This window comes from Micromonospora haikouensis, from assembly GCF_900091595.1.
GTDB lineage: Bacteria > Actinomycetota > Actinomycetes > Mycobacteriales > Micromonosporaceae > Micromonospora > Micromonospora haikouensis.
The window spans coordinates 1-45,325 of record NZ_FMCW01000042.1 but is presented as its reverse complement, the minus strand read 5'-3'; the positions used below and the strand labels follow the sequence as shown (position 1 = coordinate 45,325).

General features: G+C 71.2%; 43 protein-coding genes and 4 riboswitches. Of the genes, 36 read left to right on the top strand and 7 right to left on the bottom strand.

The features are described from left to right. Positions 1–188 precede the first annotated feature (188 nt). The 4 genes from tsaD to GA0070558_RS29730 all read right to left on the bottom strand — a co-directional run bounded on the left by tsaD (position 189) and on the right by GA0070558_RS29730 (position 2,938). A complete protein-coding gene (tsaD, locus tag GA0070558_RS29745) occupies positions 189–1,235 on the bottom strand; it encodes a tRNA (adenosine(37)-N6)-threonylcarbamoyltransferase complex transferase subunit TsaD (RefSeq protein ID WP_091285994.1) in 1,047 nt (348 codons plus the stop codon). A gap of 3 nt (positions 1,236–1,238) precedes the next feature. Continuing rightward, positions 1,239–1,787, bottom strand: a complete 549-nt coding sequence (def, locus tag GA0070558_RS29740; RefSeq protein ID WP_091285991.1) for a peptide deformylase — start codon at positions 1,785–1,787, stop codon at positions 1,239–1,241. 9 nt (positions 1,788–1,796) lie between these two features. Continuing rightward, the gene (locus GA0070558_RS29735) at positions 1,797–2,408 is read right to left on the bottom strand and encodes a CGNR zinc finger domain-containing protein (RefSeq protein WP_439709651.1); all 612 of its coding nucleotides are present in this window, start codon (positions 2,406–2,408) and stop codon (positions 1,797–1,799) included. Between the two features lie 95 nt (positions 2,409–2,503). Next, the gene (locus GA0070558_RS29730; protein ID WP_218107131.1) at positions 2,504–2,938 is read right to left on the bottom strand and encodes a Fur family transcriptional regulator; all 435 of its coding nucleotides are present in this window, start codon (positions 2,936–2,938) and stop codon (positions 2,504–2,506) included. Positions 2,939–3,047: 109 nt separating this feature from the next. On the opposite strand from GA0070558_RS29730, the gene GA0070558_RS29725 reads away from it, so the two are divergent. The 6 genes from GA0070558_RS29725 to metE all read left to right on the top strand — a co-directional run bounded on the left by GA0070558_RS29725 (position 3,048) and on the right by metE (position 10,752). Then, positions 3,048–3,662 (top strand): superoxide dismutase, encoded by a 615-nt coding sequence (locus GA0070558_RS29725; protein ID WP_091285983.1) that lies wholly within the window; start codon positions 3,048–3,050, stop codon positions 3,660–3,662. Between the two features lie 5 nt (positions 3,663–3,667). Beyond that, the gene (locus GA0070558_RS29720) at positions 3,668–3,928 is read left to right on the top strand and encodes a hypothetical protein (RefSeq protein WP_091285980.1); all 261 of its coding nucleotides are present in this window, start codon (positions 3,668–3,670) and stop codon (positions 3,926–3,928) included. 228 nt (positions 3,929–4,156) lie between these two features. After that, complete coding sequence (gene alaS / locus GA0070558_RS29715) at positions 4,157–6,802, top strand: alanine--tRNA ligase (protein WP_091285976.1); 2,646 nt, start codon at positions 4,157–4,159, stop codon at positions 6,800–6,802. Beyond that, on the top strand, positions 6,799–7,053 hold the full coding sequence (locus GA0070558_RS29710; protein ID WP_141722363.1) for a superoxide dismutase: 255 nt from the start codon (positions 6,799–6,801) through the stop codon (positions 7,051–7,053). Before alaS ends, GA0070558_RS29710 begins: the two co-directional genes overlap by 4 nt. Positions 7,054–7,113: 60 nt before the next feature. Next, complete coding sequence (locus GA0070558_RS29705) at positions 7,114–7,785, top strand: hypothetical protein (RefSeq protein ID WP_176734439.1); 672 nt, start codon at positions 7,114–7,116, stop codon at positions 7,783–7,785. Between the two features lie 402 nt (positions 7,786–8,187). Then, positions 8,188–8,400, top strand: a riboswitch (cobalamin riboswitch). Between the two features lie 114 nt (positions 8,401–8,514). Next, a complete protein-coding gene (gene metE / locus GA0070558_RS29700) occupies positions 8,515–10,752 on the top strand; it encodes a 5-methyltetrahydropteroyltriglutamate--homocysteine S-methyltransferase (RefSeq protein ID WP_091285969.1) in 2,238 nt (745 codons plus the stop codon). A 143-nt stretch (positions 10,753–10,895) separates the two neighbouring features. On the opposite strand, the gene GA0070558_RS33080 is transcribed toward metE, so the two are convergent. Beyond that, positions 10,896–11,198, bottom strand: a complete 303-nt coding sequence (locus tag GA0070558_RS33080) for a hypothetical protein (protein WP_141722362.1) — start codon at positions 11,196–11,198, stop codon at positions 10,896–10,898. 215 nt (positions 11,199–11,413) lie between these two features. Then, positions 11,414–11,617: riboswitch (cobalamin riboswitch) on the bottom strand. Between the two features lie 215 nt (positions 11,618–11,832). After that, a riboswitch (cobalamin riboswitch) is annotated at positions 11,833–11,959 on the top strand. Between the two features lie 101 nt (positions 11,960–12,060). Here GA0070558_RS33080 and GA0070558_RS29695 point away from each other — a divergent pair. The 12 genes from GA0070558_RS29695 (at position 12,061) to GA0070558_RS29645 (ending at position 24,537) form a co-directional block, all read left to right on the top strand. Beyond that, the gene (locus tag GA0070558_RS29695) at positions 12,061–13,104 is read left to right on the top strand and encodes a peptidase (protein WP_091285965.1); all 1,044 of its coding nucleotides are present in this window, start codon (positions 12,061–12,063) and stop codon (positions 13,102–13,104) included. A 32-nt stretch (positions 13,105–13,136) separates the two neighbouring features. Next, complete coding sequence (locus tag GA0070558_RS29690; RefSeq protein WP_091285962.1) at positions 13,137–13,622, top strand: SCO2322-related protein; 486 nt, start codon at positions 13,137–13,139, stop codon at positions 13,620–13,622. A 359-nt stretch (positions 13,623–13,981) separates the two neighbouring features. Beyond that, positions 13,982–15,430 carry a prenyltransferase/squalene oxidase repeat-containing protein gene (locus GA0070558_RS29685; RefSeq protein WP_091285959.1) on the top strand — a complete coding sequence of 483 codons (1,449 nt, stop codon included), beginning with the start codon at positions 13,982–13,984 and terminating at the stop codon, positions 15,428–15,430. Continuing rightward, on the top strand, positions 15,427–16,332 hold the full coding sequence (locus GA0070558_RS29680) for an SCO2322-related protein (RefSeq protein WP_256092203.1): 906 nt from the start codon (positions 15,427–15,429) through the stop codon (positions 16,330–16,332). Before GA0070558_RS29685 ends, GA0070558_RS29680 begins: the two co-directional genes overlap by 4 nt. Then, a complete protein-coding gene (locus GA0070558_RS29675) occupies positions 16,325–17,566 on the top strand; it encodes a CbiQ family ECF transporter T component (protein ID WP_256092202.1) in 1,242 nt (413 codons plus the stop codon). Before GA0070558_RS29680 ends, GA0070558_RS29675 begins: the two co-directional genes overlap by 8 nt. After that, the gene (locus GA0070558_RS29670; RefSeq protein WP_091285956.1) at positions 17,563–19,200 is read left to right on the top strand and encodes an ABC transporter ATP-binding protein; all 1,638 of its coding nucleotides are present in this window, start codon (positions 17,563–17,565) and stop codon (positions 19,198–19,200) included. The genes GA0070558_RS29675 and GA0070558_RS29670 overlap by 4 nt, the downstream gene beginning before the upstream one ends. Next, entirely contained in the window at positions 19,197–20,183 is a 987-nt protein-coding gene (locus GA0070558_RS29665; protein WP_256092201.1) for an ECF transporter S component, read from the top strand. The genes GA0070558_RS29670 and GA0070558_RS29665 overlap by 4 nt, the downstream gene beginning before the upstream one ends. Positions 20,184–20,195: 12 nt before the next feature. Next, positions 20,196–20,415: riboswitch (cobalamin riboswitch) on the top strand. Positions 20,416–20,532: 117 nt separating this feature from the next. Continuing rightward, positions 20,533–21,045 (top strand): acyl-CoA thioesterase, encoded by a 513-nt coding sequence (locus GA0070558_RS29660; protein WP_091285954.1) that lies wholly within the window; start codon positions 20,533–20,535, stop codon positions 21,043–21,045. Then, positions 21,046–21,675 carry a LysE family translocator gene (locus tag GA0070558_RS29655; protein WP_256092200.1) on the top strand — a complete coding sequence of 210 codons (630 nt, stop codon included), beginning with the start codon at positions 21,046–21,048 and terminating at the stop codon, positions 21,673–21,675. Between the two features lie 353 nt (positions 21,676–22,028). Then, entirely contained in the window at positions 22,029–22,184 is a 156-nt protein-coding gene (locus tag GA0070558_RS33680; RefSeq protein ID WP_176734437.1) for a hypothetical protein, read from the top strand. A 125-nt stretch (positions 22,185–22,309) separates the two neighbouring features. After that, positions 22,310–23,482: an MFS transporter gene (locus GA0070558_RS29650; RefSeq protein ID WP_091285950.1), complete on the top strand. Its 1,173-nt coding sequence runs from the start codon at positions 22,310–22,312 to the stop codon at positions 23,480–23,482. Beyond that, entirely contained in the window at positions 23,479–24,537 is a 1,059-nt protein-coding gene (locus GA0070558_RS29645; protein WP_091285947.1) for a hypothetical protein, read from the top strand. The genes GA0070558_RS29650 and GA0070558_RS29645 overlap by 4 nt, the downstream gene beginning before the upstream one ends. Before the next feature lie 3 nt (positions 24,538–24,540). Here GA0070558_RS29645 and GA0070558_RS29640 read toward each other — a convergent pair whose 3' ends face one another. Then, a complete protein-coding gene (locus GA0070558_RS29640) occupies positions 24,541–25,683 on the bottom strand; it encodes an acyl-CoA dehydrogenase family protein (protein WP_091285944.1) in 1,143 nt (380 codons plus the stop codon). A 113-nt stretch (positions 25,684–25,796) separates the two neighbouring features. Between GA0070558_RS29640 and GA0070558_RS29635 the strand changes: the two genes are divergently transcribed. The 18 genes from GA0070558_RS29635 (at position 25,797) to GA0070558_RS29555 (ending at position 43,979) form a co-directional block, all read left to right on the top strand. Next, on the top strand, positions 25,797–27,536 hold the full coding sequence (locus tag GA0070558_RS29635) for a CoA transferase (protein WP_218107130.1): 1,740 nt from the start codon (positions 25,797–25,799) through the stop codon (positions 27,534–27,536). After that, positions 27,533–29,155 carry a class I adenylate-forming enzyme family protein gene (locus tag GA0070558_RS29630; protein WP_091285942.1) on the top strand — a complete coding sequence of 541 codons (1,623 nt, stop codon included), beginning with the start codon at positions 27,533–27,535 and terminating at the stop codon, positions 29,153–29,155. Before GA0070558_RS29635 ends, GA0070558_RS29630 begins: the two co-directional genes overlap by 4 nt. Continuing rightward, entirely contained in the window at positions 29,152–29,781 is a 630-nt protein-coding gene (locus GA0070558_RS29625) for a metal ABC transporter ATP-binding protein (protein WP_091285939.1), read from the top strand. Before GA0070558_RS29630 ends, GA0070558_RS29625 begins: the two co-directional genes overlap by 4 nt. A gap of 4 nt (positions 29,782–29,785) precedes the next feature. Beyond that, positions 29,786–30,670, top strand: coding sequence for a metal ABC transporter permease (locus tag GA0070558_RS29620; RefSeq protein ID WP_091285936.1), 885 nt, complete (start codon positions 29,786–29,788; stop codon positions 30,668–30,670). Then, complete coding sequence (locus GA0070558_RS29615; RefSeq protein WP_091285933.1) at positions 30,594–31,382, top strand: metal ABC transporter solute-binding protein, Zn/Mn family; 789 nt, start codon at positions 30,594–30,596, stop codon at positions 31,380–31,382. The genes GA0070558_RS29620 and GA0070558_RS29615 overlap by 77 nt, the downstream gene beginning before the upstream one ends. A gap of 73 nt (positions 31,383–31,455) precedes the next feature. Next, entirely contained in the window at positions 31,456–32,829 is a 1,374-nt protein-coding gene (locus GA0070558_RS29610) for an FAD-dependent monooxygenase (RefSeq protein ID WP_176734436.1), read from the top strand. A gap of 20 nt (positions 32,830–32,849) precedes the next feature. Continuing rightward, the gene (locus GA0070558_RS33675; protein ID WP_218107129.1) at positions 32,850–33,002 is read left to right on the top strand and encodes an aromatic-ring hydroxylase C-terminal domain-containing protein; all 153 of its coding nucleotides are present in this window, start codon (positions 32,850–32,852) and stop codon (positions 33,000–33,002) included. 44 nt (positions 33,003–33,046) lie between these two features. Beyond that, the gene (locus GA0070558_RS29605; protein WP_091285927.1) at positions 33,047–33,766 is read left to right on the top strand and encodes a YcnI family copper-binding membrane protein; all 720 of its coding nucleotides are present in this window, start codon (positions 33,047–33,049) and stop codon (positions 33,764–33,766) included. A gap of 158 nt (positions 33,767–33,924) precedes the next feature. After that, positions 33,925–34,137, top strand: a complete 213-nt coding sequence (locus tag GA0070558_RS29600) for a hypothetical protein (RefSeq protein ID WP_091285924.1) — start codon at positions 33,925–33,927, stop codon at positions 34,135–34,137. A 94-nt stretch (positions 34,138–34,231) separates the two neighbouring features. Next, the gene (locus tag GA0070558_RS29595) at positions 34,232–35,050 is read left to right on the top strand and encodes a hypothetical protein (RefSeq protein WP_141722361.1); all 819 of its coding nucleotides are present in this window, start codon (positions 34,232–34,234) and stop codon (positions 35,048–35,050) included. 165 nt (positions 35,051–35,215) lie between these two features. Then, positions 35,216–35,431, top strand: a complete 216-nt coding sequence (locus tag GA0070558_RS29590; RefSeq protein WP_088643315.1) for a heavy-metal-associated domain-containing protein — start codon at positions 35,216–35,218, stop codon at positions 35,429–35,431. Beyond that, a complete protein-coding gene (locus GA0070558_RS29585; protein ID WP_256092206.1) occupies positions 35,428–37,692 on the top strand; it encodes a heavy metal translocating P-type ATPase in 2,265 nt (754 codons plus the stop codon). The genes GA0070558_RS29590 and GA0070558_RS29585 overlap by 4 nt, the downstream gene beginning before the upstream one ends. 140 nt (positions 37,693–37,832) lie before the next feature. Continuing rightward, entirely contained in the window at positions 37,833–38,402 is a 570-nt protein-coding gene (locus GA0070558_RS29580; protein ID WP_091285918.1) for a sigma-70 family RNA polymerase sigma factor, read from the top strand. Between the two features lie 76 nt (positions 38,403–38,478). Then, a complete protein-coding gene (locus tag GA0070558_RS29575; protein ID WP_091285915.1) occupies positions 38,479–39,231 on the top strand; it encodes a zf-HC2 domain-containing protein in 753 nt (250 codons plus the stop codon). A gap of 140 nt (positions 39,232–39,371) precedes the next feature. Further along, a complete protein-coding gene (locus tag GA0070558_RS29570) occupies positions 39,372–39,974 on the top strand; it encodes a copper chaperone PCu(A)C (RefSeq protein ID WP_091285911.1) in 603 nt (200 codons plus the stop codon). Positions 39,975–39,997: 23 nt separating this feature from the next. After that, positions 39,998–41,212: a Dyp-type peroxidase gene (locus tag GA0070558_RS29565; RefSeq protein ID WP_176734434.1), complete on the top strand. Its 1,215-nt coding sequence runs from the start codon at positions 39,998–40,000 to the stop codon at positions 41,210–41,212. Between the two features lie 22 nt (positions 41,213–41,234). Continuing rightward, positions 41,235–41,798 carry a copper resistance CopC family protein gene (locus GA0070558_RS29560; protein ID WP_091285905.1) on the top strand — a complete coding sequence of 188 codons (564 nt, stop codon included), beginning with the start codon at positions 41,235–41,237 and terminating at the stop codon, positions 41,796–41,798. Positions 41,799–41,855: 57 nt separating this feature from the next. Continuing rightward, positions 41,856–43,979, top strand: coding sequence for a bifunctional copper resistance protein CopD/cytochrome c oxidase assembly protein (locus GA0070558_RS29555; protein WP_439709650.1), 2,124 nt, complete (start codon positions 41,856–41,858; stop codon positions 43,977–43,979). A gap of 259 nt (positions 43,980–44,238) precedes the next feature. Here GA0070558_RS29555 and GA0070558_RS29550 read toward each other — a convergent pair. Further along, positions 44,239–45,325: IS701 family transposase (locus tag GA0070558_RS29550; RefSeq protein ID WP_141722360.1), on the bottom strand; the 1,087-nt coding region annotated here is incomplete at its 5' end.

The window sequence follows — 45,325 nt, the reverse complement described above, 5'->3', positions numbered from 1 at the left end:
GACCACATCCTCTATGACCAGCGGGGAAAGACCCGAGAACACCGCCCGCGCAAGCCCATCGACATCCTTCACGCCAGGGTCAACGACCCTCACGACACTCCGTCACCACCGAATGTGAGACAGGGCCGTTCGTGTTTGACAGACCCCATTCTTTTGGCCCCCCGGGTCGGGTCGGGTCGCCCGGAAATCTACGCGGTTCCGCGTGGGCCGTGTAGGAGCGCGCCGTGTAGAACGGCGGACGGGTCTGCGCTGAGGTCGAGTCGGTCCGGTGCGATGTCGGCGCGGGTGAGGAGGTCGCCGACGACGGCGATCATGGCGCCATTGTCGGTACAGAGCCGGGGTGACGGTACGCGTAGCCGCACGTCGGCGGCGGCGCAGCGTTGTTCGGCGAGTTGCCGCACTCGGCTGTTGGCAGCGACACCGCCGACAAGGAGCAGCGTGTCGGCCTGGTGGTCACGGCAGGCCGTGAGGGCTTTGCGGGTGAGGGTGTCCGCGACGGCTTCCTGGAACGATGCGGCGACGTCGGCCACGGCAACAGGTCGGTCGCTGTTCTTCTCGATCCAGCGGGCTACCGCGGTTTTGAGGCCGGAGAAGGAGAATTGGTAGGGCGGGTCGTGGGGGCTGGTCATGGGGCGGGGGAAGCTGATGGCGTCGGGGTTGCCGTCGCGGGCGATGCGGTCGATGGCGGGTCCGCCGGGGTAGGGCAGTCCGAGGAGGCGGGCGACTTTGTCGAAGGCTTCGCCGGCGGCGTCGTCGACGGTGTCACCAAGGTGGATGACGGGGTCGCGGGCGAGGTCGCCGAGCAGGAGGAGTGAGGTGTGTCCGCCGGAGACGATGAGTGCGACGCAGCGGCGGGGTAGGGGCCCGTGTTCGAGGGTGTCGACGGCAGCGTGGCCGGCGAGGTGGTGAACGCCGTAGAGGGGTACGCCGAGGCTGAGGGCGTATGCCTTGCCTGCGGCGAGGCCTACCTGCACGGCGGTGGCGAGGCCGGGGCCTGCGGTGGCGGCGACGGCGTCGATGTCGCTGAAGCTGATCCCGGCGCGGTCGAGGGCGTGTCGGACCATGGGGGTGACGGCGTGCAGGTGGGCGCGGGCGGCAATTTCGGGTACGACGCCGCCGAAGCGGGCGTGTTCGTCCATGCTGGTGGCGAGGGCGTCGCCGAGCAGGACGCCGTCGGCGACGATGCCGACGCCGGTCTCGTCGCAGGAGGTTTCGATGCCGAGGACGACCGGCATCGGTCAGGCGTCCTGCGCCGTGCCGGCACCGACGGAGGGGTGTTCGGCGCTGGCAGCGAGGATCTGTTTGCGGAGTTTGGTGGGAAGCCGGTCGACGTAGGCGAGGCCGTCGAGGTGGTCGACCTCGTGTTGGAAGCAGCGGGCGAGGGTGCCGGTGCCGTCCAGCCGGATCTTTTGGCCTTGGACGTCGAAGCCGGTCACGGTGGCGGTGGCGCAGCGGGCCAGGTCGGCGTGTTGGCCGGGCACGGAAAGGCAGCCCTCGGAGTCGGTCACCAACTCGCGGTGCTCGGGTAGGTGCAGAACCGGGTTGATGACGGTGGCGACGGTGTGGGTACCGGTGGCGTCGGGGCAGTCGACGACGAAGATCCGTGCGTCCACACCGATCTGGTTGGCGGCCAGACCGACGCCGTGGGCGGCGTACATGCTGGCGAACATGTCGGCGACGAGCTGGGCGAGGGCGTCGTCGAAGTCGGTCACCTCGACACAGCGGCGATGCAGCACAGGGGTGCCGTAACGGGTGATCGGGCGCGGAGTGCCGGTCGAGGTCTGCACAGTTGCACATCATAGGCAATTGCCAACTCTTGGCAGTATGGGTTCTCCTGCTGGGTGATCCTGTTGGCTGTGCACGGGGTCTGGTCGGGCGACGGTCGGAGGGTGGGTGGCGCGGCGTCTGGCGCGGTGGGCCCGGACGTGGTTGCGGGTGGCGCACCGCTCGGAGCAGAACCGGCGGCATCGGTTGCTGCTGTCGTCGAGGAACACGCTGTGGCATCGAGGTTCCGCGCAGACGCCCAGCCGGTTGATGCCCCGTTCACACAGCCACACAGCGAATCCCCACAGGGCGGCGGCAAGGTACTCGGCTGCAGGGGTGCCGGACGCGGCGACATGGATATGCCAGTCGACCGCGCAGGTACCGGAGATCATCAGCCGGACCCGATGACGGGTCAGCAGGCCGTTGAGCCGGTCGATCGCCTCCTGCTCATGGCCGGCTGCCACGGTCTGGAACACCTCGCGCAGTCGGTGCCCCGCCACTCGCAGTGTGTGCAGGTCGGCTTCCGTGACGACTTCGCGGAGCAGAGGCTGGCCCGCCAGCAGTGCCTGTGCGTCCGTGCGGTCTTCGAGTTGTGTGTTGGCAAGTGCCGTCGCGCGGAGGGCCAGCGAGTAGCTGTCGGTCAGGCCGCCGCGGTTGCCCACGCCGGTGCGGCGAGCGCGTGCCGGACGCTCGGGTCCGACCGACACCGGGGAGGGGGGCGTACCGGCGGGTGCGGTCCTCAGCCGGCCGCTGTTAGGCACCGCGCACACCGCCCGTAGACCACGACACCGCCGGGCTGGCCGGACAGTTCTGTGTCGATCCCGACCGCGCGGGCGGCGGCCACGCTCGCCGCGACGGCCTCGGCCGGCAACTGCCGCATGTCGCCGCAGGTGCCGCAGACGGCGTGGTGATGGGCGTCGTCGGCGAGCCCGAAGGTCGTCGTCCTGCCGACCGGCACGGTGTGGGCGATGCCCAGCTCGACCAGTTGCCGCAGCACCCGATGCACCGTTGACAGTTCCACGGCCACACCACGGGCGAGGAGGGCTCGATACAGCTCGTTCACGGTGAGATGCCCGCGGCCGCCTACGGCATGGGCGAGTTGGTCGAGTACTCCGCGCCGGGCCGCGGTGTTACGCAGGCCAGCTCGGCGTAATCGCTGCACCGCGGCGTTCACCCGCTCGGTCTCCGATGTGGTCAACCGCCGCTCCTCCCCGCACGATCCCCGGTTCTATTGCAAAGTAGTGGCAAGAGCATCAACTTGGCAGCAACCCCGAGGAGTTCTGATGGCGGTTTACACCCTGCCCGATCTGCCCTACGACTACGGCGCCCTGGAGCCGGCCATGTCGGGGCAGATCCTGGAGCTGCATCACGACAAGCACCACGCCACCTACGTCAAGGGCGCCAACGACGGCCTGGAGCAGCTCGCCGAAGCCCGGGCGAAGGGGGACTTCTCCACGCTTGTCGGTTTGGAGAAGACGTTCGCGTTCAACCTGTCCGGGCACGTGCTGCACACGATCTTCTGGGGCAACCTCTCCCCGGACGGCGGTGACCGTCCCGACGGCGAGCTCGCCGCCGCGATCGAGGAGCACTTCGGCACGTTCGACGCGTTCGCCGGGCAGCTGTCCGCCGCCACCAAGGGTGTGCAGGGCTCCGGATGGGGCGTGCTGGCCTGGGAACCGCTCGGACAGCGGCTGATCGTGGAGCAGGTCTACGACCACCACGGCAACGTCGGCCAGGGCTCCATTCCGCTGCTGGTCTTCGACGCCTGGGAGCACGCGTACTACCTGCAGTACAAGAACGTCCGGCCGGACTACGTCGACCGGCTGTGGAACCTGGTCAACTGGTCGGACGTGATAGCCCGCTTCGACGCCGCCCGCGCCACCACGCCAAAGATCTGATCGGCGTGACCAGCCCCACCCCGGCAGCGGCCGAGCTGGTCCAACGCGCCGCCGGGGTCATCGCGGCCAAGCATCGCGGTGACCTCGGCGGCGCCGAGGAGCTACTCGCCGCGTTCGGTTCCGAGCAGGCCAAGAGCCTCGGCTTCTACCTTCTGGCGGACCTGAGCCTCGGGCTGCTCCGCGCGCAGAGCGGCCAGTCCATGGACGATCTCGTGCGGGAACTGTCCCTGCTCGTCGCCGTCACCGCCACCCCGCCCGACAGCTGACGGCGGTGGTCATCCGGTCGGTGCCGCCGGCGCCACCAGACGTGCCGGCGGCACCGACCGGAACCCCGAGCTCGCGCGGCCGCCTACCCGCTGTCACCACCAGCGGCTCGCTGGCCGCGCCGCACCACGGGCAATCGAGCGGGACGGTCGACCGTGGGGGCGTCCCGAACCACCTCACCCTCCTGCCAATATAATGCAGTTGCAAGGATGATGTAATAAGGGGGCGTTGTGCAGACGGCGGAGATCAAGCGGCGCTTCCTGGCACACTTCGAGGCCAACGGACACACGGTGGTGCCCTCGGCACCGTTGCCCGCGATCTCGGATCCGAACCTGCTGTTCATCAACGCCGGAATGGTGCAGTTCGTCCCCTACTTCCTCGGCCAGCAGGCCGCGCCCTACCGGACGGCCACATCGGTGCAGAAGTGCATCCGGACGCCGGACATCGACGAGGTCGGCAAAACCAGCCGGCACGGCACGTTCTTCCAGATGAACGGCAACTTCTCGTTCGGCGACTACTTCAAGGCCGGGGCGATACCCCTGGCGTGGGAGCTGTCGACCACCCCGGTGGAGCAGGGTGGCTTCGGGTTGGACCCGGAGCGGATCTGGGCGACGGTCTACCTGGACGACGACGAGGCTTACGACCTGTGGCTCAAGACCGGCGTGCCGGTCGAGCGCATCGTGCGGCGAGGCAAGGCGGACAACTTCTGGTCGATGGGCATCCCTGGCCCGGCGGGTCCCTGTTCCGAGCTGTACTACGACCGCGGCCCAGCCTACGGTGCCGAGGGCGGCCCGGAGGTCGACGAGGATCGCTACCTGGAGTTCTGGAACCTCGTGTTCATGCAGTACGAGATCGCGGACGTGGCGTCGAAGACCGACTTCCGGATCGTCGGCGAACTACCGAACAAGAACATCGACACCGGGATGGGCCTGGAACGGATCGCCTCGATCCTGCAAGGGGTGGACAACCTCTACGAGATCGACGAAGTGCGTCCGATTCTGGCCAGGGCCGCCGACCTGACCGGCAAACGGTACGGGGTGCACTCCGGGCAGGCGGCCAGCCAGTCCCACCCCGACGACGTCCGTCTGCGGGTCATCGCCGACCACGTCCGTACCTCGCTCATGCTCATCGGCGACGGGGTCAACCCGTCCAACGAAGGCCGGGGCTACGTGCTGCGGCGGATCATGCGTCGTGCGATCCGCGCCATGCGGCTGCTCGGCTGGCAGGGAAAGGCCCTGCCAGAGCTGCTTCCCGTCGCCCGCGACTGCATGGCCCCGTCGTACCCGGAACTCGCCGCCGACTTCGACCGCATCTCCTCGACCGCCTACGCCGAGGAGGACGCCTTCCTCGGCACGCTGCGAGCCGGCACCACCATCCTCGACACCGCGATCGCCGAGACCAAGAAAGCCGGACGTTCGTCACTGCCCGGCGACAAGGCGTTCCAACTGCACGACACGTACGGCTTCCCGATCGACCTCACCCTGGAGATCGCCAACGAGCAGGGCCTGACCGTGGACGCCGACGGGTTCCGGGCCCTGATGACCGCGCAGCGCGCCCGCGCGAAGGCCGACGCGAAGGCCCGCAAGACCGGCCACACCGACCTGTCGGCCTACCGGACGGTGCTGGACGCGCACGGACCCACGGACTGGTTGGCCTACGAAACGCTCGACACCGAATCCCGGGTCGTCGCGATCTGGTCCGGCGGCGCGACGGTCGACACCGCCGAGGCCGGCGACATCGTCACCGTCGCACTGGACCGCACCCCGTTCTACGCCGAGAGCGGCGGACAGGACTCCGACGCCGGGCTGCTCACCGGTCCGAACGTGCGCGCCGAGATCATCGACGTCCAGCGACCGGTCAAGGGCCTGATCGCGCACACCGTCCGGATCCTCGACGGCAGCCTCGCCGTCGGTGACCCGGTGCACGCCGCGGTCGACCCCGAATGGCGCATCGGGGCCCGGCAGGCCCACTCGGGCACGCACGTCGTGCATGCCGCGCTGCGCCAGGTCCTCGGGCCGAACGCGCTGCAGTCGGGCTCGTACAACCGGCCCGGCTACCTGCGCCTGGACTTCGCCTGGCGCGGCGGCCTGACCGAAACCACCCGCAGTGAGATCGAGGAGGTCGCCAATCTGGCGATCCGCCGTGACCTGCCCGTCGAGGTCCGCCACCTGCCGCTGGCACAAGCCCGCGCGGAGGGTGCCCTGGCGCTGTTCGGCGAAACCTACGACGACACCGTCCGGGTCGTCGAGATCGGTGGCGAGTGGTCCCGTGAGCTGTGCGGCGGCACCCACGTCGCGCACTCCGCGCAGATCGGCTCCCTCGCGCTCACCGGCGAATCATCGGTCGGTGCCGGCCAACGTCGCATCGAAGCGGTCACCGGGATCGAGGCGTTTCGGTATCTGGCCCGCGAACGCGACCTCGTCACCCAACTCGCCGCCCAGCTCAAGGCCCGCCCCGAGGAACTTCCCGACCGGATCACCACCCTGCTGGCGCGACTCAAGCAGACCGAACGCGAGGCTGACGACCTGCGCGGCCGGCTCATCGACCTGGACGCCGACACGTACGCCGCCAACGCCGTCGACCTCGACGGCGTTGCCTACGCCGGTATCACGACCACCGGCGACGCCCGCCGTCTCGCCGAAAAGGTCCGCGATCACCTCGGCCGTCGCCCCGGCGTCGTCGGCGTCGTCGGCGGGGCGAGCATCGTCGTCGCCGTCACCCCCGCCGGCGTGCAACGCGGCCTGGCAGCCAACGACCTGATCAAGAGTCTCCTGGCCGGAAAGGGCGGTGGCAACGCCGCGTCCGCCCAGGGCAAAGCCGACGCAGATCCGGTGGAGCTGCTCGACCGGCTGCGGGACCTCACCCGCGCCGCATGACACCCGACGCTGCTGATCTGCTGGCCGGGATGCAACGTGCCGTGGGGATCGTCGCTGCCCGCCACCGCGGCGACCTCGCCGGCGTCCAGGCGCTCACCGAAGCGTTCACCGACGACGCCGAACGCGCCCACGCCTTCCTCCTGCTCACCGAACTCGCCCTCGCCATCACCAGCGACCACACCGGTAGGGAGTTGCCCGCCATCGTCCGGGAGATCTACCTGCGCATCGCCGCCCTCGCCGCCACTGACTGACCGTCCGCACCTGAAGGTCCCGCCGCCACCGGCCGAGCACCCTCCTGCCGAAAGGAACTCATGAGCGCCGGCACTGTCGTTCGTTCCCCCGATGGCAGCTACGTCGTGCTCGGCGAGGTCGGGCAGCGGGTCCTGCTCGCCAATTCCCGGGTACGGGTCTGGGAGTTGGCCCTCGCCCCCGGCGAGTGCCAGCCCTGGCACCTGCACCACAACCCGTACCTCGTGCTCTGCCTCGACACCTCGGCCTGCCGCATGGACTGGCTCAACGGCAGCCCAGCCCGGTTCATCAACGAACAGGTGGGCGGAGCCATCTACCGGCCCGTCTCCCCGGTACACATGCTCACCAACCAGGGCCACAGCCTGTACCGCAACCGCCTCATCGAACTACTCGACCTCGGCGAGGACACCTCGGGAGAAGCACTTGAAGCCCTCATCGACACGAGCGACGGTTGGCCCGAGAACGCACCCGAGGGCGCAGCCCTGACCGCGGTCCTGGACACCGACGACGTACGCATCCAGCGCCTCAGGACCCGACCCGAAGACGAACACATTGTGCGCGCGGGACCGGTACCCCTACTCATCGTCGACCTGGCTGGCGGCACGGATGAACGGCCCGCAGTGCGCTACATCCATCCAGGCGACACTCACCTGATCCGCAACCCGACCCGCGCACCAATCGACACACAGATCGTGGAGCTGCGGTACCTGCTCGCCACGCTAACCGGCCGGTAGCGGTAGTCGCATCACGACCTGCCGTCAACCTGGGCCATCCGTCGTACCGAGCGCCGCACCAGGCTTCTTCCCTGATTGATCTTCCGCGTACGGGGCGTCGCCGACCGGTTTGTGAGCCCAGCTCAGTGAGGGCCGGCGGTCCGCACGGACCAGCACCGGCACCCACTCCAGGGCAATGGTCGGGAAAGCTACGGCAGTGATGCGCACGCAAGGTGCGACGCCCGCACCAGTGGTGAAAACGCTGGCGGCTCGGCGACCATCGCGCTGTTGCCCCGCCCGGGTCCGCGAAGCGGAGGACCCGCAGGTCGAACAGACAGCCGAGACGGCTGGCCACCCAGGCCGAGTAGCGCGAATCGTGTCCCGCGCCTCGGACGCCGGCCGCAGCAGGTGGCGGGAGGGCGTACGATCGCGGACAGTGCTGGTTCGCCTCTCCCGTCCACGGATGGGGCGTCGTAAGAGGGAACCCGGTGTGAGACCGGGACTGCCCCGCAGCGGTGAGTGGGAACGACCGCCGTCAACGAAGCACTGGACCGCAAGGTCTGGGAAGCGACGGCCAGTAGGCGACCAGGTGTCACGCCCACGAGTCCGAAGACCTGCCAGCGCTGCGCGTGCCACCGGTGCGCGCCGTCGGCGGCCTCTCGGGAGGGCCAGGGCGGAATGCCGGTTACGCCGTGGCGTATCCGTCTTCCTCTCGGGTGGTCGCCGGTCACCGCGAGGGAAGGACCATCTGTGACCACCTCATTCGGGCAGAGCACCGTGCTCGGCTATCCCCGGATCGGCGCCCACCGCGAGTGGAAGAAGGCTGTCGAGGCGTACTGGGCCGGCACGCTGGACGCCGCAGGCATGGAGGACGTCGCGGCCGGGCTGCGCGCCGAGGTCTGGCGGACGCTGCGCGACGCCCGCCTCGACGCGATCCCGTCCAACACGTTCTCCTACTACGACCACGTGCTCGACACCGCCGTCGCGGTCGGTGCGGTCCCCCGCCGCTTCGCCCGGCTCGGCCTCGGGCAACTCGACACCTACTTCGCCATGGCCCGTGGCATCGATACCGCACCAGCGCTGGAACTCACCAAGTGGTTCGACACCAACTACCACTACCTGGTGCCGGAGATCGACCCCGACACCGTGTTCACGGCGGACCCGGCGAAGGCGCTGAGCGAGTTCGCGCAGGCACGTGACCTGGGCATCACCACCCGACCGGTGCTGGTCGGGCCGGCCACCTTCCTGCTGCTGGCCAAGGGCCACGATCCGTTCGCCCGACTCGACGACCTGGTCGACACGTACGCCCGGATCCTCACCGCCCTGGCCGACGCGGGCGTGGCCTGGGTCCAACTGGACGAACCCGCCTACGTCGCGGACCGTACTGCGGCCGAGATCGACGGTCTGCAGCACGCCTACCGACGCCTCGGGGAGCTGCCCCGCCGTCCCCGGATCTTCGTCGCGACCTACTTCGGTGACCTCGGTGACGCGCTGCCGGCACTGCTGGACACCCCGGTCGAGGCGGTCGGCCTGGATCTGGTCGCCGGCCCGGGGAACCTGCGCCGGCTCGCCGCAGCCGGTCCCCTGCGCGGCAAGACCGTCGTCGCCGGCCTGGTCGACGGACGCAACATCTGGCGCACGGATCTGCGGGCGGCCGCCGCCACCGGTGCGACGGTCGCCGGACTGGCCGACCACGTGGCGGTGTCCACCTCCTGTTCGCTGCTACACGTCCCAGTCGACCTCTCCGCCGAGACCCACCTCGACCCGCAACTGTTCGCGCGGCTCGCGTTCGCCCGGCAGAAAGTAGACGAGGTCGTCCTGCTCGGCCGCGCGCTCCGCGACGGCACCACCAACCTGCCCTCCCCGTTGCCGCCCATCCCGCCGGCGTGGCGGCACGATGACGTGCGTGGGCGGTTGGCGGCGCTCCGCCCCACCGACCGGCACCGCGGCGACTACGCGGAGCGGGCCGACCGCCAGCAGGAACGGTTGGGGCTGCCGGACCTGCCGACCACCACGATCGGATCGTTCCCGCAGACCGCCGAGCTGCGCCGGGCCCGCGCCGCGCACCGCGCCGGCACTCTCGACGACGCCGGCTACACGGAGCGGATGCGCGCCGAGGTGGAGCAGGTCATCCGGTTGCAGGAGGATCTGGGCCTGGATGTGCTCGTGCACGGTGAGCCGGAACGCAACGACATGGTGCAGTACTTCGGCGAGCAACTCGACGGTTTCGCGGCCACCACGCACGGCTGGGTGCAGTCCTACGGCTCCCGCTGCGTCCGCCCGCCGATCATTCACGGCGACGTGGCCCGACATGTTCCGATGACCGTCGCCTGGTCCACCTATGCCCAGTCACTGACCGACCGTCCGGTCAAGGGCATGCTCACCGGCCCGGTCACCATCCTGGCCTGGTCGTTCGTCCGTACCGACCAGCCCCTGGCCGACACCGCCGACCAGGTCGCGCTCGCGCTGCGCGACGAGTGCCGCGACCTGGAGGCCGCCGGTATCCGGATCATCCAGGTCGACGAGCCCGCTCTGCGGGAGACCCTGCCGCTGCGTCGGGCCGACCAGAAGGCGTACCTGGACTGGGCCGTCGGCGCGTTCCGGCTGGCCACCAGCGGCGTCGCCGACGACACCCAGATCCACACCCACCTGTGCTACAGCGAGTTCGGCGAGGTGATCACCGCCATCGACGCACTCGACGCCGACGTCACCAGCATCGAAGCCTCCCGTTCCAAGATGGAGATCCTCGACGACCTCGCCGCGATCGGCTACCGCCGGGGCGTCGGCCCCGGGGTGTGGGACATCCACTCACCCCGTATCCCACCCCACCACGAGGTGGTCGACGCGCTCCGCCGGGCCGTCGCAGCCGTACCCGCCCGACGGCTGTGGGTCAACCCAGACTGCGGTCTGAAGACCCGCACCAACTCCGAGGTCGAGGCGTCCCTCCGACACCTCGTCGCGGCTGCCGCCGAGGTCCGCGCGAGCTGACCGGGCCGGTCCGGGCGGACTCCTAGGGGGAGTCTGCCCGGACCGGATGAGTCGTTCGCGCGACCCATCTCCCGGCAGGATCGGGCGGCTCAGGAGAGTGCCACCGCATGCGGCGCGGCGTCCGGATGGGTGTCGCGGTGGGCTCATGGCGTCGGTGTGGGCATGCCCTGCAGTCGCGGAATCCGCTGGGCGTCTGCCAAATCCCGGATCCGGCTGTCGGCGTCGCGGTGGGCCGCACAGCAGTCCGGCGTCGAGTCGACGATCCGCCGGATGTCGGTGAGCAGTGTGCGCAGGGTGTTCACCTGGTCGGTCAGGCTGCGGTTTCGCGCTTCGCGTGCGCCGAGCTGCCGTCGCGCGGAGGCGAGACGTTCATAGTCCGCTGCCGGGAGGACGACGACATCTTCGTCATCGATCGTGATGTGACGTGGTGCGGCAGGCCTACTCACTGGCCGTTCCGTTCGGCTGGCATGCCGGCGGTGCCGGGAGTCACGGCACCGTACGTTGACCGACGGGGTCGTTGTGCTGGTGGCGCTTGCATCGGGGTCTCCTCATGCCGAGTCGTCGAACTCGGCTGGGAGCGGTCCGGTCGCACGCAGCACCGGATGTCGTGCTGTCGGCGATGGTCGACCCGCCCTCGAAGGTCGCCGAGCTCGCCACGTGCGGATGCACGTGGGCAGCGGCAGGTCTTCGGACTCGTGGGCGTCGTGCTCAGGCCTACCAGCCGTCGCTTCCCAGGCCGTACGGCCCAGTGCTGATGACGGCGGTCGTTCCCACTCACCGCTGCGGGGCAGTCCCGGTCTCGCACCGGGTTCCCTCTTGCGCCGCCACGTGGTGGCGTGGCGGACCGACTGCGGTGTCACGCTATCGCGTCGGGTCCCGATGCGGCGGTGCTTCCTGCCGCAGCGTTGCCCACCGGGGGCGACGGTGAGTCGATGTGCCGTTGCTGACCGCGTTCGTGTGGACTGGCGAGGGTACGGCCGGCTTCGTCCGGAGAGGACGGCGATCAGGCCGGTTCTCACCAACCGTGTTCGAACGATGGCGCATTGACATCCCCTGTCGCGGAGATCAGACTGTCGCGACAACTCCATCAACGCGTGTGCGCGGGGGAAGTCCGGTCGAAATCCGGCGCTGGCCCGCAACGGTAGGTCGCCAGGGTGCAGACACTCTGACGGCGAGCCCGAATACCCGCCGCACGCGTGATTTCCGTTCCCCACCCGTCGTGGCCCACGGGTCGGAGGCCGGTCGATCCTGCCTGCCGCTGGTGATCGTCCGGGTTCTGACGACCGCCGGGCCGGAAAGGCGCTTCCGATGGTCGTCCGCCTGAGCCGGCACCGCCTGCTCGCCCTGTTCTGCGGCGTACTCGCCGCCCTCACCCTCGCCGCACCTGCGACCGCCGCGCCCGCGCACCCCGGCGTCGACCGGGCCGGGGCCGCCGCCGGCTGGCTCGCGCGCCAACTCGTCGACGGCGAACGATTCGAGGTGGTCTTCGACGGCGTCGCCTACCCCGACCAGGGGTTGACCCTCGACGCGGTGTTCGCCTTCGCCGCCGCCGGTGTCGCCGACAACTTCGGGGCGCAGGCACTGGACTGGGTCACCCGGCCGGACGTCCGCGACGGTTACGTCGGTGACGGCGGCACCGAGGCGTACGCGGGCGCGACCGCGAAGCTCGCCCTCGCCGTGCAGGTACGCGGGGACGACCCGACCGACGTCGGCGGCGTCGACCTGATCGCCCGGCTGCGGGGGCTCGAATCGCCCAGCGGCCGGTTCACCGACCGGTCGGCGTACGGCAACTACAGCAATGCGTTCAGCCAGTCCTTCGCGATCCTCGCCCTGGACCGCACGGCGCAGGGTGTGCCCGCGACCGCCGCCACCTGGTTGGCCGGGACCCGCTGCCCGGACGGCGGATACCCGCTGCTGCCCGCTCAGCCGGTGTGCACCTCCGATGTGGACGCGACCGCACTGGCGGTGCAGGCCCTCCAGGCGGCGGGGCGTCCGGTCGCCGCTGCCGCCGGGCTGCGCTGGCTGGTGTCGGTGCAGGGCGCCAACGGTAGCTTCGCCGATTCGTCGGGCGTCCCGAACGCCAACAGCACCGGGCTCGCCGGGCAGGCGCTCCGCACCGGCCACCGGCCGTTGGCCTGGGCGCGGGCACGGGCGTACCTGGTCGGCCTGCAGGTGGGGTGCACCGGTGCGCCGGCCGACCGGGGCGCGGTCGACTTCGACGGCGGCACCTTCGACCCGGCCACCGCCACCCGCGCCACCGGCCAGGCCGTCCTGGGCCTGACCGGGGACGGCCTTGCCACGCTCTCCGCTGCGGCCGCCGGTTCCGGCGCGCCGGTCCTGACCTGTTCATGACCTGTCGTGCCGACCTGAACCCGGGAGGACCTGTGTTCCGTCTCCGATCCATCGTCCGCGTACGGCTCGCCGGCCTGGTGGCCGCCGCCGTGGCCGCGGTCGCCCTGACCGCCGTGGAGCCTACGCCGCAGGCGGCGCACGCCGCCGCCTGTACCGGCACCACAGGGGTCACCGTCGTTGTCGACTTCGGCGCGCTCGGCGGGGGTGTGCAGGTCGCGTGCGCCCTGGGTGACCCGGCCACCGGGGTGGCCGCCCTGCAGGGGGCCGGTTTCACGGTGACCGGCACCTCGCGCTGGGGTCTGGCGTTCGTCTGCCGGATCAACGGCAAGCCCACCTCCGCGACCGAGCCGTGTGTCAACACGCCGCCGGCCACCGCCTACTGGTCGTACTGGCATGCCCCGGCGGGCGGGTCGTGGTCCTACAGTTCCTCGGGCGCCAGCAGCTACAACCCGGCTCCGGGCAGCGTCGAGGGCTGGTCGTTCGGGGCGGGCGCAGCGCCGAGCATCGCCGCACCCTGACCCAGACCGCAGCCCTGGTATGACCGGCGCGTCGGCTGCCGGCCGCCGCCCTGGCGTCCTACGACGCCAGGGCGGTACCGTGTCGGCATCCGGTGCGCCGGGTGAACAACTGCATACGTCCCGTGTGGGGGGAAGCCGGTAGAAGCCGGCGCTGACCCGCAACCGTGAGCGAGAGGTCCTCTCGCGAGCCGGAATGCCCCGCCCGGGACGAGCGGCTTCCACTGTCGAGGTCTACAGGGTGAGGTCCGGGCTGCCGTCGACGGTCCGTTCATCCCGCTCACCGCCATACGCGGAGCGGGATGACGTGTCCGGGGGTGTGTTCCGGAGGTCTCACCGACCGCTCTGCGAAAGGCAATCCCATGCTTCTGTCCCGGCGTCTCGCCACCGGCCTCGGCGCGATCGTGGCGACGACCGTCGTCACGGCCGCGGTGCCCCTGGCCGGAGTGGCCGCGCCCGCCCCGGCTGATGCCGCCGCCGCGCGTGACGCCACCTCGTGGTTGGCCGGTGAGTTCACCGACGGCACACTGCCCGGGCCATTCGGCGGTCAGGACTGGGGCCTGACCATCGACGGCATCATCGCGATGTCCGCCACCGGCGGGTCGGTACCGACGCGTCAGGCTGCGACCGGGCAGGTCGCGGCGCACGTCCGCTCCTACAACAGCTACGACGACTGGGGCATCGAGGGTTTCACCGACGGCGGGGCGACCGCGAAGCTGCTCTACGTCGCGTCCGCCGCCGGCGCCGATCCCACCGACTTCGGCGGGTACGACCTGCGGGCGGTGACCCTGTCCCTGGTCGCCGGGGCGGACGCCGGTCACCAGAGGGGACGGATCACCAGTCGCACCACGGCCGACAGTGGACCGGACGCCAGCAACACCTTCGACCAGTCCTTCGCCGTGCTGGGGCTGGCCCGCAGCGGTGACCTGCCGCAGGACACCGTCGACTTCCTCGTCCGGCAGCAGTGCGCTGCCGGCGGCTTCCGGCTCTACCCGGACACCGCGGACGGCCCGTCGCCGTCCTGCGACGAGCAGCCGGGCGCGACCCTCGACGTCGACTCCACGGCGATGGCCGTGCAGGCGTTGCTGGCCGCCGCTGACTCCGGTGCCACCGACGCCACCGACGCCGCCCGCCGGGGCGCGGACTGGTTGGTGGGTCAGCAGCACGCCGACGGTTCGTTCGGCGGTTCCGGCCCGACCACCGGCGCGAACTCCAACAGCACCGGGCTGGCCGGGCAGGCGCTCGCCGCCGCCGGCCGGGACAGCCAGGCCGCACAGGCCGCCCACGCGTTGACCGGATTGCAGCTCACCGCGACGAACGGTGGTGCGGCGGCCGGCGATGCGGGCGCGATCGCCTACCACGCCGAGTCGTTCACCGGCGCTGTCACGGCGGGGATCACGGACACCGACCGGGACCAGTGGCGCAGGGCCACCGCGCAGGCCCTACTCGGGCTCGCCCAGGTGCCGCTGGGCCGCATCGGCCTCGACCTGCCGCCGACGTCGCCGACGCCCACGCCGACCGGCACCGCGACTCCCACACCGACCGTCTCCCCCACACCGACGGCCGCACCGACGCCGACGGTGACCGGCACGGCCGGTCCGAGCCCGAGCGCCACCGGTACCCCGGCGACGCCCTCCCCCACCGTGTCACCGACCGGCACCGCCGCACCGAGCACCACCCCGGCCGCCCCCGCACTGCCCGGCCTCCCCACCACCGGTACGGCGATCATCGGGTACGTGCTGGTCGCACTGCTGCTGATCGGCGGCGGTGTGGTGCTGCTGGTGCTCGGACGTCGACGGCGAGCGCAATGAGCAGCCGGGCCGCTCACGCCGCGACGGTCGTCGTGCTCGCGGCGGTGAGCGCCGTGGCCTGGCCGGGCAGCCCGGCGGCGGCTGCCGGGTCGGCCGGATACTGCCCGGATGCCTCCGGGGTCACCGTCGTGGTCGACTTTAACGAGTTGGGCGGGGGCACGGTGGTGCGCTGCGCTTCCGGCACCCAGGCCACCGGTCTCGCGGCGCTCAAGAACGCCGGCTTCGAGATCACCGGCACGCTGCGCTGGGGTGAGGGTTTCATCTGCCGGATCGACGGTAAGCCGTCGGCGGCCTCGGAGAAGTGCGTGGACACCCCACCGGCCAGCGCCTACTGGTCGTACTGGTATGCCGCGAACGGGGGTGATTGGGCATACAGCGACAAGGGCGTCCTCAACCGCAAGCCGCCGGCCGGCAGCTTCGAGGGCTGGTCCTTCTCGCTCCACCGCAACGCCAGCGACGCCCCCAGGCCGGGAGTTACGCCGAAACGGCCGGCCCCCACACCTCCTCCACCTCCTCCACCGCCACCGCCGCCGGCGGCCGGTGGCGGATCGGCCGCGCCACCGCCGGCCGCAGGTGGCGGTCCGGTCGTGCCACCGGCCGGCGGGGCCGGTCGGACCACGATCCCCCCTCCTGCCGGCACCCCGGGCGCCACCCTGTCGGCCACGGCGTCAGCCAGCGTGGCGGCGACATCCCCGTCGGTGCCGACGACGACGCCCGGTGGCGTCACCGGGTCATCGGGCGGTACGGCCAGCGAGCCGGCGGTGACCGAGGTCGCCGCCTCCGACAGCGACGACGGCGGGCTGCCGCTGGGCACGATCGCCGGGGCGCTGCTGTTGGCCGCGCTCGCCGCCGGCGGCGTGGTCACCGCCCGCCGACGCCGCGCCGCCGATCCCGATGACTGAGCATCGGGACGGGGTTGACGCGGCTGCGGCCGACCCGGAGCGCGGACCGCGCCACTGGTCGGCCGCCCGGCTGCCGCGGGGGTTGCATCCGGGCGCGTGGTGGTTGTGGGCACTCGGCCTGGCCACAGCAGCCAGCCACACCACCAATCCGTTGCTGTTGGCGCTGCTCGTCGCCGTCGCCGCGTTGACGGTGCTGCGGCGGCGCACCGACGCTCCATGGGCGCTGGCGTTCCGGATGTACCTCGTCCTCGGTGCGGTGATCATCGCAATGCGGGTGGTGTTCCGGATCGTCTTCGGCGGCGGACAGGGCGAGCACCTGCTGGTGTCGCTGCCGGAGATCCCACTGCCCGAGTGGGCGGCGGGCATCCGGTTGTTCGGGCCGGTCGCCGTCGAACAGGTCCTCGGCGGGTTCTATGACGGGCTGCGGCTGGCCACGATGCTGGTCTGCCTCGGTGCCGCCAACGCGCTGGCCAACCCGAAACGACTCCTCAAGGCCGTACCCGGGGCGCTGTATGCGGTGGGCACCGCCGTGGTGGTGGCGCTGTCGGTCGCGCCGCAACTGGTGGAGAGCGTGCTGCGGGTACGTCGGGCGCGTCGGCTGCGCGGCGCGACCGGTCGGGGCATGCGTGCACTGCGGGGGATCGCCCTGCCGGTGCTGGCCGATGCCCTGGACCGGTCGTTGGCACTGGCGGCGGCGATGGACTCGCGCGGATACGGCCGCACCGCGGCGGTGCCGGCCGGTCAGCGCGCCGCGACGGGGGCGCTGGTGCTCGGCGGGCTGGTCGGGGTCTGCGCCGGCACGTACGGGCTGCTCGACTCCACCGGATCCGGTTACCTGGGCCTGCCGATGCTCCTCGCCGGTCTGGTCGTCGCCGTGACCGGGATGCTGCTGGCCGGCCGCCGGGTCCGGCGTAGCCGCTACCGGCCCGACCGGTGGCGCTCCGCCGAGCTGCTGGTGGCCGGGTGTGGCATCGCCGCCGCCGCGTTGACGCTGCTCGCCGGCTCGGTCGCCCCGGAGTTGCTCTATCCGCCGGTCAGTCCGCTGACCTGGCCCGAGGTGACGCCGCTGATGCTGCTCGCCGTCGCGGCGGCGGCGGGGCCGGCGTGGCTGGCCCCGCCACCACCCGGGTCGCCGTCGACCCGAGCACCGACGGCGGGCACACCGGTCAACGCTGTCGCGGCACCCACCCGTACCGGCGACCCGGCCACTTCCGTACCCGGAGGTCACCCGTGATCACATTCGACCGGGTGACCGTCCGCTACAGCGACGATGGTCCACCGCCGCTGCGGGAGGTGAGCCTGCGGGTCGAGGAGGGCGAGCTGTGCCTGGTCGCCGGTCGCACCGGGGCCGGCAAGTCGACGCTGCTGCGGGCGATCAACGGGCTGGTGCCGCACTTCACCGGCGGCACCCTGTACGGCAGCGTCACCGTCGACGGTCGGGACACCCGCCGGCATCCGCCCCGCGATCTTGCCGACGTCGTCGGTGTGGTCGGTCAGGACCCGCTGTCCGGGTTCGTCACCGACACCGTCGAAGAAGAGTTGGCGTACGGCATGGAGCAGTTGGCCCTGCCGGCGGCGGTGATGCGTAAGCGGGTGGAGGAGACCCTTGATCTGCTCGGCATCGCCGAGCTGCGGCACCGGCCGCTGCGGACGCTGTCGGGTGGGCAGCAGCAGCGGGTCGCGATCGGCGCGGTCCTCACCTCCCACCCCCGGGTGCTGGTGCTCGACGAACCCACCTCCGCCCTGGACCCCACCGCCGCCGAGGATGTCCTCGCCGCCGTCACCCGGCTGGTGCACGACCTGGGCGTGACCGTGGTGCTTGCCGAACACCGCCTGGAACGGGTCGTGCAGTACGCCGACCGGCTGCTCTACCTGCCCGGCGACGGCCGGGTGGTCGACGGGGAACCGGCGGCGGTGCTGGCCGGTGTCGACCTCGCGCCGCCGCTGGTCGAGCTGGGCCGGCTGGCCGGGTGGACGCCGCTGCCCCTGTCGGTCCGCGACGCCCGACGACGGGCCGGTGCCCTGCGTCAGCGGCTCGCCGCCACGGCACCTCCCGACCCGCCACCGGCCCCGGGCACGGCCCCGGTGCTGGCCGCCCGGAAGATCGTCGTGCGGTATCCGGGCACCGTGGCCGTGGCCGGCCTCGACCTCGACCTGCATCGGGGCAGGGTCGTCGCGTTGATGGGCCGCAACGGATCCGGCAAGTCGAGCCTGCTCTGGGCGGTGCAGGGCAGCGGTCCCCGCCACCGGGGCACCGTCACCGTCGATGCCGGCATCGGGCGGGACCCCGTCGACCCGAAGCAGCTGTCGGCCGGCCAGGCCCGCCGGCACGTCGGACTCGTCCCGCAGACCCCGGGAGACCTGCTCTATCTGGAGACGGTGGACGCCGAGTGCCGTCAGGCCGACCGGGAGACCGGTGCGGCGGCCGGCGCCTGCCGCAGCCTGCTCGACCGGCTCGCTCCCGGTCTGCCCGGCGACCGGCACCCCCGTGACCTGTCCGAGGGGCAACGGTTGGCGCTCGTGCTCGCCGTGCAGCTCACCGCCGCCCCACCGGTGGTCCTGCTCGACGAGCCGACCCGTGGTCTGGACTATCTCGCCAAGCGGCAGTTCGTCGCCCTGATTCGCGGGCTGGCCGCCGCCGGCCGGGCGGTGGTGGTCGCGACGCATGACGTCGAGCTCGTCGCGATCCTCGCCGACCGGGTGGTCGTGATGGCCGACGGGGACATCGTGGCCGACGGCACCACCGCCGAGGTCATGCTCGCCTCGCCGGCGTTCGCTCCGCAGGTGGCCAAGGTCCTCGCCCCGGCGCCGTGGCTGACGGTCGAGCAGGTCACCGCCGCGCTGGGCCCGGCCCGGGAGCCGGCATGAGCGTGCTGCGGGTCGCGCCGCGCACCGCCGTGGTGCTGGCCCTCGCCTCCGCCGCCGCGTTGGCCACCTTCACCTGGCCGTTCTTCATTCCCGCGCATCCCGAGAGCACCGCCCGCACCGGTGAGGCCCCGCTGGTCTTCCTCGTCATGCTGCCGGTGCTGGTGGCGCTCGTCCTGGCCGAACTCAGCTCCGGTGGCATCGACAGCAAGGCCCTGGCGATGCTCGGTGTGCTCGCCGCCGTCAACGCCGCGCTGCGTCCCCTGGGCGCCGGCACCGCGGGCATCGAAACCGTGTTCTTCCTGCTCGTCCTCGCCGGCCGGGTCTTCGGGCCGGGCTTCGGTTTCCTCCTCGGCTCGACGTCGCTGTTCGCCTCCGCGCTGCTCACCGCCGGGGTGGGCCCCTGGTTGCCGTTCCAGATGCTGTGCGCCTCCTGGGTGGGTCTCGGTGCCGGTCTGCTCCCCGCGCGGTTACGCGGCCGGGCCGAGGTGGCTGTCCTGGCCGGGTACGGGGCGTTCGCCGCGTACGGCTACGGCCTGCTGATGAACCTGTGGTTCTGGCCGTTCAGCCTTGGCGCGGACACTCAACTCTCCTACGTCGCCGGTGCGCCGGTACTGGACAATCTGCACCGCTTCGCGGTGTTCACGGCTGTCACCTCGACGTTCGGTTGGGACACCGGGCGGGCGATCACCACCGCGGTGGCGGTCGTGCTGGCCGGCCCGGCGGTGCTGGCCGCGCTGCGGCGCGCCGCCCGGCGGGCCGCGTTCGACGCCCCGGTCACTTTCGCCGCGCCCGCGCCGCAGCCGGCACCGTCAGCGGCCACGCCGGTACCCGGGGCGCCGGTGGCGGCATCGGGAGACGTGACGGGCCCTGCCGTAGGCGTGGCCCCGTCTGCTCGCCGGGGGCTGGATGAGCAATCCGCCACCGCCGAGGAGGGCGGTCAGGGAGGTGGGTCACATCAGGCCCCGCAGCGGCCGGCGGACTGACCGGTCACGGATAGGCTGCTTCGTGGCGTTGGTTCGCCCGGATGTTGTCACGTCCGGGCGTCGTAAGAGGGAACCCGGTGGGAATCCGGGACTGCCCCGCAGCGGTGAGTGGGAACGACCGCCGTCATCAGCACTGGGCCGGCACGGCCCGGGAAGCGACGGCCAGTAGGAGATCCGGCCTGGCCGGGTCACGCCCGCGAGTCCGAAGACCTGCCCGCGCTGCGCGTCCACGAGGTGGGTGCGCTGCCGTCGACCTCGCGGGCGGGTCGGGCGGGTGATGCGCTGCGGCGTGTCCTCGACGTGCGTGCCGGCTGGTCGGTTCGGTGTGCTTCCCGAGGACGGATGAACCATGCACGAGAGCGCCACACTCACCGGCCGGCCCCCGTCGGCGTCGCGGCTGACCCTGTCGCAGATCATGGACCAGCACCACACCAACTTGATGGGCACCGTCCACGGCGGTCGGATACTCAACCTCATCGACTCCGTCGCCGGGGTGGTCGCCGCCCGTCATTCCGACGGCCCGGCGGTCACCGCCGCCATCGACGAGACCGCCTTCCTGCGGGCCGTACGGGTCGGCGACGTCGTGCACGTCGACGCCCGGATCACCTGGGCCGGTCGCAGCTCGATGGAGGTCGCCGTCAAGGTCAGCGCGGACCGTTGGGACCGGGCGGTACCGCCGGTTGACGTGGCCACCGCCCACCTGGTGATGGTCGCCATCGACGACGACGGCCAACCGCGCGCCGTACCGCCGCTGCTGCCGGAGACCGACGGTGACCGGCGTCGCTACCGGGAGGCGCAGATCCGGCGGGAGCACCGGCTCGCTCTTCGGCGGGCGTTGCTCGACGGCGCCGAGGAGGGCTGAGTGGTACTCGGACTGTCCTCGGCCACCCTGGCCGCCTACCTTGCCGCCATCGCCGTCCTCATGATCACTCCCGGGCCGGACATGATGTTCGTCCTGGCCAACGCGACCCGTTACGGCGCGCGGGCCGGCGCGGTCGCCGCGCTCGGGGTCGCGGCCGGGGAGGCGGTGCATGTGGCGGCGGTGGTCTGTGGCCTCGCCGCATTGGTCGCCGCGTCGCCGATGTTGTTCGCCGCGATCCGCTGGGCCGGGGCGGCGTATCTGATCGTCCTCGGGATTCGGGCCCTCCGCGACGGCAGGGCGACGGCCTCCACCACTGCGGAGCAGAATGGCCGCAGCGGCGGGGCGTTCCTCCGGGGGTTGGTGACCAATCTGCTCAACCCGAAGATGATCCTGTTCAGCGTGGCGTTCCTGCCGCAGTTCGTCAGCCCGGCGACCGGTGACGTCACGGCGCAGCTGGTGCTCCTCGGTGCGATCTTCGTCGTGGTGCAGCTCACCGTCGATGTCGCTCTGGGTGCCGGGGCGGGCAGGTTCGCCGGCCGGGTGACCGATGGTCGCTGGTCCCGGCGGATCAGCCGGATCTGCGCGGTGGCCTTCATCGCCCTCGGTATCCGCCTGGCCACCAGCGGATGACGGCGTTGTCCGCAGTTGGTCCCGGATCGGCGGCCTGCCGTGGTCTGGTCGGCGGCGCTGTGCGGGGTCCCCGCGCCCGACGAGCGGCACGGGGACCCCGCTGTCAGGCCGCAGCCGGTGGTGGTTGACCGGCGGTGTTCGCGACGAGTAGGGACAGTTCCCGCACCAGTTTGTCCATGGACTGCCCGCTGCCGACCAGTGAGCGACATCCACTCAGGTTGTTGGTGTTCACGCAGGAGGCTAGCGATCGCGCGGATGGTGGTGTCGAGCGGTCGTGGTAGCGGCCACCACCACAGACCGAATCCTGCTCGTCGGCCGGGGATGCCTGGGCACTGCTCCCGGGGATGCCTCGGGTGAAGGCCGCGTGCGAGTTCGGCGGTGCGGATCAGCTCGTGTTCGACCACCGGACGGCGCGGCAGGCCAGCCTCATCCGTACCATCCTGGTGTCCCACGTCGAGGTCGTTCACGAGCTGCTCCGTCCCTGGCCGGCGTCGCCCCTGCCGCAGTAGGGCCGTCAGCCGCGGCACCCCGGCCTGAGGGGACGTGGCGAATCTGACCCGACGCCGGGAACTGGTTCCCGGCGTCGGCCGACTCATTCTCGACGGTCATGGCGTGATCGGAACGGGGTGCACTTATGACGGCTGGTCGCTGGTGGGGCCCGACGGGCGTGGCGACGGCGGGGATGGCCACGTCGATGACGGCGCTGTACGCCACGTCGGCGTTGGCGCCGTTCCTGGTGGCCGAACTGGGTCTGTCACGGACGGCAGTCGGCGGGTTGGTGACGGTGTCCTTCGCCGTGGCGGCGGTGGTGTCGCTCCTGGCGGGTCAGCTGATTGACCTGTGGGGAGCCAGACGAGGGCTGGTGGCGTTGTGTGGGGCCGTAGTGGTGGCGCTGCTCGGCGCATCCGTGGCATCCCACTACGGATGGCTGCTGGCGGCCGTCGCGGTGGCGGGTGTGGGTCAGGCCCTGGCTAATCCGGCCACGAACATGCTGGTAGCACAGGCGGTCCCGGCGGAGCGCCGAGGTACGGCGATCGGGGTGAAGCAGGCCGGTGTACAGGCGGCGGCGTTCGCCTGCGGTCTCGTCCTGCCGACGGTGGCGGCGCTGGCCGGGTGGCGGGTGGCACTGCGGGTGTCGACGGTGTTGCCGCTGGCGGTGGTGGTCGCGGTGTGGTGGTGGGTTCCGGCGTCAGGGCGGCAGGTGGCCACTGGGCGGTGGTGGCGGCTGTCAGCGCCGTCGGGTTGGTTGGTCTGGTTGGTGGCGTTCTCGTTGCTGCTGGGCACCGGGCTGGCGGCAGTGAACACCTACCTCCCCCTGTACGCGACACAGCGGCTGGGCCTGGGTACGGGCACGGCCGGGTTGCTCCTCGCCACGTTCGGGGTGACGGGCCTGCTCGCGCGGGTGTGGTGGGGCCGGTGGGCGGACCGTACTTCGGATGTGACGGTGGCGCTGGCGTGGCTGGCGACGGCCGCCATCGCGGGGGTGGTCCTGGTGCTCGGCGCTGACTACCTATGGTCGGGCCTGGTGTGGGCCGGCGCGGTGGTGGTGGGTGGATCAGCCACCGCGGCGAACGCGGTGTCGATGTTGATGGTGCTGCGCCGGGGTAAGGCGCTGGGCCAGGCGTCGGGGCTGGTGTCGTTGGGCTTCTTCAGCGGTTTCGTGCTCGGCCCAGCGGCGGTCGGCTGGTGCGCGGACGTCGGCGGGTGGGGTACAGCATGGCTGATCGTGGGCGCCCTGTTCGCCGGCACGGCGGTGCTGGCGGCGCGGGTTCGCTCGGCCAGCGCCCACCAGACGGTCGCCGCGTGAACGACCACGGCTACGACAACGCGTTGGAGGCAATGCTGCGGCGGCTCCCGATCGTCGCCGGGCAGGTGGGTGACCGGTTCCCGCTGTATGCGGATCCGGTCTCCGGTGAGTGGGTGTCGACGCGTCGAGGGTCCTGGACGGGCGGTTTCTGGGCCGGGTGGTGGTGGCTACTGGCTGCGGTAACCGGGCTGCCCTCCGACCAGGCCACGGCTCGGGAGTGGACGCATCGACTCGCTCCTCGCGCCGCAGAGGACACGGTGACCAGGGGAATGACGTTCTGGTACGGGGCTGCCCAGGGGTATCGCGTCTGTGCGGACACGTCTGCCCGCCGAGTCGCGCTCGACGGTGCGGACGCACTGGCGGGCGCGTTCGACGGGCGGCTCGGGTTGATTCCGGTGGGCAACGCCTTCGGTGCCGGACCGCTGCCGAAGGCTGGTGTGGATGCCCTGGCGGGAACGGTGTCGCTGCTCAGGATGGCCGCCGATGCCGGTCGGTACCACCTGGACGGGCTGGCACGGTCCCATGCCGACCGGCACGTGCAGCTGTTGGTGGGCGGTGACGGCCGCATCCAGCCAGAGGTGCTCCTGCGACCTGACGGCACACCTGTTGACGAGTCATCTCCCTCGGCTGCCTGGGCACGGGGGCAGGCGTGGGGGGTGCTGGGGTTGGCCGCCTGCGCGAGGCAGTGGGGCGGCGACTTTACCAAGGCCGGATGCAGAGCGGGCCAGTGGTGGCTGGAACAGGTGGGACACACGGTGCCCGTCGCGGTACTCGGTCGGCCCGCAACGCCGGTGGACACCTCTGCGGCGGCGATCACCGCTGCCGGTCTACTCACCCTGGCCGAGGTCACCGCCGATGGTGGCTGGGGGGTGGCGGCGCGAGCCATCGTCGACGGCGTGATTGGCCACCACCTCGACGACACCGGAGTACTGCGGGACGGCTGCTACGAGCTTGCCGGCGGGGTCGGCACGCGGCACGAACTGGTGTGGGGCAGCTACTTTCTCACTGCCGTCCTCGCCGTGCTGACCGGGCGAGTGCGGGAACACCCGTGGTAGTGCTCAGCTGAGCAGGCGACGGGCCACCGTGGTGATGTGCAGTTCGTCGGGGCCGTCGAGGATCCGGGCCGCGCGGGCGGTGCGTGCCAGCATCGGCAGCGGTGTGTCGTCGGTGAGCCCCTCGGCACCATGGACCTGGATGGCACGGTCGACGACCGCGTGCAGGGCGCGGGCGGTGACCACCTTCGCGGTGCCGACCGCGATGCGGGTGTCGCCGCCGTTGGCGAGGGCGTCGACGGCGGCGTGGGTGAGCGCGCGGGCTGCGGCAATGTCGGCGTGGCTGTCGAAGACCAGGCCGTGCAGGAGTTGCTGTTCGGCAAGAGGGCCACCGTGGGCGTGGCGAGTGGTCAGCCGGGCCAGCATGAGGTCATAGGCTCGTTGGGCCTGACCGAGCCAGCGCAGGCAGCGCAGGGTCCGTCCGAGCGCGAGTCGTTCGCCGATGATGCGTAGCCCCTGGCCGGGCTCACCGAGTACATGGTCGGCGGGTACACGTACGTCGTCGAGGCTGATTTCGTACTGGCCGCCGCTGCCGAGGACGGGCAACTCCCGCACTACCCGGTAGCCGGGACTGTCGGTGGGAACGACCAGCATGGAGAACGCGTTCCGGTTGTCGGTACCTGCGTGAGTGCGGCAGACGACGGTCGTGAAGGCGGCGGTGGCAGCACGGGAGGTAAACCACTTACGGCCGGTGATTCGCCAAGCGTCGCCGTCGAGGATGGCGGTGGTACCCAGCCCGGAGGGGTCAGAGCCGGCGATGCCGGGTTCGGTCATGGCGAAGCTCGGCCCACCGGCACCACTGGTCATCGGCGCGAGATATCGGTCGCGGACCGTCGTCGAACCGTGCCGGTCGAGCATGAGGGCGTCGAGGATCAGATCCGAGCCGAGCGCCGTCGGCCCAAAATCGGAGCATCCCTCGATTTCGGCTAACGGTGCGTAGGTCCTCAGGTCGAGCCCGTGTCCACCGAGGCGGACCGGCAGCGGCAGCGCCCAGAGTCCGCCCTGTCGCGCCTCGTCCTGCAATGCCCGCATGGCCCGCGCGCCTGCCTCCCCACCGGTGAGGAGAAGCGTCTCCGCGGGGATGATCCGGTCGGCGACGAAGGCGTGGACATGGGCCGCCAGGCCGGTGCGGGGCAGCGTTTCGGTCATCGGCGAACTCCCGAAGATCGCGGGGAACTACCTCAGCGTGCGGCACGACTAGTGAGGTATGCGAGCGATCAACGTAGCGCATGTCGGCGATGCCGGTGTGTAGCGATCTGGTGGTGGACGGGCAGCTGGACGTGGTGCCCCTCGCGGGGACAACCGTCTGCGGAGACGCGGCGACGGCGGCCGATGCGATCGCTGTGGAGCACCTGTCCCTACTCGGCGCGCATCGCCGTCCCGGCGGCCCGCTGCGGGTGGATGACGTTGACGTCCACACCGATTGGACGGATCCGACTGGGCGGCTGCTGGACGAGGTGACGGCCCAGGCCGCCCTGGGGTTGATGGCCACACACGGCCGGGCTTCCGGCGGGCCGGTCCGCCTCGGCGTGAACTATGTGTCCACAGTGGCCGGTGTCGTGGTGGCGCAGGGTGCACTGGCTGCCGTTCTGGCGAGGCTGCGGGGGCAGCGCCCCGGGTCGGTGCGGGTAAGCGTGGCCGGTGCGGCGCTGCTGACGGTGTCGCAGTACCTCGCTGCCGGGAGCGCCCGTGACACCGACGACACCGGTGAGGTGAGCGGCCCGGGGATGCCACCGCCGTTCACGTCCCTCGACGGGGTCGTGTTCGAGGTGGAAACTCTGGACCCGGAGCCCTGGCGACGCTGGTGGACCGCCCTCGGTGCGGCACCAGGCGACACGGCCCGGGGCTGGCGGGCCTTCGTGCTCCGCTACGCCACCGCCGCCGCCCCGATTCCCCCCGCACTACACGAGATCACCCGCCGTAGGCCGTTCGCACAGTTGTGCGCCAGCGCACAGGCGGCGGGGGTGGCCGTCCAGCAGGTTCGCGGGCTCAGCGCGCGCCGCGCAGACGCCGGCCCCGACGGCCGATTTCGCGCACCCTGGCAGATCAGTGCCGGTGCCCCCGCAGGCGCACTGTCGGACCTGCCAGCGGGTCGGCTTCCGCTGTACGGGGTGCGGGTGATCGAGGCCGGCCGGCGAATCCAGGGGCCACTCGCGGGACATGTGCTGCGCCTACTCGGGGCGGAGGTGACCCGGGTGGAGCCCGTCGGTGGCGACCCGTTGCGCGGGATGCCGCCCATGGTCGGTGACTGCTCGGCGCGGTTCCTGGCGCTCAACCGGGGCAAACGGATAGTCGAGGTCGACCTGCGCTCAGCCTCCGGCCGCTCGACGGTCCGGAACCTGGTCGACGACTCCGATGTGTTCCTGCACAACTGGGCGCCCGGCAAAGCCGCCGAGATCGGCCTCGACTCCACCGATTTCACCACAAGCAACCCTGGCCTGGTGTACGCGTACGCCTCCGGCTGGGGTGACGAGCGCGGGACGGACGCGCCACCGGGCACCGATTTCGTCGCCCAGGCGTACACGGGACTCGGCGAACAGCTACGGCCGGTCGGGGTGCCACCGGCCGGGTCGTTGATGACCCTGCTGGACGTCCTCGGTGGCCTGGTCTGCGCAGAAGGTGTCCTGGCCGCCCTGGTCACCCGTCAGCGGGACGGGCGCGGGCAGCGGGTCGATTCCTCACTGCTGTCAGCGGCTGGAGTCCTCCAAGGCCCGCTGCCTGCGGCCCGGCCCGTGTGGGGACGGTGGGACACCCCGACGCCCGTCGCGGACGGGCACATCATGCTCGCCGCCGGCAGCGACGTGATGGCTGCGGAGACCGCGCTCGGCGACGCGGGCACCCTTACCGCTCGGGAGGCAGTGTCCCGCCTGGAGGCGGTCGGGGTGCGTGCCGTGCGGGTGTGTCCCGAGCCGGGTGAGCTGGCCGGTGACCCGATTGCCCTCGACCTGATCGAGGCCGACGGCTGCGCCTTCGTCCGCCCACCGTGGAGGTTCACGTCATGACCGCCCTGCCCGTCCGTGACCTGGTCCCTGCCCCGCTGCGCGACTGGTGGGCCCGCACCGGGCACTACCCCGGTCGCACCCTGTACGACCTGTTCTCCGAGCATGCCGCGGCCCACCCAGACCGAGTCGCGGTGGTCGACGACGACGGCGAGACGACGTACGCGCAGCTTCAGGCAGCGACGTTGCGGCTGGCCGGCGCACTGCAACGCGACGGGGTCGAACCCGGTGAGGTCGTCGCGGTGCAGCTACCCAACGGGTGGCGGCCGGTAGCGGTGGATCTGGCCGCTGCCGCGATCGGTGCGGTCGTCCTGCCGTATCCCGTCGGGCGGGGCCGGCGCGACACCCTTACCCTGTTGCGCCGTTCCCGGGCGGCGGTCGCTGTCGTCGCGCACAAGGTCGGTGAACACCATTACGCCGACGCCCTGGCGACATTGCGACCTGAGCTGCCTGACCTGCGTACCGTGCTGGTGAGCGGGCTCGACGGGTCGGCCAGCCTGGAGGGTTGGCTGGCCGACGGGCCGCCGCTGGCCGCACCGGTCGGCACGGCATCGTCGGCGCCCGCGCGGATCCTGGTCTCCTCCGGGTCCGAGGCCGCCCCGAAGATGATCGTCTACTCGCATGACGCGCTGGCCGGTGGGCGGGGCGCGTTCATCGCCGCCCTGCACCACGGTGACGAGCCGATGCGCAACCTGTTCCTGGTGCCCCTCGCCTCGTCCTTCGGCTCCTCGGGTAGTGCGGTGACGATCGCCCGCCACGGTGGCACCCTGCTCGTGCAGTCCCGCTTCGACGCCGGTCGCGCTCTCGATCTGATCGACACGTACCAACCGTCGCTGGTGTTCGGGGTGCCGACGATGTTCGCGATGATGCTCGACCACCCGCGCCTGGCCACGACGAGCACGTCATCGCTGCAGGCGGTGGTGGCCGGTGGGTCGCGGGTCGACCCCGCGACGGTGCAGGCCTGCCGGGAACGCTTCGATGCGGCGTTCGTCAACTGCTACGGATCCGCCGACGGGGTCAACTGCACCACCGATCCCCTCGACCCGCCGACGGCGGTGCACGACGCGGTCGGCCGGCCCAACCCGGCGGTCGCGGCCGTCCGGATCGTCGGCGACGACGACTCCGACGTGCCGACCGGCGAGGTCGGTGAGATCTGGGGCCTCGGGCCGATGAGCCCGCTCTGTTACGTCGACCCCGAGTTCGACGACCGTTACCGGGTCGAGGGCGGGTGGGTGCGCACCGGCGACCTCGGCCGCGTCGACGCCGACGGTTTCCTGCACGTGGTCGGCCGACGCAACGAGATCATCATCCGGGGCGGGCGGAACCTCTCCCCCGTCGAGGTGGAGTTGCTCATCGCCCAGCACCCCGACGTACGGCAGGTCGCCTGCGTCGGCGTCGCGGACCGGCTGATGGGTGAACGGATGGCGGCCTGCGTCGCCGTCCGCGAGGGGGCCGCCGCGCCGACGCTCACCGAGCTGGCCGACTATCTCACCGACGTGCACGGGTTGGAGCATGCCAAGCTTCCCGAGCGGCTCGTCGTGCTCGACACGCTGCCCCTGTCGGCCGCCGGCAAGGTCGACAAGCGGTGGCTACGCGAACGACTCACCGGGCGGAACGAGTGACCGCTGCTATCACCTTCACGACCGTCACCTGCCGCTACGGACGGCATACCGCAGTCGACGCGGTCGACCTCGACGTGGCCGCCGGCGAACACGTGGCCCTCACCGGGGCGAACGGTTCCGGCAAGACGACCCTGCTGAGGGCCGCGCTCGGCCTACACCCCACCGCTGCCGGCACGGTCACCGTGGGCGGCGAATCGGCCCGCAGCGGCGTCGAATGGGCGCGCCGACGTCGGGACGTGGCCTGGGTGCCGCAACGCCTTGCGCCGGGCCGCTTCCCGCTGCTGGTCGACGAACTGCTCGACAGCGGTGGGCATCCCGACGCCGCCCGTGCGGCAGCCAGGCAGCTCGACGTCGGCGGGCTCGGCCGCCGCCCCCTGCACACCCTCTCCGGCGGGCAGTTGCAGCGGGTGTTCCTGGCGCGCGCGCTCGGCGCGGTGACCGCCGGGGCGCGGGCGTTGTTCGCCGACGAGCCCACCGCCGCACTGGATTTCGACGGCCAGGAACAGGTCGCCACCCTGTTGGCGAAGCTCCCGGTGACGGTGGTCGTGGTCTCCCACGACCGGGCGATGACCCGGGCCTGCGACCGGGTGGCCGAGATGGCGGCCGGGAAGCTGCGGGTGATCTGACCCCGTGGACGGCTTCCTCGACCTGCTCTCTCTGCCGGCCGTGCAGCGCTCCGCGATCGGCCTGCTGATCGCCGCCGTCGGCCTTCCGATCGTCGGGGTGTTCATCATCGGCTTGGACATCATCGCCGTGCGGTTCGCGATGATGCACGTGGCGCTACTCGGCATCGCTGTCGGCCTGCTCGCCGGCCTCGACCCCATGCTCTGTGGCCTCGCCGCGTGCGCCCTCGCCGGCGCGGGCGTCGCCCCGCTGGCCCGGCGGCCGACTGGCCTGCCCGGGGCGATGGGCCTGCTGATGACCTTCGCCATCGCCGCCGCCCTGCTCGTGTTGTCGGTGTCCGGGGTCAACGCTACCGGGGCGTTCGAGCTGCTCTGGGGATCGATCCTCGCCACCCGCGAGATCGACCTGATCGTCCTGGGCGCGCTGACCGTCGTGGTGCACGTCCTGTTCTGGCGGTGGCGGCGGCAGCTCGCGCTGTTGCTGTTCGACCGGGAGTTGGCGCTGTGCTCCGGTGTCGCCGCCGGGCCGCTGCTGCTGGCGCTGCTTGTCGTCGTCGCCGTGGCGATCGGCGCGTCGATCCGGCTGACGGGCGCGCTGCTGGTCGACGCGCTGACCGTTCTTCCGGCGCTGGGTGCCCGCAACCTCGGCCGATCGCTGCGGTCGATAGTGCTCTGGGCCGTCGTGCTCGGGGTGGTCGGCAACACCGCCGGGTTCGCCGTGGCCCTGCTGATCGACCAGCCACCTGGTCCTGTCCTCGTTCTGGTGGCGGGGACGTTGACCCTGCTCACCTATCTGATTCCTGAAGGAGCACGTGATGCGATTGATCCGGGCCGCCGCACTGACCGCGGTGGCGACCCTGTCGCTGCTGGCCAGCGGGTGTGGCAGCACTGACGACGCGGCACCGGCCAGCAGCGCGACGCCGGCGGCGAAGGGGCCGAAGGTGGTCGCCTCCACCAGTTGGGTCGGCGCACTGGCCAAGGCTGCCGGGGCGACCGACATCACCGTGGTCGCTCCGGCCAACGTGCAGCACCCACCGGACTACGACCCCAAGCCCAGCGACCTCGCCGCCGTCGCTGGCGCCGACTACATCCTGTACGCCGAGTTCGATGGCTTCGCCGCCCGGCTCAAGGACGCGGCCGGCGGCACCGGCAAGCTCGTCACCGTGCAGCTGGAGAACACCCCCGGCAAGATCACCTCGGAGGTTTCCCGGCTCGCCGGCCTGTTCGGCACCGGCGACGCGGCGACCGCCTGGAACTCCACCTTCACCACCGAGTACGCGAAGCTGTCCGCACAGACGAAGGCTGCCCTCCCCAACCCGGCGCCGACCGCGGTGTCGCACCTGTTCATGGCGTACTGGGGCGACTTCGCCGGCATCAGTGTGGTCGGCACGTATGGGCCGCAACCGGTCACCCCGAGCCAGCTCGCCGAGCTGACTGCGAAGAAGCCGACCCTTGTGCTGGCCAACGCGCACCTGCCCGGCGCCAATCCCGACATCCCCGGCACCACCCGCGTCGATGTCGTCAACTACCCCGGCACCGACCTGGACCTGCTCGGGGTGTTCAAGACCAACACTGAACGACTGACTGCGGCGCTCAAACCCTGAGCGACGCAGGTCGGTCCGGCCGGTGGGGGTGCGGCGGTCGCACCTCCACCGGCCCCTATCATCAGGAGGACGAGTGGTTCCCGTGGTCATCGTCGGCGGTGGTCCGACCGGCTTGGGCCTGGCGATCCGGCTCGCCCAGCTGGGCGTTGCGGCTACCCTGGTCGAGCGTCACTCGGACACCGCGGCCTTCCCCAAGGGGCGGGCGTTGAGCATCCGCAGCATGGAGATCTACCGCTCATGGGGGATTGAGGAGGACGTCACCGCTGTCGGCCTGCCCCGCGAGCATCTGGCCTTCTACTTCGGCCGCACCCTCACCGACCCGTCCGGCAGACGCATCGTCACCGGCCCGGGCGCTCGGCCGGCGGTGCCCAGCCCCACCTACACGCTGCTCTGCTCGCAGGACCGCCTCGAACCGCTGCTCCGCGCGCACGCGCAACGGCTCCAGCCTGGGCGGATCCGGTTCGGCACGGAACTCGTCGACCTCACCGTAGGCCCCGACGGGGTCACCGTGGAGATGTCAGCCGGCGGGCATCATGAGCGGCTTCGTGCGCGGTACCTCGTGGCTGCGGACGGTGCCCGTAGCGGGATTCGCGGGCGGGTCGGCATCGCGATGGCCGGTCCGTCCGGCGTTTCCCGCAACCTGAACATCCTTCTCGACGCCGACCTGGGCCAGCACATCGCCGATCGGCCGTGCGCCGTCTACACGATCGACCAACCGGGCCTGCACGGCGCGTTCCTCGCCGTCGACAACCAGCGCCGGTGGCTGTTCAACCTCGTCGCCGACGGTGACGAGGTTGACCTCGATCGTCTCGACGACGGCGACTGCGTCGCGTTGATCCGTGCCGCCGCCGGTCTGCCCGACCTCGCCGTCGGCCTGGTCGGCCGGCAGGTGTGGCACGCCTCGGCACAGGTCGCCGACCGGTTCAGACACGGCCCGGTGTTCCTCGCCGGTGACGCCGCCCATGTCACCACCCCGTACGGCGGCTTCGGGATGAACTGCGGCATCGCCGACGCCGACAACCTGGCCTGGAAACTCGCCGCCGTCCATCACGGCTGGGCCGCTCCGGCCCTGCTCGACACCTACGATCCCGAACGCCGACCGGTCGCGCTCGCCAGCGCCGTCGAGAGCCACCTGCGGTTGACCGACACCATCGACGCGCGCCACACCGGAGCGCCACCGCGGGGCCGGCCCAGCGAGGGACTCGTCCTCGGCTACCACTACACCTCCGCCGCCGTCACCGCCGACGGCACCGACCCGCCTGCCGGGGATCCGGTGGCCGACTACGTCCCCACCGGCCGGCCAGGCCACCGTCTCCCCCACGTCTGGCTCGACCCGGAACAGACCCGGTCCACCCTCGACCTGGTCGCAGGCGACGGTTTCACCCTGCTCGCCGGCCCCGCCGCAGGCTGGCCTCGACCGCGCAGCAGAAGGTCGGGTTTCCGCTGACCGTCCACCACCTCGACCGGGTGATGTCGCCATCTGCGCGGACGGTCTTCCTCGACCAGTGCGGCCTGCACGACACCGGTGGCCTCCTGGTACGACCGGACGCCCACATCGCCTGGCGCACCCCCAACACGCCACCCGACGGGCTCCCCGCCATGATGAACATCGTGCGATAGCCGCCGCTGCCAGCGAAGGCACGCCCAGCAGGAGGAGATGAACGATGCGACGGCATGTACTGGGCCGGATCGCCCTGGCGTTGCTCGCGGGAGCGGCGATCGCGATCGCGCCGGTCGGCCCGGCGCAGGCGCACGTCTCGGTAAGCCCCGCCCAGGCCTCGCCGGGTGGGTTCACCACCCTGACCTTCCGGGTACCCAACGAGCGCGCCGAAGCGGCGACGACAAGCGTACGCATCGTGATGCCCGAGACCACGCCTATCACCTCGGCGGCGGTCCACAAGCTGGCCGGGTGGCGGGCGACCGTCGAGGACGGTCCACTGGCCGCGCCGGTCAAGGTCGGCTCGGCAACGGTGACCGAGGCGATCACCTCGGTGACCTGGACGGCGGCAACCGCCGAGGACGCCATCGACGGCAACCAGTTCCAGGAGTTCAGCGTCTCCGTGGGCCCGTTGCCCACCACCGGCGACCGGATCGTGTTCAAGGCTCTCCAGACGTACGCCGACGGCGTCATCTCCCGCTGGATCGAGGAACCCCAGGCGGGCGGCCCCGAGCCGGAGAACCCCGCCATCGTCCTACGCCTGACCGAGGCGGCGGCCAGCGGCGTCGACGAACACGGGATGCCGATCACCGCAGCCCCGCCGGCGGCCGCCGCTGACCGGCCAGCCGGGGTCGCGCTGGCCGTCGCCGTGGCCGGTGTCGTCCTCGGTGCGGCGGCGCTGCTGCTGGGTCTACTCAACCGGGCCCTCGGCAAGCCACGTCGGTAGCCCGACCACCCACACAATCAGAGGTAGTCGGACAGCACCACCACCGGGTTCCCGACTCGTGAGGAATAGTCGCCCGCTGACAAACGCCGAGCGGTCACGGCAGAAACGCATCGACCCGCTCTAGCGTGAACAGCGACGCCCGACGAGTGGAGGCCCACATGGCAGCCGACGGCCTGGTACACGTGCTCACCCTGTGCGGCAACTGCAACTGCGGATGCCCGGAGCTGTACATCGATCCCGAGGCGCCCGCCGAGCAGCGAGTCGTCATCACCGACGATTTCGGCAACGCGATCCGACTCAGCGGCGGCCAGCTCAGCGACATCGTCGGCCTCGCCCGCTCGGGCGCGCTGGACGACGTGGCCTCCGCCTAGATTGACGTCCGCCATCCCCGGCACCCGATGCTGGGTGATGAGCCACCGCCCCTCGGACGCCATCGACGACCGGTCGCCAGGTCCCCGCCGGACCGTGCTCGATCCGATCTCCGGCAACCCTTGGCTCACCGGCTGGTGGCCACAGCGGGCGGTGCACCAGATCGACGTTCCGGGCTTCCGGATGGTCCTGCTCGGTCCCTGCCCCCTGTCACCCCGACTCCTCACCGAGCAGGTCAACCAGGCCGTGCGGCGTCATGCGTTCGGCGCGCTGGCTCGACTGCCCGGCAGCTACCTCACCTTCGTCCGCGCGCCGTACGGCACGTACGTCGCCGGCGATGTGGCGGGAGTCTGCCGGCTCTGGCTCGGTGATGGGGTCGCAGGCACCCGTCCCGGGAAAGCTGCCGCGATCCTCCTGCCCGAGGCTACCGGGGCGCTGCTGTACGACGACGGAGCGGTTCGCGACGAGCAGTACTGGACGCCACCCGCCGCCGAGACACCGGCCACCATCACGGGCCCGCTCGTCGCGCACCGGCTGAGAATGGCCGTGCGCTGCCGACTCGACCTACTCGGGTCCAGCCAGCAACACTCGGGCCACATCGCCCGCCGGCTCGCCGACGGAGAATCCGTCAGCTTCGGCACGTCGATGCTGCTCTCTCCCACCGGGCTGGACGAGATCCTCGGCCCCGGCCCGCCGCTGCCCCGTACGGTCGGACGAAACAGCAAGGCGCACCGCCTCCGGCTCGTACGCGCTCAGTCGTCTCCCGTTCCCGGGCCCGCCGGATCGTGCGTGCACCGCCCCCTTCTCGACGCACACGTGCTGGAAGCCGCCCTCTCCACTCGGGAGCGCGACGTCCAGCGCGGCACACTGCGTCGAGAGACTCTGCTGGTTCTCGATCAGATGTCGGGTGAATGAGCACGATCCGCTGAACCGCGTCGACATTTTCCGCGTACCATGGTGCGGAGCCGGGACACGCCACCGCAGGACCATCCGCGGTGCGTCACCCAGGGTCGACACCAGGGCAGGGTGCCGCCCGTTCTCCGCCGCACATCGTGCGGATCCGGCTGATCGAAAGAGGACATCGTGCAATCCACGTACCAGGTTCGGGGTATGACCTGCGGGCACTGCGCCCAGTCCGTCACCTCCGAACTCACCGCATTGTCGGGCGTTCAGACCGTCGAGGTCGATGTCGAGGCGGGTCGTGTCACCATTCGCAGCGCCGAGGCATTGCCGCTGGCCGAGGTTCAACGGGCGGTAGACGAGGCCGGCTTCGAACTGGCCGGCAGCCCGGCGTGACCACCACCCTCGACCAGCTCCTCACATCGCTGACGATCGGGGGCATGACCTGCGCGGCCTGCGCCAACCGCATCGAGCGCAAGCTCAACCGGATCGACGGCGTGCGGGCCACGGTCAACTTCGCCACCGCCACTGCCACCGTGGAGCACGACCCGGCTGTTGAGGTGCCGGACCTGGTGGCGACCGTGACCGCGATGGGCTACACCGCCCGGCCGCCCGCGCCGGCGACCAGTGCTGAGGACGAAGACCAGGCCACCGACGACATGGGGCGACGGCTGCTCGTCGCGGCGGCGTTCGCCGCCCCGGTAGTGGTGGTCTCGATGACACCAGCAGCCCAGTTCCCGTACTGGCAGTGGGTGGTCGCGACGCTGACCGCGCCGGTCGTGGCCTGGGCGGGTTGGCCGTTCCACCGGGCGGCGCTGGCCAACGCCCGCCACGGTGCCGCCACGATGGACACGCTGGTCTCCCTCGGCGCGTTGGTGTCCTTCCTGTGGAGCCTGTGGGCGCTGCTGGGCACACCCGCCGGTCGGCCAGGCATGCGGATGAGCCTGTCCTGGTTTTCCGGGCACGACCACCCGCTTTATTTCGAGGTCGGCGCGGCTCTGGTGACGTTTCTCCTGGCCGGGCGGTGGCTGGAGGCACGAGCCCGGTACCGCGCTGGTTCTGCCGTGCGTTCCCTCGCCCAGTTGGGCGCGAAGGATGTCGCCGTCCTCGACGCGAACGGCACCGAACGGCGAACCCCGATCACCGACCTGCGGGTCGGTGATTTGTTCGTGGTCCGCCCGGGTGAGAAGGTCGCCACCGACGGGGTGGTCGAGGCTGGTGTGAGCGCGGTCGACGTCGCCCTGCTGACCGGGGAGAGCGTCCCGGTCGAGGTGGGCCCCGGTTCAGCGGTGACGGGTGCCACGGTGAACACCGGCGGTCGGCTCGTCGTGCGGGCGAGTCGGGTCGGTGCCGACACGCGGCTCGCGCAGATCACCCGGCTGGTGGCCGAGGCACAGGCGGGCAAGGCCCGGATTCAGCGCCTCGCTGACGAGGTCGCGGGCATTTTCGTCCCGTTCGTGCTGGTGATCGCTCTGGCCACCTTTGCCGGCTGGCTGGTCCTCGCCCCCACCGCGACGGCGGTCGGGGTTGCCGTGGCGGTGCTGATCGTCGCGTGTCCGTGCGCTCTGGGCCTGGCCACACCCACCGCGCTGCTCGTCGGCACCGGTCGCGGCGCACAACTCGGTGTGTTGATCCGCGGAGTGGCGGCGCTGGAGTCGGCCCGTCGCATCGACACCATCGTGCTCGACAAGACCGGCACCCTGACCACCGGCCGGATGCGGGTCACCGGCGTGCATCCCCTCCCCGAGGTGAACAGCAGCGACCTGCTGCGCTTGGCCGCCGCGGTCGAGGCGTGCTCCGAGCATCCGGTCGCCCACGCCATCGTGATCGCCGCCGGAGCCGAGCACGGGCGGGACCTGCCGCAGGCCGATGGCTTCCGCGCCGAGCCGGGGCTCGGGGCCCGCGGCACCGTCGACCAGGTCCGGGTGACCATCGGCAACGCCCGGCTCCTGGCCTTGGACGGCATCAGTGTCGACGAGGTGACGGGCACGGCGGACACGGTGGTCTACGTCGCATGGGACGGGCAGCTTCGTGGTTGGATCACCATCGCCGACGCGCTCCGGGAGTCCGCAGGGCCGACGGTACGACGGCTACGCGCGCTTGGCCTGCGACCGGTCCTGCTGACCGGTGACAGTCTCGCAGCGGCGGGAAGCCTCGCCGCCCAGGTTGGGTTGACGGAGGTCATTGCCGAGGTCACGCCCGAAGCGAAGGCTGCCACCGTCCGGCGGCTGCGCGACGAGGGCGCGACGGTCGCCATGGTCGGCGACGGAGTCAACGACGCGGCCGCTCTCGCCGAAGCCGACCTCGGCGTGGCGATCGCGACCGGCAGCGACATCGCCATCGAGGCCAGCGACGTCACGATCGTCCGCGCGAATGCCGGCACCGTGGATCTCACCGCCGTGGTCGACGCGCTGACCCTGGCCCGGGCCACCCTGCGAACCATCAAGGTCAACCTGTTCTGGGCGTTCGCCTACAACAGCCTGATGATCCCGCTGGCCGCTGTCGGTCTGGTCACCCCGATGCTCGCCGCCGCCGCGATGGCCTGCTCCAGCCTGCTCGTCGTGCTCAACAGCCTTCGCCTTTTCCGCTGGCACCCAGCGGCCGGGACCGCCGGCGAGGCAGTGAACCAGCCCGCGACAACGACCGCCGCACGTTGATCCGCTGACGGATCTTGTCCGTTCCGGTAGGCAAAGCGGTGCCGTAGGCTCATTCGGCAACCTACCCGAACCCGTCGTCGACGTCGATCGGTTCGTGGTGGTTCAGGACGCCCGGGAAAAACCGGACACGGAGGTACCAGGTGACCGACGACGACGCGGAGATCACCGCCTGGGCTCTCGCGGCCGGCCGGGGCGACCAGGACTCGGCCACCCGGTTCATCCGGGCGACCCAGCAGTACATATGGCGGTTCGTCGCCCACCTGATCAGCCCCTCCGAGGCTGACGACCTGACCCAGGAGACGTATCTGCGAGCGATGCGGTCGTTGCCGTCGTTCGCCGCGCGCTCGTCGGCCAAGACCTGGCTGCTCGGGATCGCCCGGAAGGTCGTGGTCGACCACGTACGCGCGGCGACGAGACGCCCGCGTACCACCCGGCTGTCGGATCGCCACGATGTCCCCGACGCTGGCGGCAGCGCCTTCGATGGTGCGGTCGTGCTCAACGATCTCCTGTTCTCGTTGGCGCCGGACCGACGCGAAGCGTTCGTGGCGACCCAGATCCTCGGCCTGTCCTACGCCGAGACCGCCGAGGTGTGCGGGTGCCCCGTCGGCACCATCCGTTCCCGGGTGGCACGGGCTCGGGAAGACCTGGTTGCCGCAGTCAACGCATGCCCTCAGCCGGTGCGGCGACAACGCGATACAGCCGCAAGCTGAACGGCGACCGGCACGAGGACGCGACATCGCCGATTGTCCCGGGAACCAGGACGCGCCATCACCCGACTACCGATACATGGGTTGTGGGCAATGGCGGGAGATCCTGTCGGCGCAGCTGGACGGCGAGGAGACCCCCGCCGAGCAAGCCGGGGCCGACGCTCACCTCGACGGTTGCGCGACCTGCCGGCGATGGTACGACCAGGCCGCCGCGGTGACCCGACGCACCCGTCTGACGCTCACCGCGCCCGGACCCGATCCCATCAACGTCATCCTTGCCGCACCCCCCGCGCCTCGACGCCTGCGGGACCGTCTCGTGCTCCCCCTGCGAGCAGGGCTCGCTCTCATCGGTGCTGTTCAGCTGGTGCTGGGCCTGGCGCAGATCGGCCGTGGCCCGACCGCCCCACACGCCCACGACGCCATCGGTGCCCTCGGCTCCGGGCACCTGTGGCACGAGGCTGCCGCCTGGAACATCGCCGTCGGCGCCGGGTTCCTCTTCGTGGCAGCCCGGCGTACATCCTCCACCGGGCTGGTGCCGACCCTGAGTGCCTTCGTCGGCACGCTCGTGCTGCTCTCGGTCAATGACCTGATGACCGGCCGGGTGGAACCCTCCCGCCTGGTCAGCCACGGTTTCCTGCTCGCCGGGTACCTGATCGTCGTCGCGTTGTCGCAGACCAGGCGGCACCGTGACGAGCCTCCGACGCACAGCCGGACCGCCCGCCCCGCCGGGCTCTCCGCGGCCGGTGACGAACCACAGGCCACCCGGCCGGGGCTGCGACTGGCACCGCCCCACCCGGGCACGGCACGGATCAGCGACCGGTCAGCGGCCTGAACGGCGAGAACACCCTCCACTGCCCCAGCCGTTCGCCGGGCCAGCCGTGACCACGTGACGGCCATTACCCGCCAGCCCGGAACTTTCGCGCTGCGACGACCGACCAACGAAGCAGCAAGCAACCATCGGAGGCAGAATTCATGCGCACCACCAGCCCTTTCGGATCGCGCCGACGCTCGGCCCTTGTCCTCGCCACCGCAGCTGTGCTCGTCGCAGTCGGTGCCGGCGGGTGCGCCTCGTCCGACTCGTCGTCGACCGCGCAACCGAGCCCGTCCGCGTCGGCCAGTGCCGCTGCTGGGGTGGTCACGATTCGCGACCCGTGGGTGAAGGCGGCTGACAAGGGGATGACCGCAGCCTTCGGGACCCTGGTCAACGACGGCGACACCGATGTGACTCTGACCAGTGTCACGACCTCCATCTCCGCGATGGAGTTACACGAAATGGCCATGAAAGACGGCAAGATGGTCATGCAGCAAAAGCAGGGCGGCATCGTGATCAAGGCCAAGAGCACCCACGCGTTGGAGCCCGGCGGTGACCACCTGATGCTGATGGATCTCACCAAGCCCGTCCAGGCCGGGGACGAGTTGACCTTCACGCTCACCTTCGCCGACGGCAAGACCCAGCAGTTCACCGCTGTCGCCAAGCCGTTCACCGGCGCGCAGGAGACCTATGCCCCGGGGCACGGCGAGCCGATGCCCGGCATGAGCGCCACGCCGGGGATGACCATGACCCCGGCATCGTGACGCAGACACCACCTGTCCGCCCGGTGAGCAGGCGTGGCCTGCTCACCGGCAGCGCGCTGGCCGCCGGTGGGGTACTGGCCGGTGGGGCCGCCGTTGTCGCGACCCGCGCAGGGCAGACCAGCCCTCCATCGGTGGACGCCGCCGACACGACGCCGGTGGCGAACGTCGGCGGCCTGGTCGAGCCCTTCTACGGCGTCCGGCAGGCAGGGATCTCCACCGAACCGCAGGCGCACGGGTCGTTCGTGGCGTTGACGCTGCGAGCCGACACGGACCGTGCCGCGCTGGGTCGGTGGCTGCGGCTGCTGACCGACGACGCGGCCCGGCTCACCCAGGGCCGGCCCGCTCTGGCTGACACCGAGGCTGAGCTTGGGCTGCTGCCCGCACGGTTGACCGTGACCTTCGGTTTCGGGCCGGGCCTCTACCGGGCGGGCGGCGTCGACGACCGCCGGCCGGCATCGGTCACCGATCTGCCGTCGTTCCGCATCGACCGGCTTCAGCCGGCCTGGTCCGGCGGTGACCTGCTGCTGCAGATCTGCGCCGACGACGCGATCACCGTGGCCCATGCCCAACGGGTCCTGATCAAGGACAGCCGGCCGTTTGCGACCGTGCGCTGGGTGCAGCAGGGTTTCCGGCGCAGCCCCGGTGTCGAGCCGGGCGGTCACACACAGCGCAACCTGTTCGGTCAACTCGACGGTACCGCCAACCCCCAGCCGGGGGCCCCGATGGACTCGGCCGTCTTCGTGGCCGACGGACCGGCGTGGCTGCGCGACAGCACCACGCTGGTGCTGCGACGGATCAGCATGAACCTGGAGACCTGGGATCTGCTCGGCCGCACCGATCGCGAACTCGCCGTGGGCCGACGGCTGGCCACCGGCGCGCCGCTGACCGGCACGGCCGAACGTGACGAGCCCGACTTCGCCGCCACCGGCCCGGACGGCCTCACCGTCATCCCCGACTTCTCTCATATGACCCGCGCACACGTCACCGACGACCGGTTGAAAATCCTGCGCCGGCCCTACAACTACGACGGTGCGCCGACGGCGGAGGGTCACGCGGACAGCGGCCTGATCTTCGCGTCCTACCAGGCCGACATCACCGACCAGTTCCTGCCCATCCAGCGCCGGTTGGCCGATCGGGATCTGCTCAACGAGTGGACCACCCCGATCGGGTCCGCCGTCTTTGCCGTCCCTCCCGGTTGTCAACCCGGGGGATGGATCGGCGAGCAGGTACTCGGATGACCACGCCCACCGGAGTTTCGCCATGACCGTACCGTCGTCCCGGCCCACCTCCGTCCGGCTCGGCGCGGCGCTGCTCGCCGTCGTCGTGGCCCTGCTCATTCCGGCCAGCCCGGCGTGGGCGCACAACACGCTCGTGTCGGCGGCACCGGCCCAGGAGTCGACGCTGTCCAGCGCCCCTACCGAGATCGTGCTCGAATTCGTCGAACGGTTGGACCCGACGTTCACCACCATCGTGCTCACCGACGCCGCCAAGCGGAAGGTCCCCACAGGCGACCCCGTGGTCGGCGGAGCGAAGGGATCGGTCCAGGTGACCGAGGCACTGCCCAACGGCACCTACACCGTCGCCTACCGGGTCGTCTCCACCGACGGCCACCCGGTCCAGGGGTCCTACCCGTTCACGGTGGCCGACCCCGACTCCAGCGCCGCGCCGATCGTCAGCACGACCACCGACGCGCCGTCCGCCGCCGCGCAGGTGCAGGACGACGAGGGGCCGGGCGCTGGCGTCCTCGTCGCCGGCGGTACGACGGCCATCGTCGTCGCGGTGGTTGGTGGGCTGCTCCTCCGGCGGCGAGCGAGCCGTCGTTGACCAGAGCTTCCTTCCGCGGTCGAGTCCCATCACCACTGAACAGGTCAAGGTCAACACGTGTCCGACACAGACTCCCCGCAGCTCGCCGCCGACGGCCCTGGTAACGCCCAGACCAGCGTCGTGGCGCCAGCGGGGCCGGCCGCGACGTCCACCGGCCGGCCCCGGTCCACCACATCTACGGCGTTCGACTGGTTGATTCTTGTCGCCAGCTGCGCCTCGGGGGTCGCCCTGCTGCTGTTCGGCCTGCGGGTGGGAGGTGCCCTCGCCGCCGCGATTCCGGGCCTCCCGGACGCGGGACCGGCCACGACCCGGGCGCTACCGGTGGTCCGGCTCCTCGGTGACGGCCTCGCCACCGTCACCGTCGGCATGCTGGTGACCTCCGCATTCCTGCTGCCCGGCGACGGGCGTACCGTCTCGCCCCACGGCTATCTGCTGCTACGGCGAGCGAGCCTCACCGCGCTCAGCTGGGCGGTGGCGGCGCTGTCGCTGATGGTGCTGACGGTCTCCGACCTGCTCGGCCAGCCGCTGGAGACGCTCAAGCCCGCGACGGTCGTCAGTTTCGCCACCATGATCTCGCAGGGCCAGTCGCTGATGCTGCAGGCTGGGCTGGCCCTGACCGTGGCGCTACTGGCCCGTGCCGGGGTGTCCCGAGGGCTCGCCGCGACGGTCGCGATCCTGGCCCTGATCGCGGTGCTACCTCCGGCTTTCACCGGCCACTCCGCCGGTGCCGGTAACCACCAGATCGCGGTCACCAGCCTGGCCCTGCACGTCCTCGCCGCCGCGGTGTGGATCGGTGGACTCGTCGCCCTGCTGATGGTACGGCGCAGCCGACTGCTGGCCGAGGCCGCCGCCCGGTACAGCCGCCTGGCCCTGGGCTGCGTCGTGGCCGTGACGGTGAGCGGGCTGGCCAACGCCGCCGTCCGCCTCGGCACGGTCGACCAGCTCTGGCAGTCCCGCTACGGCTGGCTGGTCCTCGGCAAGCTGGCCGCCCTGCTGATCCTCGGCGCGCTCGGCGCGGCACACCGCTCCCGTACCCTGCCGGCGTTGCGCGCCGGCAGTCGATGGGCGTTCACCCGGCTGGCCGCCGGTGAACTGATCGTGTTCGCCGCCACCGTGGGCCTCGCTGTGGCCCTGTCGCGCAGCCCCACCCCCGTCCCGGTGTCCGGCATCGACGCCGACCCGATCACCGAGTTGCTCGGCTTCCCGATGCCTGCCGCACCCACCTCAGGCAACCTGCTCGGGCAGCCGCTGCCGGACATGTTCTTCCTGACCCTCTGCACTGTCGGCGTCGGCGGGTACCTGGCCGGTGTACGCCGGATGCACGTCGCCGGGCACCGCTGGCCTCTCGCTCGGACGGCAAGCTGGGTGGGCGGGCTGCTGTTGCTCGCCGCGACGACCAACCTCGGTGTCGCCCGCTACGCGTACGTGCTGTTCAGCGCACACATGGCCCAACACATGGTGCTGTCGATGCTGGTGCCGATCCTGCTGGTCGGCGGCGCACCGGTCACCCTCGCCCTGCGTGCCCTGCGCCGACCGGCCGACCCACAGGTACGCGGCGCCCGGGAGTGGCTGCTGATCGCCGTGCACAGCCGCGTCACCAAGGTGCTCACCCACCCGCTGGTCGCGCTCGGCATCTACACCGCCAGCCTGTTCGGTCTGTACTTCAGCGACCTGCTCGGCGTACTGATGCGCTCCCACCTCGGTCACCTGGCGATGCTCACCCACTTCGTGGTCGCCGGCTACCTGCTGTTCTGGGTGCTCATCGGCGTCGACCCCGGTCGCCGACGGCTCCCCCATCCCCTGCTGGTGATCATCCACCTCGCGTCGATGATGGCCCACGGCTTCTTCGGCCTGGTCCTCATGCAGACCACCACCGTCATCGCCCCCGACTGGTACCTCGCCGTCCACCCCACCTGGGCATCGTCGCTGTTGGCCGACCAGAACCTCGGTGCCGGCATCGCCTGGGCGTTCGGTGAGCTACCTGCCGTCGTCGTCATGATCATTCTTGTTCGTCAGTGGATTCGCGCCGACACGCGTGAACAGGCCCGCCTCGACCGGGCAGCCGACCGGGCGGAAACAACCGGCGAGGAGGACGACCTCGCCCGCTACAACGCATTCCTCGCCGCGTCCGGACAAGCCGACAGTGGCTCGCGGCGCACGACTGGGCCCGACCAGCACTGACAAGGCTGCGGCCCGGTGCCGCCCGCGGAATTCTCGGGAACCGCGAGGGCTTGCGTTCCGACTACCTCACCAAGCCGGAGCGACGCAACGAACCACCGGGCGACCATGCCAGTAGGAGAAACAGCCCTAGTAGTGCTTTGTCATGATCGGAGTTGGTCTCGGGGCCTTCGTCTGGTGGGGAAACGGGTTCTGCAGGTGGGGCAGGCGCCGGCCAGGCGGACGAGTAGGTGTTGCAGTTCGCGGAGTACTGCGTAGAGGCTCAGGCCGGCGCGAGGGCTTTTGGGTCGAGGCGTTGCAGAGTGCAGAAGGCGTGGGCGGCCGAGACGAGGGTGACGTGGTGGTGCCAGCCTTGCCAGGTACGGCCCTCGAAGTGGTGCAGGCCCAGGCCGGTCTTCAACTCCCGGTAGTCGTGCTCGATGCGCCAGCGCAGTTTCGCCCACCGGATCAAGGTGCGTTTCGGCGTGGTGGCGGGCAGGTTCGACAACCAGTACTTGGTGGGCTCGTCGCGGTCGGGTGGCCATTCGGCGATCAGCCATGCCTCTGGCAGGTCCTGGTCGCGGTGGGCGGCGAGCAGGACCCGTCCGGCTGGCCGGACCCGCAGGAACACGAACCGGGAACGCATCTTCACCGGCCGGCCGTCGCGGATGCGGGAACCATCGCGCCAGGACACCGTTCGGGCCGCGACCGCGCCGGCGGACAGGACCATGTCCTTGACCGAGACAGCCGGTTGCCGGTAACGCTGTTTCGGTGGTTGTCCCACACCGCGGTACGGCGGTGCGGTACGCACCGCCGCCTGGGGGTACACGCTGATCGTGGTGGCGACCTGCACCACATAGGACAAGCCACGCCGGGCCAGGCCGTGGCGGAACTCACCGCTGTCGCCGTAGCCCGCGTCAGCCACGATCAACGGCGACCGCAGACCCCACCCGACCGCCTCGTCGATCATGTCCAATCCGAGGCGCCACTTCTCCCGATGTCCCACGTCGTCGGGGATCTGCGCCCTTACGCGCCGCTGACCGACATCCGCCGCCGCGGCCGGCGAGGCGGGGTCCCACGACTCCGGCAGGAACAGCCGCCAGTTGACCGGACACGACGCGGTATCGGTGACCAGGTTCAGACTCACCCCGATCTGGCAGTTGGTGACCTTGCCCGCCGTGCCGGTGTACTGCCGGGCCACACCCGGCGACGCGGTCCCGCACTTGAGCCAGCCGGTGTCATCCAACGCCCACGCCGCCGGTGTGATCACCTCATCCATCCGGGACGCCAAGCGGCGACGTACCGGCACCACATCCCACGGGCTGTTCGTCACGAAGTGGTTCAACGCCTGATCGTGCACCCCCGGCAGA

Coding starts and splice junctions, on each gene's coding strand:
- tsaD (WP_091285994.1), bottom strand. CDS start 1,235: ATGCCGGTCGTCCTCGGCATCGAAACCTCCTGCGACGAGACCGGCGTC.
- GA0070558_RS29725 (WP_091285983.1), top strand. CDS start 3,048: ATGGCGGTTTACACCCTGCCCGATCTGCCCTACGACTACGGCGCCCTG.
- GA0070558_RS29710 (WP_141722363.1), top strand. CDS start 6,799: ATGACACCCGACGCTGCTGATCTGCTGGCCGGGATGCAACGTGCCGTG.
- GA0070558_RS29705 (WP_176734439.1), top strand. CDS start 7,114: ATGAGCGCCGGCACTGTCGTTCGTTCCCCCGATGGCAGCTACGTCGTG.
- GA0070558_RS29695 (WP_091285965.1), top strand. CDS start 12,061: ATGGTCGTCCGCCTGAGCCGGCACCGCCTGCTCGCCCTGTTCTGCGGC.
- GA0070558_RS29685 (WP_091285959.1), top strand. CDS start 13,982: ATGCTTCTGTCCCGGCGTCTCGCCACCGGCCTCGGCGCGATCGTGGCG.
- GA0070558_RS29680 (WP_256092203.1), top strand. CDS start 15,427: ATGAGCAGCCGGGCCGCTCACGCCGCGACGGTCGTCGTGCTCGCGGCG.
- GA0070558_RS29675 (WP_256092202.1), top strand. CDS start 16,325: ATGACTGAGCATCGGGACGGGGTTGACGCGGCTGCGGCCGACCCGGAG.
- GA0070558_RS29665 (WP_256092201.1), top strand. CDS start 19,197: ATGAGCGTGCTGCGGGTCGCGCCGCGCACCGCCGTGGTGCTGGCCCTC.
- GA0070558_RS29660 (WP_091285954.1), top strand. CDS start 20,533: ATGCACGAGAGCGCCACACTCACCGGCCGGCCCCCGTCGGCGTCGCGG.
- GA0070558_RS29650 (WP_091285950.1), top strand. CDS start 22,310: ATGACGGCTGGTCGCTGGTGGGGCCCGACGGGCGTGGCGACGGCGGGG.
- GA0070558_RS29640 (WP_091285944.1), bottom strand. CDS start 25,683: ATGACCGAAACGCTGCCCCGCACCGGCCTGGCGGCCCATGTCCACGCC.
- GA0070558_RS29630 (WP_091285942.1), top strand. CDS start 27,533: ATGACCGCCCTGCCCGTCCGTGACCTGGTCCCTGCCCCGCTGCGCGAC.
- GA0070558_RS29615 (WP_091285933.1), top strand. CDS start 30,594: ATGCGATTGATCCGGGCCGCCGCACTGACCGCGGTGGCGACCCTGTCG.
- GA0070558_RS29605 (WP_091285927.1), top strand. CDS start 33,047: ATGCGACGGCATGTACTGGGCCGGATCGCCCTGGCGTTGCTCGCGGGA.
- GA0070558_RS29600 (WP_091285924.1), top strand. CDS start 33,925: ATGGCAGCCGACGGCCTGGTACACGTGCTCACCCTGTGCGGCAACTGC.
- GA0070558_RS29575 (WP_091285915.1), top strand. CDS start 38,479: ATGGGTTGTGGGCAATGGCGGGAGATCCTGTCGGCGCAGCTGGACGGC.
- GA0070558_RS29570 (WP_091285911.1), top strand. CDS start 39,372: ATGCGCACCACCAGCCCTTTCGGATCGCGCCGACGCTCGGCCCTTGTC.
- GA0070558_RS29560 (WP_091285905.1), top strand. CDS start 41,235: ATGACCGTACCGTCGTCCCGGCCCACCTCCGTCCGGCTCGGCGCGGCG.